Annotated in this window: 48 protein-coding genes and 1 pseudogene (2 of these 49 only partly in view); 22 read left to right on the top strand and 27 right to left on the bottom strand. The window is 59.2% G+C overall.

What is annotated here, in order from left to right; all coding sequences use genetic code 11:
• Nucleotides 1–289, bottom strand: partial view of a CmpA/NrtA family ABC transporter substrate-binding protein gene (locus LKR43_RS08355; protein WP_227683579.1) — the 5' portion only. It extends 1,034 nt beyond the left edge of the window; the window shows 289 of its 1,323 coding nt (coding positions 1–289); it begins with the start codon at nucleotides 287–289; its stop codon lies beyond the left edge, outside the window.
• Between the two features lie 180 nt (nucleotides 290–469).
• On the opposite strand from LKR43_RS08355, the gene dinB reads away from it, so the two are divergent.
• From dinB to LKR43_RS08340, 3 genes are all read left to right on the top strand, one after another.
• Nucleotides 470–1,633, top strand: a complete 1,164-nt coding sequence (dinB, locus tag LKR43_RS08350; protein ID WP_227683578.1) for a DNA polymerase IV — start codon at nucleotides 470–472, stop codon at nucleotides 1,631–1,633.
• A 227-nt stretch (nucleotides 1,634–1,860) separates the two neighbouring features.
• The gene (locus LKR43_RS08345; protein WP_227683577.1) at nucleotides 1,861–2,673 is read left to right on the top strand and encodes a transporter substrate-binding domain-containing protein; all 813 of its coding nucleotides are present in this window, start codon (nucleotides 1,861–1,863) and stop codon (nucleotides 2,671–2,673) included.
• An 18-nt stretch (nucleotides 2,674–2,691) separates the two neighbouring features.
• The gene (locus LKR43_RS08340; protein ID WP_227683576.1) at nucleotides 2,692–3,351 is read left to right on the top strand and encodes an amino acid ABC transporter permease; all 660 of its coding nucleotides are present in this window, start codon (nucleotides 2,692–2,694) and stop codon (nucleotides 3,349–3,351) included.
• On the opposite strand, the gene LKR43_RS08335 is transcribed toward LKR43_RS08340, so the two are convergent.
• Complete coding sequence (locus LKR43_RS08335; protein WP_227683575.1) at nucleotides 3,348–4,214, bottom strand: MOSC domain-containing protein; 867 nt, start codon at nucleotides 4,212–4,214, stop codon at nucleotides 3,348–3,350. The two genes, LKR43_RS08340 and LKR43_RS08335, sit on opposite strands and share 4 nt — an antisense overlap.
• A gap of 59 nt (nucleotides 4,215–4,273) precedes the next feature.
• Here LKR43_RS08335 and LKR43_RS08330 point away from each other — a divergent pair, with 59 nt between their 5' ends.
• Together LKR43_RS08330 and LKR43_RS08325 are read left to right on the top strand one after the other, a co-directional pair.
• Nucleotides 4,274–5,164: an EamA family transporter gene (locus LKR43_RS08330; protein ID WP_227683574.1), complete on the top strand. Its 891-nt coding sequence runs from the start codon at nucleotides 4,274–4,276 to the stop codon at nucleotides 5,162–5,164.
• A gap of 103 nt (nucleotides 5,165–5,267) precedes the next feature.
• Nucleotides 5,268–6,458 (top strand): acetylornithine transaminase, encoded by a 1,191-nt coding sequence (locus LKR43_RS08325; RefSeq protein ID WP_227683573.1) that lies wholly within the window; start codon nucleotides 5,268–5,270, stop codon nucleotides 6,456–6,458.
• Between the two features lie 3 nt (nucleotides 6,459–6,461).
• Here LKR43_RS08325 and LKR43_RS08320 read toward each other — a convergent pair whose 3' ends face one another.
• Together LKR43_RS08320 and LKR43_RS08315 are read right to left on the bottom strand one after the other, a co-directional pair.
• Nucleotides 6,462–8,066: an argininosuccinate lyase gene (locus LKR43_RS08320; RefSeq protein WP_227683572.1), complete on the bottom strand. Its 1,605-nt coding sequence runs from the start codon at nucleotides 8,064–8,066 to the stop codon at nucleotides 6,462–6,464.
• Between the two features lie 186 nt (nucleotides 8,067–8,252).
• The gene (locus LKR43_RS08315; protein WP_227683571.1) at nucleotides 8,253–10,412 is read right to left on the bottom strand and encodes a malate synthase G; all 2,160 of its coding nucleotides are present in this window, start codon (nucleotides 10,410–10,412) and stop codon (nucleotides 8,253–8,255) included.
• Nucleotides 10,413–10,611: 199 nt separating this feature from the next.
• On the opposite strand from LKR43_RS08315, the gene LKR43_RS08310 reads away from it, so the two are divergent.
• Nucleotides 10,612–11,538 (top strand): LysR family transcriptional regulator, encoded by a 927-nt coding sequence (locus LKR43_RS08310; protein ID WP_227683570.1) that lies wholly within the window; start codon nucleotides 10,612–10,614, stop codon nucleotides 11,536–11,538.
• Between the two features lie 6 nt (nucleotides 11,539–11,544).
• Here the strand turns inward: LKR43_RS08310 and LKR43_RS08305 are convergent, their stop codons facing one another.
• Nucleotides 11,545–12,048, bottom strand: coding sequence for an ureidoglycolate lyase (locus LKR43_RS08305; RefSeq protein WP_227683623.1), 504 nt, complete (start codon nucleotides 12,046–12,048; stop codon nucleotides 11,545–11,547).
• 39 nt (nucleotides 12,049–12,087) lie between these two features.
• A pseudogene (gene uraD, locus LKR43_RS08300) lies at nucleotides 12,088–12,588 on the bottom strand (2-oxo-4-hydroxy-4-carboxy-5-ureidoimidazoline decarboxylase); the annotation flags it as partial.
• Between the two features lie 172 nt (nucleotides 12,589–12,760).
• Between uraD and xdhA the strand changes: the two are divergent.
• Genes xdhA through guaD form a run of 4 tightly spaced genes read left to right on the top strand, consistent with a single transcriptional unit; the run spans nucleotide 12,761 to nucleotide 18,822 of the window.
• On the top strand, nucleotides 12,761–14,245 hold the full coding sequence (gene xdhA, locus LKR43_RS08295; RefSeq protein ID WP_227683569.1) for a xanthine dehydrogenase small subunit: 1,485 nt from the start codon (nucleotides 12,761–12,763) through the stop codon (nucleotides 14,243–14,245).
• Nucleotides 14,246–16,582 carry a xanthine dehydrogenase molybdopterin binding subunit gene (gene xdhB, locus LKR43_RS08290; RefSeq protein ID WP_227683568.1) on the top strand — a complete coding sequence of 779 codons (2,337 nt, stop codon included), beginning with the start codon at nucleotides 14,246–14,248 and terminating at the stop codon, nucleotides 16,580–16,582.
• Entirely contained in the window at nucleotides 16,582–17,475 is an 894-nt protein-coding gene (gene xdhC, locus LKR43_RS08285) for a xanthine dehydrogenase accessory protein XdhC (RefSeq protein WP_227683567.1), read from the top strand. Before xdhB ends, xdhC begins: the two co-directional genes overlap by 1 nt.
• A gap of 9 nt (nucleotides 17,476–17,484) precedes the next feature.
• The gene (guaD, locus tag LKR43_RS08280) at nucleotides 17,485–18,822 is read left to right on the top strand and encodes a guanine deaminase (protein WP_227683622.1); all 1,338 of its coding nucleotides are present in this window, start codon (nucleotides 17,485–17,487) and stop codon (nucleotides 18,820–18,822) included.
• On the opposite strand, the gene alc is transcribed toward guaD, so the two are convergent.
• Complete coding sequence (gene alc / locus LKR43_RS08275) at nucleotides 18,819–19,859, bottom strand: allantoicase (RefSeq protein ID WP_227683566.1); 1,041 nt, start codon at nucleotides 19,857–19,859, stop codon at nucleotides 18,819–18,821. The two genes, guaD and alc, sit on opposite strands and share 4 nt — an antisense overlap.
• 50 nt (nucleotides 19,860–19,909) lie before the next feature.
• The gene (puuE, locus tag LKR43_RS08270; protein WP_227683565.1) at nucleotides 19,910–20,860 is read right to left on the bottom strand and encodes an allantoinase PuuE; all 951 of its coding nucleotides are present in this window, start codon (nucleotides 20,858–20,860) and stop codon (nucleotides 19,910–19,912) included.
• Nucleotides 20,861–20,958: 98 nt separating this feature from the next.
• On the opposite strand from puuE, the gene uraH reads away from it, so the two are divergent.
• From uraH to LKR43_RS08255, 3 genes are all read left to right on the top strand, one after another.
• Nucleotides 20,959–21,312 carry a hydroxyisourate hydrolase gene (gene uraH, locus LKR43_RS08265; RefSeq protein ID WP_227683564.1) on the top strand — a complete coding sequence of 118 codons (354 nt, stop codon included), beginning with the start codon at nucleotides 20,959–20,961 and terminating at the stop codon, nucleotides 21,310–21,312.
• A gap of 15 nt (nucleotides 21,313–21,327) precedes the next feature.
• A complete protein-coding gene (locus LKR43_RS08260) occupies nucleotides 21,328–22,533 on the top strand; it encodes a urate hydroxylase PuuD (RefSeq protein ID WP_255676000.1) in 1,206 nt (401 codons plus the stop codon).
• A 68-nt stretch (nucleotides 22,534–22,601) separates the two neighbouring features.
• Nucleotides 22,602–22,925, top strand: a complete 324-nt coding sequence (locus tag LKR43_RS08255; protein ID WP_227683620.1) for a 4a-hydroxytetrahydrobiopterin dehydratase — start codon at nucleotides 22,602–22,604, stop codon at nucleotides 22,923–22,925.
• Here the strand turns inward: LKR43_RS08255 and LKR43_RS08250 are convergent.
• Nucleotides 22,906–23,847 (bottom strand): AEC family transporter, encoded by a 942-nt coding sequence (locus LKR43_RS08250; protein WP_227683563.1) that lies wholly within the window; start codon nucleotides 23,845–23,847, stop codon nucleotides 22,906–22,908. The genes LKR43_RS08255 and LKR43_RS08250 overlap by 20 nt on opposite strands.
• Before the next feature lie 132 nt (nucleotides 23,848–23,979).
• Between LKR43_RS08250 and LKR43_RS08245 the strand changes: the two genes are divergently transcribed.
• Together LKR43_RS08245 and LKR43_RS08240 are read left to right on the top strand one after the other, a co-directional pair.
• The gene (locus LKR43_RS08245) at nucleotides 23,980–25,482 is read left to right on the top strand and encodes an AMP nucleosidase (RefSeq protein ID WP_227683562.1); all 1,503 of its coding nucleotides are present in this window, start codon (nucleotides 23,980–23,982) and stop codon (nucleotides 25,480–25,482) included.
• Nucleotides 25,483–25,530: 48 nt separating this feature from the next.
• The gene (locus LKR43_RS08240; protein WP_227683619.1) at nucleotides 25,531–26,028 is read left to right on the top strand and encodes a nucleoside 2-deoxyribosyltransferase; all 498 of its coding nucleotides are present in this window, start codon (nucleotides 25,531–25,533) and stop codon (nucleotides 26,026–26,028) included.
• Nucleotides 26,029–26,833: 805 nt separating this feature from the next.
• Here the strand turns inward: LKR43_RS08240 and LKR43_RS08235 are convergent.
• The 4 genes from LKR43_RS08235 to LKR43_RS08220 all read right to left on the bottom strand — a co-directional run bounded on the left by LKR43_RS08235 (nucleotide 26,834) and on the right by LKR43_RS08220 (nucleotide 30,368).
• The gene (locus tag LKR43_RS08235) at nucleotides 26,834–27,865 is read right to left on the bottom strand and encodes a DctP family TRAP transporter solute-binding subunit (RefSeq protein WP_227683561.1); all 1,032 of its coding nucleotides are present in this window, start codon (nucleotides 27,863–27,865) and stop codon (nucleotides 26,834–26,836) included.
• A gap of 69 nt (nucleotides 27,866–27,934) precedes the next feature.
• Nucleotides 27,935–29,233 carry a TRAP transporter large permease gene (locus LKR43_RS08230; protein ID WP_227683560.1) on the bottom strand — a complete coding sequence of 433 codons (1,299 nt, stop codon included), beginning with the start codon at nucleotides 29,231–29,233 and terminating at the stop codon, nucleotides 27,935–27,937.
• Complete coding sequence (locus tag LKR43_RS08225) at nucleotides 29,230–29,757, bottom strand: TRAP transporter small permease (RefSeq protein ID WP_227683559.1); 528 nt, start codon at nucleotides 29,755–29,757, stop codon at nucleotides 29,230–29,232. The genes LKR43_RS08230 and LKR43_RS08225 overlap by 4 nt, the downstream gene beginning before the upstream one ends.
• A 101-nt stretch (nucleotides 29,758–29,858) precedes the next feature.
• Nucleotides 29,859–30,368 (bottom strand): SET domain-containing protein, encoded by a 510-nt coding sequence (locus LKR43_RS08220; RefSeq protein WP_227683558.1) that lies wholly within the window; start codon nucleotides 30,366–30,368, stop codon nucleotides 29,859–29,861.
• 120 nt (nucleotides 30,369–30,488) lie between these two features.
• Between LKR43_RS08220 and ilvB the strand changes: the two genes are divergently transcribed.
• The gene (ilvB, locus tag LKR43_RS08215) at nucleotides 30,489–32,189 is read left to right on the top strand and encodes a biosynthetic-type acetolactate synthase large subunit (protein WP_227683618.1); all 1,701 of its coding nucleotides are present in this window, start codon (nucleotides 30,489–30,491) and stop codon (nucleotides 32,187–32,189) included.
• A gap of 36 nt (nucleotides 32,190–32,225) precedes the next feature.
• Here the strand turns inward: ilvB and mdeB are convergent, their stop codons facing one another.
• Nucleotides 32,226–34,880, bottom strand: coding sequence for an alpha-ketoglutarate dehydrogenase (gene mdeB / locus LKR43_RS08210; protein WP_227683557.1), 2,655 nt, complete (start codon nucleotides 34,878–34,880; stop codon nucleotides 32,226–32,228).
• Between the two features lie 218 nt (nucleotides 34,881–35,098).
• On the opposite strand from mdeB, the gene LKR43_RS08205 reads away from it, so the two are divergent.
• The 4 genes from LKR43_RS08205 to LKR43_RS08190 all read left to right on the top strand — a co-directional run bounded on the left by LKR43_RS08205 (nucleotide 35,099) and on the right by LKR43_RS08190 (nucleotide 38,688).
• Nucleotides 35,099–35,563 carry an Lrp/AsnC family transcriptional regulator gene (locus tag LKR43_RS08205; protein WP_227683617.1) on the top strand — a complete coding sequence of 155 codons (465 nt, stop codon included), beginning with the start codon at nucleotides 35,099–35,101 and terminating at the stop codon, nucleotides 35,561–35,563.
• A gap of 136 nt (nucleotides 35,564–35,699) precedes the next feature.
• A complete protein-coding gene (locus tag LKR43_RS08200) occupies nucleotides 35,700–36,671 on the top strand; it encodes a TRAP transporter substrate-binding protein (protein WP_227683556.1) in 972 nt (323 codons plus the stop codon).
• A gap of 193 nt (nucleotides 36,672–36,864) precedes the next feature.
• A complete protein-coding gene (locus LKR43_RS08195) occupies nucleotides 36,865–37,359 on the top strand; it encodes a TRAP transporter small permease (RefSeq protein WP_227683555.1) in 495 nt (164 codons plus the stop codon).
• A 54-nt stretch (nucleotides 37,360–37,413) separates the two neighbouring features.
• Complete coding sequence (locus LKR43_RS08190; RefSeq protein WP_227683554.1) at nucleotides 37,414–38,688, top strand: TRAP transporter large permease; 1,275 nt, start codon at nucleotides 37,414–37,416, stop codon at nucleotides 38,686–38,688.
• Between the two features lie 275 nt (nucleotides 38,689–38,963).
• Here the strand turns inward: LKR43_RS08190 and LKR43_RS08185 are convergent, their stop codons facing one another.
• Entirely contained in the window at nucleotides 38,964–41,651 is a 2,688-nt protein-coding gene (locus LKR43_RS08185) for a DNA topoisomerase III (protein WP_227683553.1), read from the bottom strand.
• 62 nt (nucleotides 41,652–41,713) lie between these two features.
• Between LKR43_RS08185 and LKR43_RS08180 the strand changes: the two genes are divergently transcribed.
• Entirely contained in the window at nucleotides 41,714–44,263 is a 2,550-nt protein-coding gene (locus LKR43_RS08180) for a GDYXXLXY domain-containing protein (RefSeq protein ID WP_227683552.1), read from the top strand.
• A gap of 9 nt (nucleotides 44,264–44,272) precedes the next feature.
• On the opposite strand, the gene gluQRS is transcribed toward LKR43_RS08180, so the two are convergent.
• The 8 genes from gluQRS to LKR43_RS08140 form a co-directional block, all read right to left on the bottom strand.
• Entirely contained in the window at nucleotides 44,273–45,160 is an 888-nt protein-coding gene (gene gluQRS, locus LKR43_RS08175) for a tRNA glutamyl-Q(34) synthetase GluQRS (RefSeq protein WP_227683551.1), read from the bottom strand.
• A 6-nt stretch (nucleotides 45,161–45,166) separates the two neighbouring features.
• On the bottom strand, nucleotides 45,167–45,628 hold the full coding sequence (locus LKR43_RS08170; RefSeq protein ID WP_227683550.1) for a DUF494 family protein: 462 nt from the start codon (nucleotides 45,626–45,628) through the stop codon (nucleotides 45,167–45,169).
• Between the two features lie 150 nt (nucleotides 45,629–45,778).
• Entirely contained in the window at nucleotides 45,779–46,489 is a 711-nt protein-coding gene (locus LKR43_RS08165) for an ABC transporter ATP-binding protein (protein WP_227683549.1), read from the bottom strand.
• Nucleotides 46,486–47,241, bottom strand: coding sequence for an ABC transporter ATP-binding protein (locus LKR43_RS08160; protein WP_227683548.1), 756 nt, complete (start codon nucleotides 47,239–47,241; stop codon nucleotides 46,486–46,488). Before LKR43_RS08160 ends, LKR43_RS08165 begins: the two co-directional genes overlap by 4 nt.
• A 9-nt stretch (nucleotides 47,242–47,250) precedes the next feature.
• Nucleotides 47,251–48,129 (bottom strand): branched-chain amino acid ABC transporter permease, encoded by an 879-nt coding sequence (locus tag LKR43_RS08155; RefSeq protein ID WP_227683547.1) that lies wholly within the window; start codon nucleotides 48,127–48,129, stop codon nucleotides 47,251–47,253.
• A gap of 13 nt (nucleotides 48,130–48,142) precedes the next feature.
• A complete protein-coding gene (locus LKR43_RS08150; protein WP_227683546.1) occupies nucleotides 48,143–49,018 on the bottom strand; it encodes a branched-chain amino acid ABC transporter permease in 876 nt (291 codons plus the stop codon).
• 17 nt (nucleotides 49,019–49,035) lie between these two features.
• On the bottom strand, nucleotides 49,036–50,262 hold the full coding sequence (locus tag LKR43_RS08145; RefSeq protein WP_227683545.1) for an ABC transporter substrate-binding protein: 1,227 nt from the start codon (nucleotides 50,260–50,262) through the stop codon (nucleotides 49,036–49,038).
• Between the two features lie 67 nt (nucleotides 50,263–50,329).
• Complete coding sequence (locus LKR43_RS08140; RefSeq protein ID WP_227683544.1) at nucleotides 50,330–51,601, bottom strand: amidohydrolase family protein; 1,272 nt, start codon at nucleotides 51,599–51,601, stop codon at nucleotides 50,330–50,332.
• 154 nt (nucleotides 51,602–51,755) lie between these two features.
• Between LKR43_RS08140 and LKR43_RS08135 the strand changes: the two genes are divergently transcribed.
• Nucleotides 51,756–52,649, top strand: coding sequence for a LysR substrate-binding domain-containing protein (locus LKR43_RS08135; protein WP_227683543.1), 894 nt, complete (start codon nucleotides 51,756–51,758; stop codon nucleotides 52,647–52,649).
• Between the two features lie 33 nt (nucleotides 52,650–52,682).
• Here LKR43_RS08135 and LKR43_RS08130 read toward each other — a convergent pair whose 3' ends face one another.
• The 4 genes in view from LKR43_RS08130 to aceK are tightly spaced (at most 21 nt apart) and all read right to left on the bottom strand, a layout consistent with a single transcriptional unit that may run on beyond the window.
• On the bottom strand, nucleotides 52,683–54,701 hold the full coding sequence (locus LKR43_RS08130) for an acetyl/propionyl/methylcrotonyl-CoA carboxylase subunit alpha (RefSeq protein ID WP_227683542.1): 2,019 nt from the start codon (nucleotides 54,699–54,701) through the stop codon (nucleotides 52,683–52,685).
• Nucleotides 54,702–54,715: 14 nt separating this feature from the next.
• Nucleotides 54,716–56,323 carry a carboxyl transferase domain-containing protein gene (locus tag LKR43_RS08125; RefSeq protein WP_227683541.1) on the bottom strand — a complete coding sequence of 536 codons (1,608 nt, stop codon included), beginning with the start codon at nucleotides 56,321–56,323 and terminating at the stop codon, nucleotides 54,716–54,718.
• 21 nt (nucleotides 56,324–56,344) lie between these two features.
• The gene (locus LKR43_RS08120) at nucleotides 56,345–57,526 is read right to left on the bottom strand and encodes an acetyl-CoA C-acyltransferase (protein WP_227683540.1); all 1,182 of its coding nucleotides are present in this window, start codon (nucleotides 57,524–57,526) and stop codon (nucleotides 56,345–56,347) included.
• Nucleotides 57,519–57,671 carry the final stretch of a bifunctional isocitrate dehydrogenase kinase/phosphatase gene (gene aceK / locus LKR43_RS08115; protein WP_227683539.1) on the bottom strand. It continues 1,728 nt past the right edge of the window, so only the last 153 of its 1,881 coding nucleotides appear in the window; the start codon falls outside the window, past its right edge; its stop codon occupies nucleotides 57,519–57,521. The genes LKR43_RS08120 and aceK overlap by 8 nt, the downstream gene beginning before the upstream one ends.

Below are 57,671 nucleotides of genomic sequence, written 5' to 3'. Positions count from 1 at the left end.
TGATCCTGACGCCGTGCTTCTTGTCCAGCTCCAGCGCTGAAGCCATGACCACCGAAGCGCAGTCGGTCAGCGGAATAAAGCCTATCTTCACGTCGGTTTTTTCGGGCGCGTCGGAACCGGCTGCCCACGCGGCTGCACGCAGCATGGGATCGAGTAGCGCAAGGGTGCCCAGCCCGGCTGCGGCCGTTGCTCCCAGCAGGGTGCGGCGCTGCGGGCTGACGGCAGACGTCTGCCTGGGCTGCGGCTTGGGGGCGGCGGGAACGCGAGGTGGCTTGGCGGCGGGCTTCATAGTGGTTCCATGTCATGCAATACAGGATTTAAAGCAAAACGTATGCCAATTTTTGGGCCGGGCTTTCACAGCGTGCGGCCGTAATGGGCGCACCGCGGCTGTGCGGGGCGTGTTGCGTTGCACCAAAACTGTGCGGACACCCTGTCCTATAATTGCTGTGCATTCGTACAGCAGAACCTCATGGAACACGAACCCGCCACCCGTCGCATTGCTCATCTGGATATGGATGCCTTCTATGCATCGGTCGAGCGTCTGCGTTATCCCGAGCTCAAGGGTCTGCCCGTCGTGATCGGTGGCGGCAGCGCCAGCCAGCCTACGCAATTGCCTGATGGCACAAGGCTGTTTTCACGCCTGAAGGGCTATGTGGGTCGCGGGGTGGTCACCACGTCAACTTACGAGGCGCGGGCGCTGGGGGTGTTTTCGGCCATGGGCATGATGAAAGCAGCCCAGCTGGCGCCCGAAGCCATTCTGTTGCCGGTGGATTTCAAGGCTTACCGGCATTATTCAAGGCTGTTCAAGTCAGCGGTAGCCAGCGTTGCAGACCACATCGAAGACCGTGGCATAGACGAAATCTATATAGACCTAACAAAGCATCCCGACGATACGCTGGTGCTGGCGCGCAAAATCAAGCAGGCGGTTTTCCAGGCAACCGGACTGAGTTGTTCGATAGGTATTTCACCCAACAAGCTGCTGTCCAAGATTGCTTCCGAGCTGGACAAGCCCGACGGCATTACCATCATTGGGGCGGGCGACCTTGAAGCACGCATATGGCCCTTGCCGGTTGGCAAGGTGAACGGCATCGGGCCCAAGGCCAATGCCAGGCTGACGGCGGCCGGCATACACACAATCGCAGAACTGGCTGCAGCAGCACCCGAGCAGCTGCAAGGCTTGTTCGGCCTGAGCTATGCCCAATGGCTGTTGAATGTTGCACGGGGCATCGATGACCGGCCCGTCGTTACGCACTCGGAACCGAAATCGATCAGCCGTGAAACGACCTTTGCACGCGACCTGCACGTGCAGCGCGACCGGGCCGAGCTTTCCGCCTGGTTCCTGCGGCTGTGCGAACAGCTGGAAGGTGACCTGCTGCGCAAGGGGTATGTGGGGCGCACCATAGGCATCAAGCTGCGCTTTGATGATTTTCGTACGGTCACTCGCGATCAGACGCTGCCTTATCCCACGGATGATGCGCGGGTCATCCATCATGCGGCCGGACAGTGCCTGAAGCGCATCGAGCTAAGTCACCGTATACGTTTGCTGGGTGTGCGCATCAGTGGCCTGCAGCCTGGCACCGAGATGAAAGAGCATGCCCATAAGGCACCAGAACAGCTCAGTCTTTACGATTAGTGCGGCACCCGTTGCAGTGACCCGATAGAAAATTTAAATAACTCCAATTGATTTATATTAAATTATATATTTCTTTTGGTTATGAATAAGTAATTAACAAATAGTTATGAATCCTGGCCGGGCTTGATAGCATGGTGGTTTTGGCGCATAAAGCACTCGCATAACGCACAATTTGCACGGCCTGTCTGCCGCTGCGCCTTCTACTCTCTCTTTTGCAGGAACATCAAATGACTACGTTTGCTAATGCGCGCCGCCTGCTGGCTGCCGGCGTAATGGCGGTGTCGGCTCTGGCCGCTGGTGGTGCCGCCCATGCGGCCGACCTGATCGATACGGTCAAGGAGCGCGGCACGCTGATTGTTGGCGTCGAAGGCACTTACCCACCCTTTAATTATGTTGACACCAAAACCGGCGAGCTCGAGGGTTTTGACATCGACGTGGCCAATTTGATCGGCGACAAGCTGGGCGTAAAGGTGCAGTTCGTCAAGACGGAGTGGAGTGCGATTCTGGCGGGCCTCAGTTCCGGCAAGTTCGATGTGATCATCAATCAGGTGGGCATCACGCCAGAACGCAAGCAAGCCTTCGACTTTTCCGTTCCCTACGTGGCTTCCAGCCCCCAGCTTATACTGCGCAAGAATGACGACGCCGGCTACACCAGCTTTGCCGATCTGAAAGGCAAGAAGCTGGGCGTATCGCAGGGCAGCAACTACGAGGCCCTGGCCAAGGCGCAGGAAGGCGTGGATGTGAAAAGCTATCCGGGCGCGCCTGAATACCTTTCCGACCTGGTCAGTCGTCGCGTCGATGCGGCCCTGAACGACCAGTTGATGACCGGCTATCTGGTCAAGACCTCGAATATTCCCATCAAAGGCGGAGCGATCGTGGGTGATCCCAAGTTCAACGGCATTCCCTTCCGCAAGGGCAATCCCGGATTCGAGGCAGCAGTGAACAAAGCCTTGCAAGACTCCTTCAGCAGCGGCGAGTTCGCCAAGATTTCAGAAAAGTGGTTTGGCATTGATGTCAGCAAGGTTCGCAAACCTGAATAATCCAACCCCTGGTTCAGTATGAATTTCATTGACCTCATGGTCCTGGCCGGTCCCATTCTTCTGAAGGGGACCGGTTACACATTGATCTTTGCCTTTTCCGCGATGCTGGGCGGCTTGCTGGTAGGCTTTGCGCTGGCTGTCTTGCGCATCATCCCCAGCCGCTTTACTCAGGTTCCGGCCACGGTCTACGTGAGCATGATGCGGGGCACACCGCTGCTGGTGCAGGTTTTCATTATTTATTACGGCCTGCCCAGCATAGGCATTTCCTTTGATCCGCTGACGGCCGGCGTGCTGGCCCTGAGTCTGAATGCCGGTGCCTATATTTCGGAAAGCCTGCGTGGTGCGATACTGGGGATATCCCGGGGGCAATGGTCGGCGGGCTACAGCCTGGGCCTGGGTTATGGGCAGAACCTGCGTTACGTGGTCATGCCCCAGGCCCTGCGTCTGGCCGTGCCATCCATGAGCAATTCGCTGATCAGCCTGATCAAGGATACGTCGCTGGTCTCGGTGATTACGGTGACCGAGCTGCTGCTGGCCACCAAGGATGTAATCGCCACCACCTTCCAGCCTTTGCCACTGTATCTGGCTGCCGCCGGCATCTACTGGGTACTCAGCCTGTGTCTGGAGCAGGTGCAGGCTCGACTGGAAAAATACTACGGCCGGGCCGCCCGGCATTAAAAGTCGAATTCGGCCTGCACCGCATCACCCACACTCAGGGTGTCGCCTTCCCGGGTGCCGGCCACGACTGCGTTCACGCCAAACAATACGCCGTCCGGAAACTGCCGGTGTCCGGCGAGCGTCAGGCCGGGCTCACTGGCTGACAGGGCCGTGGCCTGGTCAATATTGGGTATGGGGCAGCGGGCGCAGCGCTTGACCTGGGCCAGCGTTATCGGCCCCACCTTGATGCTGGCCAGATAGTCTTCTTCGTAGGCGTCCAGTCCTTGCAGCACGATGTTGGGACGAAAGCGGTTCATGGGCACACCCGCCTGCCCCCTGGCTTGCAGGCGGCGGTTCAGGTCATCCAGCGAGCCCTGGTTGGCGATCAGCAGGGGAAAGCCGTCGGCAAAGCTGAAACGGTGGAGTTCGGGAAAGTCGGGCTCGTGTTCACCGTGTTTGCTGCGCCAGGCGTTAACGTGTTCCAGGCTGGCATGGCGCTGTGCCTGTGGGTGCTCGCGCAGCAGCCTGCAGCCCAGGCCCAGAAATTCCGATAACCAGTTCGCGGCGGCATCGCCTTCGTCCAGGCCCAGCGTATCGGCAGCCCAGATGCGCACAGGTACGGTAGGCCCGGCATCACGCAGCCAGGGTACTTGCAGGTCGGGCATGCCTGGAGCCGACAGTGTCAGGTCGTGGCCGTGCAGGGCAGGTTGTATCAGTGCCATTCTGGCATGCTGGCGCTGCGTCAGGAACACGCCCTGGTCGTCGACGACAACCCATTTTCTGTCGAGAAACAGGCCGCCCTGGCTGATGGCGACCCGGGTGTGGTCAATGCCGGCGCAAGACTTGACGGGATAGGTATGAAGGCTGAGGATGGAAATGGACATAATTGGCAAGCTCCTGGCGCATAATACCGCTTTACACCATTAATTTGCAGGGATTGTGCATGCCTTTGAAGGACTGGCTGGCAGCTTTGGTCATCGTGTGTGCCTGGGGCGTGAACTTTGTGGTGATCAAACTCGGACTGGGTGAAATACCGCCATTGCTGCTGGGGGCCCTGCGATTTATCTTTGTGGTGTTCCCCGCCATTTTCTTTGTGAAGCGCCCTCAGTTGCCCTGGCGCATCATAGTGCTGTACGGCCTGACCATCAGCCTGGGACAGTTCATATTCCTGTTCACAGCCATGTCGGTGGGCATGCCGGCGGGCCTGGCGTCGCTGGTGCTGCAGTCGCAAGCGTTCTTCACTGTGCTGATCGCCGCAGTATTGCTGCATGAACGTGTGCATGCGCACAACCTTGCGGGCATGATGGTGGCCATGACAGGCCTGGTCCTGATCCAGCAAGGCGCAGTCGTCGGTACGCTGACGCTGCTGGGATTCACACTGACACTGGTGGCGGCTTTCAGCTGGGCCAGTGGAAATATCGTGGCCAAGTGCGCCGGGAAGGTCGATATGGTGGGCCTGGTGATCTGGGGCGCCCTCATTCCTCCCTTGCCTTTTCTTGCCCTGTCATGGATCTTTGAAGGCCCGCAGCGCATACAAGACAGCCTGAGCAACATCACTTACGTGGGCATAGGTGCGGTGGCCTATCTGGCGCTTGTGGCCACGGTGGTGGGCTACGTACTGTGGGGGCGGCTGCTGACCCGGCATCCAGCCAGCAAGGTGGCGCCGCTAAGCTTGCTGGTGCCGGTTATCGGGCTGATTTCGGCAGCCGTGCTGCTCGATGAGCATCTGCAATTCGTGCAATGGGTGGGTGGCGCCATCGTCATGCTGGGCCTGGCTGTGAACGTATTCGGACCCAGGCTGTGGTCGCTGTTGCGATCCAGCCTGCGAACATGAAGCATGGGGCCGAGCTATGTGCCGAAAGTATGCTGTACTGCGGTAAAATTTGCCCGGCAGGTATTGCTGCCATCTCTTTCTTTTTCGAATACAGGAAGCCAAAATGAAATTTGATCAGTCGGGTGTCGACGCGTTGATGGAAATTACCAGCCGTCCCGAGCTCGTTTTCGTGCGCGGACACGGCTCCTGGCTGGAAGATCACAATGGCAAGCGATACCTCGATATCGTGCAGGGCTGGGCCGTCAATTCGCTGGGTCATTGCCCTCCGGAAGTGGTCAAGGCCATGAATACCCAGGCGAACTTGCTGATCAATCCTTCGCCGGCTTTCTACAACCAGCCGGCCATGGATCTGGCCAAGCGCCTGACCGGTGCGTCATGCTTCGATCGCGTGTTCTTCACCAATAGCGGTGCCGAGGCCAACGAAGGCGCCATCAAGCTCGCACGCAAATGGGGTCAGCTCAAGCGTAACGGCGCCTACAAGATCATTACCTTCGATCACAGCTTTCATGGCCGCACGCTGGCGACCATGTCGGCATCGGGCAAGCCCGGCTGGGACAAGATCTTCGCCCCACAGGTCGATGGCTTTCCCAAGGCAAAACTGAACGATCTGGATTCAGTACGCGCCCTGATCGACGATCAGACCGTGGCCATCATGCTCGAGCCGGTTCAGGGCGAGGCCGGTGTTATTCCTGCAACCGTCGAGTACATGCAGGGATTGCGCAAGCTTGCCGATGAACACGGCTTGCTGCTTATCGTCGACGAAGTGCAAACCGGCATGGGCCGCACCGGCACCTTGTTTGCCTATCAGCAGTCAGGCATTACGCCCGACATCATGACGCTGGCCAAAGGGATAGGCGCCGGGGTGCCGCTGGGTGCCTTGTGCGCACGCGAAGAAGTCAGCGTGTTTGTGCACGGCGATCAGGGTGGTACCTATAACGGTAACCCTCTGATGGCGGCTGCCGGCATTGCGGTCTTCGACGCCATTACCGCCCCCGGTTTCCTTGATGCGGTCAATGAGCGTGCCCAGCAGCTTTCCGAAGGCTTGCTGGCGCTGTCGGCCAAATGGGGCATGAAGGGTGAGCGCGGGGTTGGCCTGTTGCGTGCCCTGATGCTCGATCGCGACGACGGCGTCGATATCGTGAACATGGCGCGCGACCGCGCACCCGAGGGTCTGTTGCTGAACGCTCCACGCCCGGCGTTGCTGCGCTTCATGCCCGCCCTGAACATCACCGCCCAGGAAATCGACCAGATGCTGGGCATGCTGGACGAAATCGTGGGCAAGGTGCGCGGCTGATAATCAGCTGCCATCCTTGAGCTGGTTGAAAGCCTGGTCCAGACGGGTGTCGGCATCAGCAAGCTTCTGGCGGGTCGCCTGCATCCAGGCCTGATCCGCCTTCAGCGTTTGCTGCGCACGTTCCAGCATGCGCTCGACTTCAGCAGGCTGCGGGCCGCCAGTGCCCAGCCGGGTGTTCACCATGAATTCCGGTGACAGCAGTTGGCGGAATTCAGACTCCTGTATGGGCAGGATAGCGTCGGGCAATTCGTACTTGGTGATCGCTTGGGCGTACAGCTCGACGGCCTTTTCGTAAGGAAAATCCTTGGGCTTGAGTGCCTGGCTGCGTGCCTCGGTGACGATCGACGAGGCAAAGCTGTGGCCAACCCGGAAAGGTATCTGATGTTCCTTCTGCAGGGCCTCGGCCAGTTCCATCGAGGTCGTCCAGTCATTTTCAAGTTCTTCGAGCGAACGTTCCGGATTGACCTTCAGCGCATCCATGACCTTGTTCATGCCGGCGACCATTTTGATGGCTTGTGGAAAGAACCCGATTTCTGCCCATGGCGACTTGTAGTCCGTCATCCCGGTAGTGACGTTGTGGGCTCTGAACACCACGGTCTGACCCAGACCCACGACATTGGAAGCTGCTTCGCGGGCGCGCATGATGATGCCCGGGTTGCGCTTCTGGGGCATGGCGCTGCTGGTGTAGGTTGAGCTTTCGTCCAGCAGCAGCCACGGGCGCGTTTGATGATACTGCGTATGGATGTCGCCCAGCACGGCGCCCAGGCGTATGGCGGCCGATGACACGATGCTCACGGCTTCCAGGGAAATGTCTGATGGACTGACCTGGCTGGAGTCAAGCGAGTTTTCGATGACGCCGTCAAAGCCCAGCAATTCGGCCAGCCTTTCCCGATTCAGTGGCCAGCTGGAGTTGGCCAGCACGGCGGTACCCATGGCGCTGCGATTCATGCGTTTGTATAGTTCGTGTATACGTTGTGCGTCCCGTTCGAACGATGCCTCGTAGGCGAGCAGATAATGGGCGTAGCTGATGGGCATGGCCTGCACGCCATTGGTGTAGGCGGGCACTATCGTGTTGACGTTCTGGGCGGCGGTCGCCACAAAGCGTTCGCGCAACGAGTTCAGGGCATCGGAATAGTCCAGCAGCTGTGTGCGCAGTCTGGCCATACGATAGGTGGCATACATGTCCTGCCGGCTGCGTCCGGTATGTATCAGCGAGGCTTCGGGCCCGATCTTATCGCTGATGATGCGCTCTATCTGCAGCACATCTTTCGGCCGCTTGCCGTCTGGCTGGCCAGCCTGATCCAGTACATGCGCAACGCCCCCTGCAATCTTCTTGCCGAGATCGGGCGAGATAATCCCTTCCTCGGTCAGCATGATGACCGAGGCTTTGTTGATCTTGTTGACCCAATGGAACTGATCCTGTTCCCGGTCGCCGGCGCTGGTTTCGTTGGCACCGACCGAGGAGGAGCCGGTGGTTGCGCCGGCTTTGGCGGCCTGCTGATTGCATTCGGCGGTGGTGCTGCACGGTAGTTTGCCCGTGTCGGCAGCCATTACCGAGGCCGGTGCAAACGTTAAGGCGGAAATTATGAGGGCAAGTTTGATGTTCAAGCTATGTCTCCGTATGGAAGTCGTTTTATGAATTTTGTGCTGGCAGTTTTAGCATGTGAGTCGGCCGCGATGTGTAAGCAGACGTGCCGGCGGCATCCACATTATGGTGGATGCTTTGAACTCCGAAAAAAAAGCCCGAAGCCTTTTCGGGGCTTCGGGCCTTGCACGCAGGTCTGCTGATTGGCCTTACTTGGCCTTGACGGCCTGGCGCCACTGGTGCAGCAAGGGTTCGGTGTAGCCGTTGGGCTGTTCCAGACCCTTGAAGATCAGGTCGCAGGCCGCCTTGTAGGCCAGCGAAGTGTCAAAGTGTCCGGCCATGGGCTGGTACAAGGGGTCGCCGGCATTCTGGCCGTCAACCACGGCGGCCATGCGTTCCATGGTTTCCTGTATCTGCTCTTTGCTGACTACGCCGTGGCGCAGCCAGTTGGCCATGTGCTGGCTGGAAATACGCAAGGTGGCGCGATCTTCCATCAGGCCGACGTTGTGGATGTCGGGAACCTTGGAGCAGCCTATGCCCTGGTCCACCCAGCGCACCACATAGCCCAGTATGCCCTGGGCGTTGTTGTCGAGTTCTTCCTGGATTTCCTGGGTCGACCAGTTGGTGTCGGTGGCCACCGGAATGGTCAGCAGCTTCTCGAGCAGCGGTTCGGACTTGCCTTCCATGCCTTGCTGAACCTGCTGCACATCGATCTGATGATAGTGCAGGGCATGCAGCGTGGCAGCCGTTGGCGAAGGTACCCATGCGGTATTGCCGCCCGCCTTCAGATGACCGATTTTCTGAACCAGCATGTCGGCCATCAGGTCGGGCATGGCCCACATACCCTTGCCGATTTGCGCCTGGCCGCGCAAGCCGCATTCCAGGCCGGTCTGAACGTTGTTGCGCTCGTAGGCATCGATCCACACGCTGCGTTTCATGTCACCCTTGCGCACCATGGGGCCCGCTTCCATGGACGTATGCATTTCGTCGCCGGTGCGGTCCAGAAAGCCTGTGTTGATGAAGGCAACACGCTCGCGCGCAGCGGCAATGCAGGCCTTGAGGTTGGCACTGGTGCGTCGCTCTTCGTCCATGATCCCCATCTTGATGGTGTTGGGTTCCAGGCCCAGCAAGGCTTCGGTGCGCGAGAACAGTTCGGATGCAAAGGCGACTTCGTCGGGGCCGTGCATCTTGGGCTTGACGATGTAGATCGAACCCGTGCGCGAGTTGCCCTGCTTTTGCAGGTCGTGCATGGCGATCAGCGAAGTGAACACGGCATCGAGTATGCCTTCCGGAATTTCACGGTCGCCGTCATAGAGGATGGCCGGGTTGGTCATCAGGTGGCCGACGTTGCGGATGAACATCAGGGAGCGGCCATGCAGCGACTGGGTCTGGCCGTTCAGATCGGTGTACTGGCGGTCGGCGTTCAGCTTGCGGGTGAAGGTCTTGCCGCCTTTGCTGACTTCTTCGGTCAGGCTGCCGTTCATCAGGCCCAGCCAGTTGCGATAGGCGGTGACTTTGTCTTCGGCGTCAACAGCGGCGATGGAGTCTTCGCAGTCCATGATAGTGGTGATGGCGGCTTCAAGTACTACGTCCTTGATGCCGGCCGAGTCTTGCTTGCCTATGGGATCGTTGGCATCGATCTGAATTTCGAAGTGCAGGCCGTTGTGCTCGAACACAAGGGCTTCGGGCCGGGCCGCCTCGCCGCGGTAACCCAGGAAGAGCGCGGGATCAGTCAGGGTTGTGGATTGCCCGTTGCTCAGGCTTACCTGCAGCTTGCCATCGACGACTGCGTATGCCGTGGCGTCGGTATGGGAGCCGGCTGCCAGCGGTATGCTTGAGTCGAGAAAGTCGCGGGCATAGGCGATGACCTTGGCGCCGCGCACCGGGTTGTAGCCGCCTGCGGCCGAAGCGCCGTCTTCGTCAGAGATGGCATCGGTGCCATAAAGGGCGTCGTACAGGCTGCCCCAGCGCGCGTTGGCTGCATTCAGTGCATAGCGCGCATTGGTGATGGGTACGACCAGCTGCGGGCCGGCCTGCCGGGTGATTTCGGTATCGACCTTGCTGGTCTTGACCGCCACATTGGCGGGGACGTCTTTCAGATAACCGATCTGGCGCAGAAAAGCCTGATAGGCGCCGGCATCGCTGATGGGGCCGGGGTTCTGCCGATACCAGTTGTCCAGTTCGACCTGCAAGCGATCACGCTCGGCCAGCAGCTCCCGGTTCCTGGGTGCAAGGTCGTGCACCAGCTGGTCGAAACCCGACCAGAAGGCCTGGGCGTCCAGTCCTGTGCCGGGCAAGGCTTCGTTCTGGATGAAGTCGTATAGCTCGGTGGCAACCTGCAAGCGGTTGCTGGTGGTTCGTGCGCTCATGGTGTTCCTTGGATTAGAGGGTGTGGGGTGGCGCTTGTTGCGCCAGCATGGTCATAGGATAGTCAATAATCCTGATGAATTGAATGCTATGATTTATCGCTACTGTCGATACTATAAGTATCGAATAGATAAGAATGCATAGGGAGGTTTCAGAAGGGCAGGCCTTTTTTCTTCTTTAGAACCTAAATAAAGGTATGGAGTGAGTCGTTATTCCGAGATACGCAGTTTCGCGCTGATTGCCGAGAAAGGCAGCTTCGCCGCCGCTGCCCTGGTCGAAGGCGTGACCCCGGTCGTCATGGGCCGGCGGCTGACCTCGCTGGAGCGCAGGCTGGGGGTGCAATTGATGCATCGCTCGACCCGCGGGCTGACCTTGACCGAACTGGGCGAACAGTTTCTTGAGAGTTGCCAGCAACTGCTGCGGGACTTTGATGCGGCCGAGGAAAGCATCAGCGCGGGACGCAACGTGGTGCGTGGTCATCTGGTTGTGGCCGCCCCTGCTGCGTTCGGGCGCAAGCATGTGGCGCCGCATGCCGTGGCGTTCCGAACGCTGTATCCGGAACTGCGCCTGTCATTCAACTTTACCGACAGCGTCGAAGACCTGGTGCGCGAAGGCTATGACATGGCCTTGCGGATAGGCGAGGTGAAGGATCCCAACTATGTAGCCGTCCACTTGTTTCCCAACCGGCGCGTGGTGTGCGGTACACCCGATTACTTTAAACGGCACGGCATCCCGCGCATACCCGAAGACCTGACCCGCCACAATTGCCTGGCGTTCAATTTACAGGGTGGCCAGCAGCGTGGCTGGATCTTCGTACGCAATGGCAAGCCGTTTGCCGTGCGGGTCGAAGGTGATCTGGCCTGCAATGACGGTGAGCTGCTGTATGAGTGGGTCAAGCAGGGCCAGGGTGTGGGGTGGCGTTCAACCTGGGAAATACAGGCTGAATTAAAAGACGGCAGCCTGATGACGGTGCTTGATGATTTTGCGCTGCCCGATTACAACATCCAGGCGGTATACCCCCAGCAACGCTATCTGCCTGCGAAAGTGCGCCATCTTATCGACTTCCTGCGCGATATCTACAACCGCCCCGGTTATTGGGAAGATAAACCCCCGGTACCGGGGCCGTAAGCGAGATCACTCTGGCAGTGCAATGAGCCCGGCGGGGCTTATGCCGACGACGTCACAGTTCTCGCCGGGGCCGCTGCGATCTATGACCAGAAAGTCAGAGACCGCATTCAGCGCCAGCAGAGGATGATGCCAGACACCGGTACGGTAATTGACGCCTTGCGTGCCCTGACAGAAAAATACACGCAGCTGTTCGAGTGCGGGTGGCTCGCCTTCTGGCGCGACCACCACCAGATAAGGTTGCCCGGACAAAGGCATGAAGGCCTGGCTGCCCCGCGGATGCCGCTCCATCATGCTTACCTGAAACGGCAATGTGCGTGGCAATCCGCGAAATATCGACACGATGGCCTTGCCGTCGTGGCCCGGATCGATATGAGCCAGATCGTGATAACGCTCTGTGTTGCCGTCGTTGATGGTGAAGTGCTTCACCTGGCTGGACGCCTCGATGACATCGCCATAAGGCATGAAGGCTTCGCGAGTCAGGGGGACGACAGGCAGGTAGTGTTGAGACATGGCATTCCTGGATGTTGATGGGTAGCGGGCTTCCAGCCTGAGCAGGGCGATCCTGCCTATTTCCTTTAGGCAAGTGGCGAACTCCGTCTCGCGATCATTAAGCAGGCGCGCTTGAATGGCGTCCATGATCTGATAGCGGCTCAGGCCCTTCACCGCGACGACGAAGGGAAATCCGAAACGCTGCCGATAGGCGGCGTTCAGTTCGCGCAGCCGCACAAGCTCGTCGGGACTGCATTGATCCAGTCCGGCTCCTTGCTGCTCTTGTGTCGAGGCCGCGGTGAGCGTACCACGAGTGGCTTCTTTGCCGGCCAGCTCGGGGTGGGCGCATATCAGTTCGTGCTGTTCGGCGGGCGTTGCCTGCTCGAGGGTTGCCAGCATTGCGGCGTGCAGTGCCGGCACGTCTTTGAACGGCCGGTTCTGCCATGCCCGCCGGGCTATCCAGGGGGAGTGTTCGAAAATGCCATCGAGTTGCTCGACGAATGTCTGGCAAGGCAGACCGGAGAGCTCGGCCGGTGTCGGAAAGGGCTGCGAGGCGTTCATGCTGGGCGTTACCTGTAGGTGTATGGCTAGGTTATCAATACCTATATTGCCCCAGGTCGCTGTTTTCCCGCAATTGAAATCACCCCCGATAGCGGGCACAATCGAAAACATGTCCGGCAGAAAGGGCCGGCCGCCGCACTTGGGCAAACTTTGCAAGGATACCGCTGGCTCAATGAAGACGCACAATATCCGCTTTTATTATCAAGGCAAGATCCATGAAGTTGCCGGGCAGCCCACCACGCGAACGGTATTGCAGTATTTGCGCGAAGACCTGCATTGCACCGGCAGCAAGGAAGGATGTGCCGAGGGAGACTGCGGTGCCTGTACGGTAGTGACGGCAGAGCTCGACCAGACCGGTCAGCCTGTGCTCAGGGCGGTTAATGCCTGCATACAGTTCTTGCCGGCTCTCGATGGCAAAGCTCTGTTTACCGTTGAAGACTTGCGCCAGCCCGATGGCGCGCTGCATCCCGTGCAGCAGGCTATGGTGGCATTGCATGGTTCGCAGTGCGGCTTTTGTACACCGGGTTTTGTGATGTCGATGTGGGCCTTGTATAACAGGCAGACGTCCGCCCGCCCTACACGCGATGATATTCTCGACGCCTTGTCGGGCAACCTATGCCGCTGCACAGGTTATCGCCCGATTATCGATGCCGCCCAGGCCATGTTTGATTGGCCACGTATATACTTTGACTATCCGGCACTGGCCTTGGCGTTACGGTCATTGCAACGCGATGAAACGTTTGAGTACCATCATGCCGGGCATTCCTTCTTCGCCCCCCGCACACTCTCCGGACTGGCGCAGCTCAGGCTGGATCATCCTGAAGCACGAATGTTGGCCGGCAGTACCGATGTCGGGCTATGGGTGACCAAGCAACTGCGTGAGCTGCCGGAGCTGATCTATATTGGCCGCGTTGCAGGCTTGCGCGATATCTTTGAAGCAGACGGCGATCTGCATATCGGCGCCGGCGCCCTGCTTGCCGATGCTTATGATGCCTTGGTTCAGCGCTACAGCCAGTTGCATGAAATGCGGCGGCGCTTTGCGTCGCTACCCATACGCAATGCCGGTACCCTGGGCGGAAATATCGCCAATGGTTCGCCCATAGGTGACTCCATGCCTGGTCTGCTTGCGCTGGGTACACGTCTGGTTTTGCGTTGTGGTGAGCAAGTCCGCACATTGCCGTTGAACGAGTTCTACCTGGCGTATCAAAAGAATGCCCTGCAGCCCGGCGAGTTCGTGCAGGGCATCAGGGTGCCTCTGCCTGTGCCTGGCCAGCGCTTTCGCAGTTACAAGCTGTCCAAGCGCATTGATCAGGATATCTCCGCGGTATGTGCAGGTTTTTCCCTTGAACTCGATGATAATGGCCTGATATCGAATGCACGCCTGGCCTTTGGCGGCATGGCAGCTGTTCCGGCCCGGGCGCCGCAAGCTGAACAGGCCCTGGTGGGCAAGCCCTGGACGCTTGAGGTTGTCCGGCAGGCCATGCAAGCCCTGCAGCACGACTATCAGCCTTTGTCCGATATGCGCGCCAGCAGCCGCTATCGCATGACGGCGGCGCAGAACCTGCTGTATCGCTTTTACCTTGAAACTCGCCCTGACCAACCCCTGGCTGTGCAACAGACCCGCGTGCTGGCCGGCATTGCAGACAGCGAGGTGTAAATGAACACGCATACAGATGTTTTCCTGACCCAGGATGGCAAGGCGGGTGCTGCGGGCAGCCCGGCACCGCATGAATCCGCAGCCCTGCATGTCAGCGGCGAGGCGTCCTACGTCGACGACCTGCCCGAGCTGCAAGGAACTCTGCATTGCGCCCTGGGCCTGTCAGGCAAGGCGCATGCGCACATAAGCAGCATCAACCTTGATCCGGTCCGTCAGGCGCCAGGCGTTGTGGCCGTGCTTACCGCAAGCGATATTCCTGGCGAAAACAATTGCGGGCCGGTGGTGCACGATGACCCGGTGCTGGCCGATGGTGTGGTCCGGTATGTCGGCCAGCCTGTCTTTGCGGTGGTGGCGCATAGCCACGATGCCGCCCGGCGTGCCGCACGCCTGGCGCACATCGAATATGAAGACCTGCCGGCCATCCTGAGTCCGCAGCAGGCCAGATCTGAACAGGCCACGGTAGTACCGCCCATGCGCATGCGCCGGGGTGACCCCGAGGCCGCGATTGCTTCGGCACCACAACGCCTGTCCGGCAGTTTCGCCTGCAATGGCCAGGAACAGTTTTATCTGGAAGGCCAGATATCGTATGCCGTGCCCAAAGAGGGTCACAGCCTGCATCTTTGGTGCTCCACCCAGCATCCTTCCGAAATGCAGGCCGTGCTCGCCCATGTGCTGGGCTGGCAGGCGCACCAGCTGCAGGTCGAATGTCGTCGCATGGGAGGTGGTTTTGGTGGCAAGGAATCGCAGTCGGCATTGTTTGCCTGTGTGGCCGCACTATGTGCTGTGCGCCTGAACCAGCCGGTCAAGCTGCGTCTGGATCGCGATGATGACTTCATGATCACCGGCAAGCGCCATGGCTTCGATTACCAGTACGACGTGGGTTTCGACCAGCAGGGGCGCATATTGGGTCTGAAGCTGGACATGACCCTGCGGGCCGGCCATTCGGCCGACCTGTCCGAGGCCGTCGCCACACGTGCAGTGTGTCATGTCGATAACGCTTACTACATACCGCACATCGACGTGCAGGCGGTGTGCGGCAAGACCAATACCCAATCCAATACGGCATTTCGCGGCTTTGGCGGGCCACAAGGTGCGCTGCTGACCGAAGTCCTGATGGATGTGATCGCGCGCAAGCTGGAACTTGATCCCCTGGATGTCCGGCGCGCGAATTTCTACGGCATTAACGACCGCAACACCACGCCTTATGGGCAAACCGTGGCCGATAATGTGTTGTACCCGCTGACCGACCAGCTGGTGGCAGACAGCCAGTACCAGGCCCGCCGTGCGGCAGTCAGCGAATTCAACCGCAACAGCCCGGTACTCAAGAAGGGCCTTGCGCTTACACCTGTGAAGTTCGGCATTTCATTCAATGTGCCGGCCTTTAACCAGGCGGGTGCGCTGGTTCACGTGTATCGCGATGGCTCTGTGCTGGTCAACCATGGCGGCACCGAGATGGGCCAGGGCTTGAATACCAAGGTGGCGCAGGTAACGGCTGCCGAACTGGGGCTGGATCTGGCCTGTGTGCGTGTCACAGCCACCGATACCAGCAAGATAGCCAATACCTCGGCCACCGCAGCCTCTACCGGGACTGACCTGAACGGCAAGGCGGCGGCCGATGCAGCATCCCGCATACGGGGGCGTCTGGCCGAGTTTGCTGCCGGGCGCTGGGGTGGCACCGCCGATTCGGTGGTCTTTGCCGCAGGCACTGTGCAGGTTAACGGACAGCATCTGCCCTTTGCCCAGGTGGTGGATGCCGCTTACTGGGCGCAAGTGCAACTGTGGTCCGAAGGGTTTTATGCAACGCCGGGCATACAGTGGGACAAACAAACCATGACCGGCCGGCCCTTCTATTATTTTGCCTATGGTGCGGCTGTATCGGAAGTCATGATCGACACCCTTACGGGCGAGTGGAAACTGCTGCGCGCCGACCTGTTGCACGACGTGGGCCGGTCCATAAATTCGGCCATAGACATCGGGCAGATTGAAGGCGGTTTCATACAGGGCATGGGGTGGCTGACCACTGAAGAACTTTGCTGGAATGACCAGGGCAGGCTCACCACGCATGCGCCGTCTACCTACAAGATTCCGGCTGTAAGCGATTGCCCCGCGGATTTCCGTGTGGCCCTGTTCGACAAACCAAATATCAAAGACACGGTTCATCGCTCCAAGGCGGTGGGCGAGCCTCCGTTGTTATTGTCGTTCAGTGTGTTCAATGCCATACGTGACGCCGTCGCCAATGCGCGGGGCGCGCCAGGCGAGCCGGATCTGAATGCGCCGGCCACCCCGGAAGCCATACTGAATGCCCTGAGCGGCTTGCCGGCGCGGAGCACGGCCTGATGTACGAATGGTTTGCTCCCGCACAACAACTGCTGGTATCGGGTCAGCCTGCCATTCTGGTCACCCTGGTCAAGGCTGAAGGATCGACGCCCCGTGAAACGGGTACCCGCATGCTGTTTACAGCCGACCAGCAATGGTTGAGCATAGGTGGCGGCCAAATGGAATGGCGTGCCGCCGAAATAGCACGCGACATGCTGGCCGGCCGACACGATTATGCTGATCATCATACCGAGCGCATACCGCTGGGGCCGCGGCTCGGGCAATGCTGCGGGGGCGTAGTCACCCTGGCCTTTGAGTGGTTGACGCAGGCCCTGCTGGACCATGAGGCGGCCACCCGGGTGCCGCCCGATCAGCACATCGTGCTGTTTGGCGCAGGCCATGTAGGACGGGCGCTGGTTCCTATATTGGGCAGCCTGCCGTGCACCGTGTTGTGGGTTGATGAACGCGATACGCAGTTCCCCCAGGTATGGCCGGCCAATGTCAGCATCGAGGTCACCGACACGCCCGAAGCGGTGGTGGATCAGGCACCCCCGGGCAGCTACTTTCTGGTCATAACGCATTGCCACGCGCTGGATCAGCGTTTGTGTCGCCAGATTCTGAAGCGTGATGACTTTGCTTATTTCGGCTTGATAGGGTCGCAAACCAAGCGCCATAAATTTGAACGCCGCCTGCGCGAGCGGGGTGTACCTGAAGCCAGACTGGCACGCATGACCTGCCCGATAGGGGTGCCAGGCATACGCGGCAAGGCGCCCGAAATCATTGCGGTGGCCGTGGCCGCCCAGCTGTTGCAGGCGCGTGAACAATATCTTGCCGCGATGCACTCGGCTGCGGGCGCCGATGACCTGCTACCATTGCCCCTGACTGTGCCCGCGTCGGGCGCTACGACCGAGTGAGACTCCTTGATGCAGCCTGCCGGCGGGGCAGCCCAGCCCGATGGAACAATCGCATATCGCGCGCAAATTTTGTATTTCACGGCATCGCCCGAACAGGTGCCGGATGAAGACGCCACGGTATACCTGTCTGACGGGCTGTTGATTGTCCAGGACGGTCATGTGCTGCAGGCCGGTGATTATCAGGCGCTTGCGGCCAGCCTGCCTGTCGGTACGCCCGTCATGGACTGGCGCGGCAAGCTGATCATGCCGGGCTTCATCGATACACACCTGCACTATCCGCAAACCGACATCATTGCCTCGCCTGCCGAAGGCCTGTTGCCATGGCTGGAAACCTATACCTTTCCCGAAGAAAGGCGGTTCCACGATGCCGCGCATGCAGCCGGGACTGCCCGCTTTTTTCTGGATGAGCTGTTGCGTTGCGGCACCACAACCGCACTGGTGTATTGCACTGTGCACCCGGAATCAACGCAGGCTTTCTTCGAAGAGAGCCACGCCCGTCAGCTGCGCATGGTGGCGGGCAAGGTGATGATGGACAGGAACTGTCCGGACTACTTGCAGGACACGGCCGAGTCGGGGGGGCGCGACAGCGAGGCGCTGATCGGCCGCTGGCACGGCAAAGGCCGCCAGCTGTATGCCTTGACGCCACGGTTTGCGCCCACCTCGTCGCCGGAGCAACTGGCCTTGTGTGGTGAGCTGGCGCAGCAATACCCCGATGTATTCATACAAAGCCATGTGGCCGAGAACACCCGTGAACTGGAATGGGTCAGGGAACTGTTTCCGGGGCGGCGCAGTTATCTGGATGTTTACGATCACTTTGGCCTGTTGCGCCCACGTGCGGTGTACGGCCACTGCATTTGGTTTGATGAAACCGACAGGCGCCGCATGGCTGAAACGCAAACGCTGGCTGCGCATTGCCCGACATCCAATCTGTTCCTTGGCAGCGGCCTGTTCGACTTCGCCGCTACCCAAGCCTGCGGAGTGCCGGTTGCCCTGGGCACCGATGTAGGCGGAGGCACTTCGTTTTCCATGCTGCAGACCATGGCGGCAGCGCATAATGTGGCCCGCATGACGGGTCATCATCTGAGTGCGCACAGGCTGTTTTATCTGGCTACTGAGGGTGCCGCGCGAGGCCTGGATCTGGGCGGGCGCATCGGTACGCTGGCGGCGGGCGCCGAAGCCGACTTCGTTGTGCTGGATCCGCAGGCTACGCCCTTGCTGGCACGCCGCACGGCGCGGGCCGAGTCGCTGGAAGAACTGCTGTTTGCACTGATCGTGCTGGGCGATGACCGGGCCGTGGCGGCCACCTATTCGGCCGGCCGCCTGGTGCACGAACGGCAGAAATCCTAAGACGCCAGTCGCCCCCACAAGCGCACGCGACTGATACCACCGTCGGGGAACATATTGACACGCACATGGGTCACAGGGCCGATTTGCGCGATGGTGCTGCCTTCAAAAAAATGCTGCCTGTCGGCCTCCATTTTTTGTTCGCCCAGCAATTCGGGCCAGAACATGGCCTGGGTGATCAGTGACTCATCGGTGGAATTGGCCATGCATGCCGCCTGTATCGAGACACGGTCGGGGTAGTTGCCCTTGAAGTGGGCGGTGTCTACTTCAATCTTTTCAATGTGGGCGGCATGCCCCAGTTCCATGATGCACCAATCGTAGCCGGGCTCGCGCCGGCGTCGGGTTTCCCAGCCATCGCCCATGTTCACGCCGCGCCCTGGCATGATCACGCGAAATGGTGTGCCATAGTGCGCGTTGTTGCAGGCGACGATGCGCCCGCCAAGATGCAGCGCCGATACTTCGTGCAAGGCCTGGGCGTCTTGTTGATTCCAGTCGCAGGCGGGCTGACCATAGACCCGAAAGCGTGCCACGCCGCCATCCGGATAGATGTGCAGCCGCAGGTGCGTCCAGACACCGGGATCATTGATTTCAACGAAGTGATGGGCATTGCCCGACAGCGAGTGTGCCGGCACCAGTTCCGTCCAGACGGTGTCGCTGTCGGGATCGCCCTGGACACGGCAGGCCTGCACAGATGCGGCGGGTGGAAAGTTGCCGGTGAAATGGCTGGTATCGATATCCACGCCTTTGATTGTTCCGGGTATGCCCAGGCGCACGACCGCGGTGTCGTGGCCTCCGTTGCGGCGCCGGCGGGTTTCCCATCCATCCATCCACTTGCCGTGATCGTCGAACTTGCCCACGACGAATACGGGTTCTGCGGACAGCAGCATGCGCTGGGCCTGGGCAAAGAACTCGTCGGTACAGTCAAGCACCGTGGCGCCAAAGTCGGCAGAAGCAAGGTTCACGTAACGCGTGGCATAAGCCGGCAGTTCAACCGGGGTAGCGTTGATGGTGGTGCCGACAGGAAGATCGGGTGCAGCCATGGCGGGAGACTCCTGAGATATGAGGGATGTTGGCGAAAAGGTGTGAGTGATTAATCGGACAGATGCCCCGGGCGGGTTTCCTGCCAGGGGTGGCGGTTCGCCCAGTGCCGGGCGATGGCTGCACGTGTTGGTATCCAGACGCGATCATGCTGCTGGATATAGTCCAGGAAGCGTTGCAGTGCCGCAAACCGGCCGGGACGCCCCACCAGCCGGCAATGCAGGCCGACTGACATCATTTTGGGGCTCTGTTCGCCTTCGGCATACAGGACATCAAAGGCATCTTTCAGATAGCTGAAGAATTGCTCTCCGCTGTTGAAACCCTGGGGGCTGGCAAAGCGCATGTCGTTGGTGTCCAGCGTATAGGGCACGATCAGCTGTTGCCGTACCGTGCCATCGGCCATGTCGACGGGCATCCAGAAAGGCAGGTCGTCGCCGTAGTAATCGGCATCGTACAGAAAGCCGCCCGCTTCCATGAGCAGGCGCCGGGTGTTCGGACTGTCGCGGCCGGTGTACCAGCCGTCGGGGTGTCGTCCGGTCAGTTCAGACACCACAGCAATGCAACGCTGCATGTGTTCGCGTTCTATGCTTTCAGGCACAGACTGATAATGTATCCAGCGATAGCCGTGGCAGGCGATTTCGTGTCCAAGTTCGATGAAAGCCTGCGCAGCCTCGGGATTGCGTTCCAGGGCCATGCCCACGGCGAATATGGTGAGGGGCAACCGGCGCTTCTCGAACTCGCGCAACAAACGCCATACGCCTGCCCGTGAGCCATACTCGTAAATGGATTCCATGGACAGATGGCGTTCGGGGTAGGCCGCTGCGCCTATGATCTCGGACAGAAACTGTTCTGAACCTGCATCGCCGTGGAGCACGCAGTTTTCACCGCCTTCTTCGTAATTCAGCACGAATTGCACGGCGATGCGCGCCTGGCCCGGCCAGTCGGCATGAGGCGGATTGCGACCGTATCCGATGAGGTCTCGCGGATAGTTTGTAGGCGCCATGGAAACTCCGAAATCAGCAATGATTGTGTTTCAATAACAGAAAAGATCAGCCATAAGTATGGTATGAATAAACAGAAGCAACAAGCGGAGAGACAACAATGGGGAAGCTTTCGACTCATGTGCTGAACACCATGCAGGGTGTTCCGGCGCATGGCGTGCAAATAGCGTTGTATCGCATCAATGATGAAGGCCGGCGTCTGTTGCGCCAGACGCTCACCAATCACGACGGACGTTGCGACGAGCCTTTGCTGCAAGGCCCTGAACTGCAACAAGGTATCTACGAACTGGTCTTTAACGCCGGCGACTATTTTTCCGCCATTGGCGTGCAGCTTGCCGAGCCACGTTTTGTCGATCAGGTTGTGTTGCGTTTCGGAATCGCCAACCCCGACGAAAATTATCATGTCCCGCTGCTGGTCACCCCCTGGGCATGGTCAACCTATCGCGGCAGCTAGCAGGGTACCGAACTCATGATATCTACCTACATCCTGGATGCTGGCAATCTGTTGTTGCGCTGGCTGCACGTCATTGCGGCCATCGCCTGGATAGGTGAGTCGATTTACTTTGTCATGCTCGACAACAGCCTGCGGGCGCCGCGCGGCCAGCACGCCAGACAGCTGGGTGTGCACGGCGAAATGTGGGCCGTGCATGGTGGCGGTTTCTACCATAACCAGAAATACCTCACTAATCCGGCCGAGCTGCCCGATGACCTGCACTGGTCGTTCTGGAAGGCCTACACCACCTGGCTATCTGGCTTTGCGCTGTTTGCGGTCATGTATTTGTATCGGCCCGAGTTTTACCTGGTCAATCCGGGCTCTTCATGGGCATGGGCGGCGTCGCTGACGGGCATGCAGGCCAATGTGCTGGCAGTGGCCTTCCTGGTGCTGGGTTACATCGTGTACTCGCAACTGTGTCGCCGCATCAGTCCGACCATGCAGCGTGACGGACTGCTCAGCGTGGCTGTGGGCGTCATGATGGTTGTGGTGGCCTACCTGAGCGTACACATCTTTCCCGGACGCGCGGCTTTCCTGATCACCGGCGCACTCATGGCCACGTGCATGTCAGCCAATGTGTTTTTCTGGATTATTCCAGGCCAGCGCCGCATGGTGGCCGCCCTGAAGGCCGGACAGAAGCCCGATCCGCTTGATGGCATGCGCGGCAAACAGCGTTCGGTGCACAACACATACTTCACCCTGCCGGTTGTGTTGCTGATGCTCAGCAACCACTATTCCTTCATATACACAGGCCCGTGGGCATGGATCATCATGTGCCTGTTTATTTTTGCAGGCGCCTTGATACGGCAATACTTTGTACTGCGGCACATGGGCAGGAACAGGCCGGTTTATCCGCTCGTCGGCGTGATCCTGCTGGTGCTGGCACTCTGGCTGGCGGCGCCTGCATCACCGCCAGCGCAGGCATCGGCGCAGGGCAACGACATTGCACGTGTGCAGTCCATCATGACGGCCCGTTGTGTGCAGTGCCATTCGGCTGCGCCCACCTATGAAGGTTTTACGGCACCGCCGGCCGGCATGGTATTTGATACGCAGGCGCAAACCGTGTTGCATGCGACCCAGATCAAGCAGGTGGTGGCCAGCTCCTACATGCCGCTGGGCAATCTTACGAAAATGACTGAAGAAGAGCGTGCTGCGATTGCGGCCTGGACGGGCCGGCCGTAACCAGATCTGGTTACGGCCGGCAGTCTGTCATATTCCAGCCAGATGCTGCCGTTATCATGCAGGAATTCATGCCTGTGGCAACGCTACGCTCAAAGGAGTTCATCATGAAGCATCAGCTGAAACTGATCGGTGCGCCTTCCGCCTTGTTACTGCTTGAGGGTTGGTCATCGATCGAAGGACGTGACGCCATACACAAGACCTTTGTGTTCAAGAACTTCAATGAAGCTTTCGGTTTCATGACGCGTGTGGCCATGCAGGCCGAAAAGCTTGATCACCATCCCGAATGGAGCAATGTCTATAACCGGGTAAGCGTGACCTTGACCACGCATGATGCCAAGGGTGTCACAGAGCGCGACGTAGCCTTGGCTTTATTCATGGACCAGCTGGCGTAAGCCACGAAACCAGCAGCGAAACCGTTACCAAAGAAAGCACCGTAGACAGCAAAATGGCACGCGATGCGACGGCGGGCTCGCGCTGATACAGCGTGGCAAGCATGAACGGCCCCGTTCCCACAGGCAATGCCGCCAGCAGCACCGCCACTTGTGCCCATAACGGTGGCATGTCAAAGATCCAGTACACCAGAATCGCAGCTATCAGAGGGTGCAGGATCAGTTTGAGTGCGACGATGCGCCAGACCGTTTTGTGGTGGGTGGTGGGCTTGCTTTGGGCCAGGAACAAACCTATGGTGACCAGCGCACAGGGGCTTGCAGCGGCGCCCAGCAAGGTGGTGAACTGCTGAATTGCATAAGGCAGCGGCCATTGCATGGCTGCGACAAACAAACCCAGCGTGGGTGCCAGCACCAGTGGATTCAACAGCAGGGCACGACCCACCTTGCGAGCAGTGCGCCAGACGCCAGGCGTGGCTTGCAGATCGATTTCTATGAGTACGATCGAGAAGCCGAACAGGCCGCAGGCTGTGAGCAGCGTGGCAATAATGACTGGCGGAAGCCCCGCATCGCCAAAAAGCATCAGGCACAGAGGTATGCCCATGAAGCCCGCATTGCCATACGATGCGGCCAGGCCTTCAAGGCTGGCATCTGCCAGTCGTCCGCGGCGCTTGCGGTCCATGGCATAAGACACACCAAACACCACGGCAATCGACAACACCGTTGCTGCAATGTAGCCAGGCTGGTTGATTTCTTCCCAGGTGATCAGCGCCATGGACTGGAACAGCAGGGCCGGCAGGGCCATGTAGACGACGAATTTGTTCAGACTTTCGACGGCACTGACGCCCAGCACGCGCGAACGGGCGCATAAAAAGCCGATCAGAATGAGCGCGAACAGCGGAAAGACGGCGTTGACGATAACACTCAAGATGTGTCCTGGAGTAACAAGGAGGGGACGCGCCTATTAGAACAAATATTCGGCCCAGGCGGGTATGGATGCGCGAAGCTGCATATCATGTCATAGTGGTTTTATATATTGTCATTTTTTTTGGTAGCAACCATGCTTGATTCATCAGACTCGATGGCATCCCCGCGTTTGCCCCCGCTCATCCCTTTCACCGCGTTCACCGATGCCAGGGCGGCAGTAGAGCGCCTGGTCGAGATCTACGCCAGAAATACGGCTTTCATCCGTGATGGGTTTTCGGAATATGCGCAGGGCAAGGTCCCCCAGGGCCAGCGTACACGTGCCTACTATCCGGCGGTCCGGATCAAGGTCAGTACCTTCCAGGAGGTCGACACCCGCCTGTCATACGGCCATGTCGTCGAGCCCGGTACTTACATGACCACGATCACCCAGCCGGCCCTGTATTTTGATTATCTGCTTGAACAGATAGGTCTGTTGATCAAGCATCATGATGTGCCGGTCGAGATAGGCGAATCCAACATGCCCATCCCGCTGCACTTTTCTTTTGCCGACGGTCAGTACGTGGAAAGCGTGTATTCCGATAACCTGCTGGGCGGGTCTTTGCGTGACCACTTCGACGTACCCGAGCTTGCCGTCACCGACGATGCCATTGTGAACGGCACATGGCGCGGCCGGCACGGAGAGCCACTGCCACTGGCACCTTTCACGGCACCCAGGGTAGATTATTCCCTGCACCGCCTGCAACACTACACCGCTACCGCACCCGAGCATTTCCAGAATTTCGTGCTCTTCACCAACTATCAGTTCTATGTTGATGAGTTCTGCCAGTGGGCCAAGGAAACCCTGGCGCAGGGTGAAGGCGGGTACACAGCCTTGGTCGAACCGGGAAATATCATCACTCCCGCCGGCACCGATGCGCAGCGCCAGGGTGCCCCCCTGATGAGGGCACCCCAGATGCCTTCGTATCATCTGGTGCGCGAGAATCACACGGGTATCACCCTGATCAATATCGGCGTAGGGCCTTCCAATGCCAAGACCATTACCGATCACGTGGCCGTCTTGCGTCCCTCGGCATGGCTGATGCTGGGCCACTGCGCGGGCCTGCGCACGACACAGCGTCTGGGTGATTATGTGCTGGCCCACGGTTATGTCCGTCAGGATCACGTTCTGGATGATGACCTGCCCACCTGGGTGCCCGTGCCGCCATTGGCCGAGATACAGGTCGCGCTTGAGCAAGCGGTTGCGGATGTGTCGGGACTGTCCGGATGGGAACTGAAGAAAATCATGCGCACTGGCACCGTCGCCTCCATCGACAACCGGAACTGGGAGCTGCGCGAGCACGACGAGCCGGTGCAACGTCTGTCTCAATCACGAGCCATTGCGCTGGATATGGAATCGGCCACCATAGCGGCCAACGGATTCCGCTTCCGGGTGCCTTATGGCACTTTGCTGTGCGTGTCCGACAAGCCCTTGCATGGCGAGTTGAAGTTGCCCGGCATGGCCAGCGACTTTTATCGCAAGCAGGTCGGACAGCATCTGCACATAGGTATACAGGCACTCGAATTGCTGCGTGATATGCCCAGAGAAAGGCTGCACTCACGCAAGCTGCGCAGCTTTATCGAGACGGCATTCAAGTAGCCTGTGCTGCTGTCCGCATTTTTATGCGGCGATTGATCCGGAGGAATGATGAAATCGATTTATCTGGCCGGTTTTGATGTATTCCGGCCCGACGCCCGGCAATGGGGCGAAACCTTGAAGGATTTGTGCAGCAAGTATGGTTTCAGGGGGCTGTATCCGCTGGATAACCAGGCCCCCAGAAACCTGAGCGGCCCCGAACTGGCGCTATGGATATACAGGGCCAATATCGATCTGATTCAGCAGGCCGATATGGTGGCGGCCAATGTGAACGCGTTCCGTGGCCACGAGCCCGATTCCGGGACGGCGTTTGAAATTGGCTATGCGGCGGCTCTGGACAAACCGGTGTGGGTGTACACCGACGATGCGCGCCCGCTGATCAAACAAGTACCCGCCATCCGTGCGCCCGGGTCTTCCGTTTATACCGACACGCTGGGTTACACCGTTGAGGATTTCGGGCTTAACCTGAACCTGATGATTGCCTGCAGCGCGCAGGTGGTGATCGGGTCTGTGGAGGATTGCCTCGACGAGATGGCGGAGCATGCCTGATTGCTGAGGCCTGTTTGATGGCGCGGCGTATTCCGTGTGTCGGGTAGCCGGTTTTTATCACGCTGCATTGGGTTGCTAATGCGGCCTGCCGGATACTTGCGAGGCGCTCGTGCTCCCGTGCCTCGGTCCTGCTGCGCAGGACTTCCTGCGTCTGACCAGTCTGCCGGGGCGGGCGCAGAACTCGCGCCATCGGGCCGGTGGCCCGAAAGCCGGCGCTCAAACAGCTGCGCCCTTGCATCCCCGTCAGACCGCCCAGCCGCAGCGAGGCCCGAAGTCGCCCGCACACCCCGCAAGCACCCGGCAGGCCTCATAAGAACTCAATGAGGGACAGCGTGAAATGAAAGGATTGACGTCCTTCCATCTGTCTCTGTACAGGTCTGTCTGGTTTACAGGGGTGGAGGGCGATTTTCGGATGCGCCGGGTTTGTGCCGCGGCCAGGGAGGCAAAGCCGCGGCTGTGTGAGTGCGCGTTTTCGGGCCACTGGCCCGAGCGCACGAGTTCCGCGGCTGCCCTGGCTGCGGCGCAAACCCGGGGAGTTCTGGCCATGGGCCAGAACCGCATTCGTCCAACCCGGAACCCCTGTAAACCAGACAGGCCGTGTATAAAGACAAGGACGTCCAACCTTTGGGAGCAAGGCGGTGTATAGCCGCAAGAACGTCAGACCTTGATGAACTGGGCCCATCAAGACAAGCAGGTCCAAACCTTCTGAAGCAAGGCGTAAAAAAGGAACGGCGCACCGTTCCTTAAAAAACATCGCATTGAAAGGCAAAGGCAGCCAGGGCGAACCCCGGCCGTACTCCAACCTTTACTTCTTGCGCGCAGCAATGTCCTTCTGGGCCTGATCAACCAGATCAGCACCGATGGTCTTCTTCCACTTTTCAAACACAGGCTTGGTCACCTCGACAAACGCATCATGCTGTTCCTGTGTCAGGCTCGTGACCGTTACGCCATGGCCCTCGATCTCTTTCAGCAAAGAAGAATCCTCGGGCGTTACACCCTTGCGTGCAATCACAATTTCTTGCTTGCCGGCCTCAATGGCCGCTTCACGCACAATCTTGCGGTCTTCTTCCGTCCAGGACTCCCACACCTGCTTGTTCACCACAAACACCAGAGGATCCGCAACATAATTCCACAGCGTCAGATACTTTTGCGCAACATCGTACAGCTTGGCACCGGCATAGATGGACAGCGGGTTTTCCTGACCGTCGACGGCGCCGGTAGCCAGCGCGGGCTGCGCATCAGCCCAGCTCATTTGCGTAGGATTCGCACCCAGGGCCGTGAACGTGTCAATATAAAGCGGTGAACCCACAACGCGCAGCTTCATGCCCTTCAAATCTTCGGGCGACTTGATCTCTTGCTTGGAGTTGCTGAGCTGGCGATAGCCATTCTCGCCCCAGGCCAGCGGCACCACGCCGGCCTTCTCGATGTGCTTGAACAACTGCTTGCCCACTTCGCCGTGTATCAATGCATCAATGGCTGCATAGTCGGGCATCAGGAAGGGCAGCGAGAACAGGTTCAACTGTTTGACCTGCGGTGACCAGTTGATGGTCGAGCCTATGGCCATGTCGATCACACCCTGACGAATGGCGGTGAACTCGCGCGTCTGGTCACCCTGTACCAGCGAAACGCCCGGATAGAGCTTGATATTGATGCGCCCGTCGGTGCGTTCCTTGACAAGGTTGGCCCAGATCTCGGCGCCTTGACCCCATGGGAAGGCGGATCCGACCACGATGGACATCTTGTATTCGGATTTATAGTCGGCTGCGTATGCGGTCGATGTGACCGACAGGGCCGCTACTGCGCACGTAATGGCGCCAAGCAGTGAACGAATTTTCATATTGTCTCCTAGGGTGTGGCAATGCACGTAAAGGCCGGCGACTTCATGTCGCAGGCGAATAAAAGAAAGTTAGAAACCAAGATATCGGGGCAACCATAAGGCCAGCTCCGGGAACATGATGACCAGCACCAAAACCAGGAACATGGACATCAGCAACCAGAGCACCCACTGCACAGTGCTTTCCATGGGTACTTTGGCAATGCGGCAGGACACCATCAGGTTAACGGCCAGCGGCGGCGTAAATTGCCCCACGGCGACCATCAGGGTCAGAAGCACGCCAAACCAGACGGCGTCCCACTGGTAGGCCGCCACAATGGGCATGAGCAGAGGCACGAAAATCAGGAAGATGGATATGCCGTCCAGGAACATGCCCAGCACGACCAGCAACAGGATAAGCAGGGCCATGACGCCATATTCACCCAGTCCGGAATGCACGATGGCCTGGGTGATGGGATCGATAACGCTAAGTGTGGACAAGGCCCAGGCGAAGATGCCGGCCAGTGTGACTACCAGCATAATGACGGAGGACAGCTCGGCCGCTTCGCGCAGAATAACGAATAGATCGCGTATTTTAATGGTGCGATGAACGCACATACCAACAAAAAGCCCGTAAAAGACGGCAACGACGGCGGCTTCGGTAGGGGTGAAGTAGCCCATGCGCATGCCGCCCAGGATGATGACTGGCGCAATCAGGCCCCACGCCGCTTCGATCAGGCTGGACCAGAATGGAGGACGCGGCAAGCTGCTTTCGAGGCTGCCCATTTTATGGCGCCGTGACAGCCATACGGCAGGTATGATCAGGGCGATACCCACCATAATGCCCGGGATCATGCCGGCGGCAAACAGGGCCGGCACCGATGCCTGTGGCACCAGAATGGAGTAAACGATGAAGGCAATGGAAGGCGGAATCAGGATGTCGGTTGACGCGCCCGCCGCCACAATACTGGCGGAAAATGGCTTGGGATAGCCTGCACGGGTCATGGCACCCATCATGACGGCGCCAACGGCGGCGGCGCATGCCGGTCCTGAGCCGGAGATGCCGCCCAGGAACATGGCCACCGAAATCGCCACCAACGGCAGCATGCCGGGACCGCGCCCGACAATGGCAATGGCAAAGTTGACCAGGCGGCTGGCTACGCCGGAACGGTCAAAAATAGACCCTACCAGCACAAACATGGGAATGGCCAGCAAGGGATACTTGGCCAGGCCGGCATAAAAGCTTTGTGGCACGGCAAGCAGGCCAAACCATTGCGTCTCGAGATTGGACATGACAATGGACAGCGTACCGGCAATGCCCAACGCCACGCCCACCGGCATGCCGATGACCATGAGCACGGCAAAAACGATAAACAGGGTGGTGACGATCATGCCGGTGCTCGCAGCAGGCGGCGCAGTATGCCGGCGACGCGCAGGGTGATGACAAACGACAGCACGGGCATCCAGATGGAATACCACCAGGTTGGCACGCCTATGGCCGGAGAAGTGTCGCCCCAGGTGTATTCGTCAAGCGCCATGCGTGCCGACAATATGGTCAGCAACACGAAAAAGGCCAGGACCAGTGAATAGCTGACCAGGGCCAGCTTGCGGCGGCGTGCCGGCGAGCCGCCGTCGGCAAACAGCTCTATGCGTATGTGCTGATTGCGCACAAAGGCTGTTGAGCCCGCTGTCATGGTCAGTACGATCAGCAGGAAGATCGAGATTTCTTCTGTCCAGGCAAAGGACTGATCGGTCATGTAGCGGACCACCACATTGGTGAACGTGATGAGTGCCAGCGCTGCCATGATGAGTACCGAGATCCAGTCTTCGATCTTGAGCGGGACCTTGACGGGAGGGTCAGTGACCTCTGGGATGGGCTCAACGGGTTCTTCGTGGGACTGGCTTGAAGCAGACATAATCGAAACAGATAGCATTTGTTTTTTGTAATAGCAGACATGCTACCTTGCCCGGGCGATTTTGATAGTCCGGGGTTTCCCGTGCTCGGGTCAGGATGTGGTCACTTTGACGGCTTGCCTGTTTTTTTCGTTTTCGGACCCGATTTCTTCTCGGGCAGTGCAAGCATGGTGCCCCGGCAGGAAACCGCGCCGCACAGGCATTGGTACTGGCTGCGCAGCTTTTTGGTGATGCGCCCGTCAAGGATCAGTCCGTAGTCGTAGAAAAGCTCGGTGCCGGCCGGTATGTCTTGCAGCGCAACCACATACACCTTCTTGCCGCTGGCATTTTCCTGTGTTTCGCAGTTCGGTTCGCAGGAGTGATTGATCCAGCGTGCATCGTTGCCGCGCTGGCCGCCATCAATGATCTTGCCGCTGCTGAGCGAGAAAAAGAAGGTATGGAATGGATCGTCGGGATTGACCGGATGCATGTCATCGGCCTGTTCGGGCGTGATGCGCTTGCCGCGATACTCAAAGATTTGCGTGCCCGCCGGGATGTCACGTGCGGCATAGACCCCGTTACCGTGCAAGGTGGATTTTTGGACGATATGCCAGGGATCGGAAGGTTCAGTCATGGGGGTCGGATTGCGCCAAATGAAAAAGGTAATAAACTTCAGTGATCGATATCTTATGCAATAAAGCGTGATCCTGTGAATACTACTACTGAAACCGTCACCCGCAATGGCGCCCAGGCCATGCTGGAAACTCTGATTGCCTGCGGGGTTGATACGGTTTTCGGCTATCCGGGCGGCGCGGTGCTGCCCTTGTACGACGCCCTTTATTCCGAGCCGCGCATACGACACGTACTGGTCCGGCACGAGCAAGGAGCCATGCACGCAGCAGAAGGCTATGCGCGCTCGACCGGCAAGCCAGGCGTCGTCATCGTTACTTCAGGTCCAGGCATGGCCAATACCACGTCGGGTCTGCTGGATGCCATGTGCGATTCGATACCGGTGCTGTGTATCAGCGGCCAGGTTGCAACCGGCGCCATAGGCACTGATGCCTTCCAGGAGTGTGATGCCATCGGCATTTCGCGGCCCGTCACCAAATGGAATGCACAGATCCGGCGCACAGAAGATGTGCCCGGCATGGCAGCCAAGGCTTATCAGCTGACGACCTCCGGGCGGCCGGGTCCGGTGCTGCTCGATTTCCCCAAAGACATGCAGATAGGCCTGGTGCCCGAACAGGCCAGTGCCCCCGAGCCTCTGGAGCAGGTGGCCATAGAAACCAGCAGCCCACTTGCGGAAGCGGCCGTCAAGCGGGCGGCTGCGCTGATCGCCAACGCGAAGCGCCCGGTTTTCTATGGCGGGGGCGGGCTGATCAACTCGGGTATCGATGCCTGTCACGCCTTCACCACGCTGGTACAGGATATGGGCGCGCCCTGCACCCTGACCCTGATGGGGCTGGGCGCCTTCCCGGCCGACGATGAATTGTTCCTTGGCATGCTCGGCATGCATGGCACCCTGGAAGCCAACCTGGCCATGCATCATGCCGACCTCATCATCTGCGTGGGCGCGCGTTTCGACGACCGCATTACCGGACGCCTGTCGGACTTCTGCCCCCACGCCAGCAAGATCCACCTTGATATTGACCCGGCGTCGATCAACAAGGTCGTGCGTGCCGATGTGGCCATGGTGGGTGACTGCTACCCGTTGCTGCGCGCCCTGCGCAAGGAATTGGCGCAGCTCAGCCTTCCGGCAGGTCGCCTTGATCCGTGGTGGCAGCGCATCGGCGTCTGGCGCGCCCAGGATTGCCTGAAAGTTACGCCTTCCACACAGCATATTCTTCCGCAGCACTTGATGCAGCGCCTTGATCACGTGCTGACCGGTACCGACGCGGTTATTGCAACCGATGTAGGCCAGCATCAGATGTGGGCCGCTCAATATATCAAGTTCAATCGCCCAAACCGCTGGCTGACATCAGGCGGCGCGGGCACCATGGGCTACGGGCTGCCCGCGGCCATAGGCGCGCAGATCGCCCATCCGGACAAGCCTGTGGTCTGCGTGAGCGGCGACGCTTCGATCCTGATGAACATCCAGGAACTGGCCAGCGCCACCCAGCATCAGACACCCGTCAAGGTCGTGTTGTGCAACAACGGCCACATGGGTATGGTGCGCCAGTGGCAGGAGCTCATACATGACGGGCGCTACAGCCATAGCTATAACGCTTCCTTGCCCGATTTTGTTGCGCTGGCCAAAGCCTTCGGCTGGGGCGCAGCCCGGGTTGAAGATCCGGCTGATCTGGATGCGGCCCTCGCGGAATGCCTGGCCTACGACGGGCCTTACTTCCTGGATGTCGTGGTACTGGCCCAGGAAAACTGCTTCCCCATGATGCCGGCAGGCTATGGCCATCAGCAGGTCATGCTCTCGGAAGATACCTGGTACGTCGAAGAGTAACCCCGCCAACGACACGCCCGCTTGCGAGCGTGTCGTTCAGGCCAGGCCCAGTCCTGCCTTTGCCGCGCGGGCGATGGCCTGGGCATCCACCTGGAAATAGCGTCGCAGTTCACTGCGGGTATCGCTGCGTCCAAAGCCGTCGGTGCCCAGGGTGATGTAGCGTCGCCCTGATGGCAGACAGGCACGTATGGACTCGGGTACCTGTCGCACGTAGTCGCTGGCGGCCACAATGGGGCCTTCGCTATTGGCCAGCCGGCGGGCGATGAAGCTGCCTTCTGCGGCCTGGGGATTGGCCAGGTCAGCGTCAATAATGCCTTGTCCTTCGCGGGCAATTTCACTCCAGCTGGTAACGCTGTACACGTCGGTGGCTATGCCTTCTGCGGCCAGCTGCTCAGCTGCCCGTATGGCTTCGGTCAGGATGGCGCCCGAACCCAGCAAGGTGGCGCGGCGGCCTTGCGCAGCCAGATCCCCCTGTGCGGCGTAGTGGGCACAATGCCAGGCGCCGCGCACGATGTCGTCATGCTTGTCAGCGGGCACGTCGGGCTGAGCGTAGTTCTCGTTCATGGTGGTGATGTAATAGAACACGTCGCGCTGCTGCTCAAGCATCTCACGCATGCCGTAATCAACAATCACGGCCAGCTCGCCGGCGAATGCAGGGTCATAAGACTTGCAGTTGGGAATGGCCGCGGCCATCAGGTGGCTGCTGCCGTCCTGGTGCTGCAGGCCTTCTCCGGCCAGCGTGGTGCGCCCCGAGGTGGCGCCAATCAGGAAGCCGCGAGGGCGCTGATCGGCGGCCGCCCAGATCAGGTCACCGACGCGCTGAAAGCCGAACATGGAGTAGTAGATATAGAAGGGCAACATGGCCAGCCCATGCACGCTGTAGCTGGTGGCGGCCGCGGTCCAGCTTGATATCGCTGCGGCTTCGCTGATGCCTTCTTCCAGAATTTGTCCGTTGGTGGCCTCGTGGTAGCTCAGCAACGAGCCTATGTCTTCGGGCTCGTAGCGCTGACCGACGCTGGAATAAATGCCCACCTGTTTGAACAGATTGGCCATGCCGAAGGTGCGGGCCTCGTCGGCCACGATGGGTACCAGTCTGGCACCCAGCTCGTTGTCCTTGAGCAGGCTGCCCAGCATACGCACGAACGCCATGGTGGTCGACATTTCCCGGTTGTTGCCCTGCAGGGCAAACTGGGCGTAATCGGGCAGTGGCGGTACGGCCACGACATCTGCCTGAACCTGCCGTGCCGGCAGGTACCCGCCCAGGGCTTGCCGTTTGCCATGCAGGTACTGCATCTCGGGACTGTCTGCGGCCGGCTTGTAGAAGTCGAGCTTGCGTGCCTGCTCGTCGGATAATGGCAGCCGGAAGCGGTCGCGGAAGGCCAGCAGGTCGGTGTCTTCGAACTTCTTGTGCGAATGGGTGGTCATGCGGCCCTGGCCGGCCGCGCCCATGCCATAGCCCTTCTTGGTATGCGCCAGAATCACAGTGGGCTGGCCACGGTGGCTGGCTGCGGCGGCGTAGGCCGCGTGTATTTTCACCAGGTCGTGCCCACCGCGCTTCAGGGCGTCTATCTGTTCATCGCTCATGCCTTGTGCCAGGCGCTTCAGCTCGATGTTCTGGTTAAAGAAATGCTCGCGGTTGTAGCGGCCATCCTTGGCCGCGAAGGTCTGCATTTGCCCGTCTACGGTATTCGACAAGGCGCGTATCAGTGCGCCCTGCGTGTCGCGGGCGAACAGACCGTCCCAGTCACTGCCCCACAGCAGCTTGATCACATTCCAGCCTGCGCCCAGGAAATGGCGCTCCAGCTCGTCGATGATGCGCGAGTTGCCGCGCACGGGGCCGTCGAGCCGCTGCAGATTGCAGTTAACCACCCATACCAGATTGTCCAGCCCCTCCCGGGAGGCGAGCGTCAGTGCGCTCATGGATTCGGGTTCGTCCATTTCGCCATCACCGAATATGCCCCAGACCTTGCGACCATCGCAGTCCAGCAGATTGCGATGGGTCAGGTAGCGCATGAAGCGGGCCTGATAGATGGAGCTGATGGGCCCTATGCCCATGGAACCGGTGGGGAACTGCCAGAAGTCCGGCATCAGATAGGGATGGGGGTAGCTGGATAGTCCGCGTGCACTGTTGCGCGGCCCGCGCAGTTCCTGACGGTAGTGTTCCAGATCGTCTTGTTGCAGCCGCCCTTCCAGGTAGGCGCGGGCATATACGCCCGGTGCGCTGTGGGGCTGAAAAAAGACCAGGTCGCCGCCATGGGGTTTGGTGTCGTTATTGCGTGCGTGGAAGAAGTGATTGAACCCGACCTCGAACAGATCGGCGGCACTGGCATAGCTGGCTATGTGTCCGCCCAGCTCGCCGTATGCGCCATTGGCACGTACCACCATGGCCAGGGCATTCCAGCGCATGATCGCGCCCAGCCGTGTTTCCAGATCCAGGTCACCGGGGAAGTCGGGCTGTGCGACAGCGGGGATGGTGTTTACGTAAGGTGTGCCGGCAGGGGGCATGCACGAGACCTGCAGGCCGGTCGCCATGCGCAGCAGCTCCTGCAGCATGAAACTGCCGCGCACCGGACCCTGAGCGTCGACTAGGGCCTGAAACGATTCTCGCCATTCCAGGGTCTCCTGAGGGTCGGTATCTCCGTGGTGATCAGCTGGAGGCAGCAAGTGATGCAGGGGCAATGGTGAGTTCATGTCAGGGCGGCTCGGGCAATAGTGAATACGGTGGTGACGATGTTGTCATTGTGCGTCATAAATTCGGGCATTTGGCGCTAAAAATATATGGATGAGAGCTATTGTTAAGCATAAAATGCTGAAAAAATATACTTTTATAAAATTTTGTTTTTACGTTTCGGTGCCACGAACAGGCTTTGCCCGTCGTCACCAGGCTGGAGGAACTTATGAAACAGGGCATGGCGCTGGATGCGACGGATCTGCGCATTCTTGACGAGCTGCAGTGTGACGGTAGCCTGAGCAATGTCGAACTGGCGCGGCGCGTGCATCTGTCGCCATCGCCCTGTCTGCTGCGGGTCAAGGCCTTGCAGGCCGCGGGCGTTATCACACGCTACGTGGCGCTGGCCGACGCGGCTACGCTGGGGCTGGATCTGAATGTGTTCATTTCCATCAGCCTGAAGTCGCAGGCAAAAGAGGCTCTGGCCAATTTCGAGCACAGCATTGCCGAGCATCCCGAGGTCATGGAGTGCTATCTGATGACGGGCGATTCCGATTATCTGATTCGTGTCGCCCTGCCCAATATCGCCGCCCTGGAACGTTTCATACTCGAGCAGCTCACGCCCATACCGGGTATCGAGAAAATACGCTCCAGCTTTGCCCTGAAACAGGTGTCTTATAAAACGGCACTGCCGTTGCCTGAGTAAAAATATATGGGCCGGCAAGAGGCAGGCACGCCACGGGAAACACTATGGATCAAAGAAAACCCCAATACCCCTGCGGCCCTGTTTTAAGGTACAACCCTCAAGTTGCTACACAATGATCTTATAGGTTGGGGAAATAATGCGTACTACCTGGTTTTCTAAAGTTTTGCTGGCCGCTTCTGTGGCCGGCTTGTTTGCTGTTGCACCCGCTTCGGCTGCTACCAACCTGAAGATGGCCTACGCGCTGTCGACAAGCTCGCACTATGGTGCCGGCGCCGATGCCTTTGCCAAGGCCGTCGAAGGCGATAACTTCACCATTGAACAATTCCCCAACAGCGCTCTGGGCGGTGAACGCGAGGTTATCGAAGGCCTGCAGCTGGGTACCATCGACCTGGCCATCGTTTCTACCGGCGCCACGCTGAATTTTGTGCCGCAAACCGGCGTATTCGATATCCCCTTCCTGTTCCGCGATCTGGCGCATGCACGTAAAGTGCTCGACGGCGATATCGGCCAGAAGATGCTGGCCGAGTTCCCCAAGCGTGGCATTGTTGCCCTGGCCTGGGGTGAACAAGGCTTCCGTCATCTCACCAACAACGTGCGCCCGGTCAGCACCCCCGAAGATGCCAAGGGTCTGAAGGTCCGTACTACTGAAAACCCAATCCACATTGCCGCTTTCCGTGAAATCGGCATTCTGGCCACCCCCATGGCATGGCCTGAAGTGGCTACCGCCTTGCAGCAAGGCACCATCGACGGCCAGGAAAACCCCTTGTCCGTGATCGTGTCGGCCAAACTGCCCCAGCTGCAAAAATATTTGTCGCTGACGGCCCACGTATATGGCCCCGCATTGGTGCTTATGTCGCCCAGTGCTTACAACGGCCTGTCTGATGCCGACAAGGAAAAATTCAAGAAGGCCGGCCACGATGCCGCTATGGCCATGCGCAAGTACGTAGACGAAATCGAAACCAGCGGCATTGAATCCGTCAAGAAAGATGGCATGCAGGTCAACACCGTTGATCACGCTGCTTTCGTGAAGGCAGTGCAGCCCGTCTATCCGCAGTATTACAAACAGTTCGGCAAGGAATTGGTTGAGTCCATCCAGAACACAAAATAAGTCTTGGAGCAGTAATATCAGCGCTTTGCTTGCTCTGATCTGATCAAGGACCAGGCAGCTGATGCAAAACCAGGGCTGGTCTCGGGGTTCTGTTTGATGTGTATTTTGAACAGAATGCCATAGGCCGGCCCTTGGCGTTCCCTGGGCATATTCCATTTTCAGGCATTGGGCTCTACGCATACAGGACCCCTCAGTGACAGTTTTACGCTTTCTGGACCGCTCCCTGTTCAAGGGTGTCTCGGTTATCACGCAGTTATTGATACTCTCCGCCGTGGCTGCCGGCTTCTACCAGGTCATTGCCCGCTTCGTCCTTGAGTCGCCCGCCGACTGGAGCGAAGCCTGGACGCGTGCCTCGCTGATCTGGACGGTCATGCTGGGCGTTGCGCTGGCGTTCAGGCAAGGCGCCATGCTATGCGTGGAAATGCTGCACAACTTGCTGGGGCCGCGCAACAAGCGCTGGCTCGAGCATGTGATCTTGCTCATTTGCGTGTCCTTCCTGGGCTTCCTGGCCTGGGTGGGCGGGATGATGACCTGGCGAGTGCGCTTTCAGACCATGCCCAGCCTCGAGTTCTCGATTTCGTGGGTGTATATCTCCATACCGATAGGCATGACGCTGGCCATCGTGGCGGTCGTGGCTCACTGGGCCGAAGGGCCGCGCAAGGTGGTGGTCGATGACACAGTCATTTGATGCGCGATCCCATGCCGGACACGCTGTTCATACCAAACAAAACCAGGTGAAACCATGTCGCAGTTGATGGTTGTTTCAATGTTGCTGTTTTTTGTGCTGTCGGTGCCAGTGGCGGTTGCCATCGGCCTGGCCAGCATGCTGGGAGTGGCCTACGAAGGCATGACCTGGCTGGTGATCGCACAACAACTTTATGCGGCGCTTGACAAGTATCCGCTGGTGGCCGTGCCCTTCTTCATCCTGGCCGGCAATCTGATGGAGGCCGGCGGCATATCCGAGCGCATGGTCGATTTCGCCAAAAGCGTTGTCGGCGGCATGCAGGGCGGGCTGGCATGCAGCTGCGTACTGACCTGCATGATATTCGCAGCGGTGGCCGGCTCGAGCGTGGCAACGACCTTTGCCGTGGGGGCGATCCTTATTCCCGCCATGGTCAAGCATGGCTACCCCAAGCCGTTTGCGGCTTCGCTGCAGGCCTCTGCGGCCGAGCTCGGCGTGATCATTCCGCCGTCCATTCCCATGATCCTGTTTGCGGTTTCAACCGACACGTCGGTTGGTGAGCTGTTTATTGCAGGGATAGGCCCGGGCATTCTGATCGCCGGCGCCATGATGATTTACGTATGGGTATATGCCCGCCGACACGGCTATGGCAAGCAGGATGGCGCCGATCGTCTGCCGCTCTGGCCCGCCTTCAAGCGCGCCTGGCTGGCGTTGCTGATGCCCGCGATTATTCTGGGCGGGATTTATGGCGGTGTCTTCACGCCCACCGAGGCGTCGGCCGTTGCCGTGGTGTATGCGCTGGTGGTCGGTATTTTCGTCTATCGTCGCCTTACGTTCGCCAATTTGTCGAAAACCTTGCATAGATCGGTAGTGTCCACCGCCGTGATCATGTTCATTATCGCCAATGCCGGGGTCTTCGGGTTCTTGCTGAATCGCGCCGGTATTCCCGCTGCGCTGGGCGAATGGCTGGGTGCCCTGTTCAGCGACAAGTACACCTTCCTGATGGGGGTCAATCTTGCGTTGTTCTTCATCGGCATGTTCATCGAGACGTCGGCCTCCATCGTGGTGCTGGCCCCCTTGCTGTTGCCGGTTGCCATGCATTTTGGCGTGGATCCCGCCCACTTTGGCGTGATCATGGTGGTCAACCTGGCGCTGGGCATGGTGACGCCGCCTTTCGGTGTGAATCTGTTTGCCGCATGCGCGGTGGCGAATCTGCCTATCGAGCGGTTGGCGCGCTCTTTGCTGCCGTTTGTGGCGGTGGTGGTGGCGTGCCTGCTGGTGATTACTTACGTGCCTGAGGTGTCGCTGTTCTTCAAGGAACTGGCGTACGGGTAAGGGCTGCCGGGCCGGTTAGCGGTTTCTTGCGAGCTATTAGCTTCAATTTGTACCGTTTACTGGTTTCTTGCTTGGTGTGAGTGTCTGCGCCGGACTGTGCTCCGATCGCCGCCCCCTGCCGCGGCTTGCTCAAACGACGCCCAGCCCGGCGCAGACACCCACACCACACCAATGAAATACCAGGGGTAAACGGTACTTTTTGTGAGGTAGCGGCCTTTCGGATATTCGGCTTTCTTTAGAACCCGAAAACCCGGCCAAACCCCGCACCCTTAGCTTTAAAACGGCGGGGCATCATCCCCACTGTCAGTCACCGGCGCTGCTGCAACTGCCTTCTTCACGGCGGCTTTTTTAGCAGCCGTCTTTTTGGCAGCTGCCTTCTTCGCCGGCGCCTTGGTTGCTGCAGTCTTTGTTGCGCCCTTTTTAGCCGCAACCTTCTTGGCTGCCGTCTTCCCTGCAGCCTTCGTAGCGGTCTTCGTAGCCTTCTTCGCTACAGACTTCGCCCCCGCCTTGGCCGGACGCGCCTCGAACTCAAAGCCTATCTTGCCATTCTCCTGCTTAACCAAATAAGCCTTGAACTTCCGGTTCGTGCGGCTGGAAACAAAACCATCCAGCAAATCCGTCTTGCCTTCCGACAACAGCTTGCTGACCTGCTCAGCAGAAATCTCCTGCTGCAAAATCATCTTGCCCGTTTTGAAATCGCAAGTCTTTTCCGGCCCCACAGACTTCTCGCAGACATAATTCATGCCATGCTCATAGACCTTGTGCTGACATTTCGGACAAGTTCCGACTGGCGTGTGGCCCGAGAAATCCACCGGCTCGGTGTCCTCGTCGTCCTTCTGGCCGAAATCGAACTCCAGCTTGTATTCGTCGGTAATGCGCAGCAACGCGGCAAACGGACGCCCCATCTTGCTGATGAAACCCGGCAAGGGGCCCAGCTGGCGCTGGCTCAGCAACTCTTCGACTTCGGCAATCTCGAAAGTACGGCCGCCCGGATGCTTGCCTATGGAAAAATCGCAACTGGTGCAGGCATAGCGACGGTAGTTCTCTTTGACCACGCTGCCGCATTTGGGGCAGGGAGTGGCCAGCGTCGCGTAATCGCCCGGCACTGTGTCGCGTTCATATTCTTTCGCGCGCTTGACGATGATCTGGGTCATTTGAGCTATTTCGCGCATGAAGGCGTCACGGTCCAGCTCGCGCTGTTCGATCTGCTTCAGGCGATGCTCCCACTCACCCGTCAGTTCAGGTGATGTCAGCTCATTAACGCCCAGACCTGCCAGCAGCGTCATCAGCTGCCTGGCTTTTGCGCTGGGTATCAGGTCGCGGCCCTCGCGGCGCAGATAGCCTTCGTTGAGCAGTCCTTCAATAATCGCCGCCCGTGTGGCTGGCGTGCCCAGACCGCGCTCAGACATGGCTTCGCGCAGTGCCTCATCGTCCACCAGCTTGCCTGCGCCTTCCATGGCCGAAAGCAACGTCGCTTCCGTGAAGTGTGCCGGGGGCTTGGTGGCCAGGCCTTTTGCTTCGATCTCGTCGGTCTTGACGGTCTCGCCTTCTGAAACCGCAATCAGGGTAGTGTCGTCGCCTTGTGCCTCGCGGCCATAGATGGCCAGCCAGCCCGGATTGACCAGGACCTTGCCTTCCGTCTTGAAGTGGTGGCCGGATACTTCGGTGATGCGTGTGGTAACCCGAAACTCTGCGGCCGGGAAAAATACTGCCAGGAAGCGCTTGGCGATCAGGTCGTATATCTTGCCTTCGGCCTCGCTCAGTTCACGCGGAATCTGCAGGGTGGGAATGATGGCAAAGTGATCCGATACCTTCTTGTCGTCGAAGATGCGTCGGTTGGGCTTGACCCATTTCTGTTTGCAGACGGTTTCTGCAAACGGGCGCAGCCCGGCTGCAGCGGCCGAGCCGCCCTCGGACAGGGCTTCCATGGTTTGCTGGACCGTGCCCAGGTAGTCCTGGGGCAGGTAGCGTGAATCGGTACGCGGATAGGTCAGCGCCTTGTGTCGCTCGTACAGCGTCTGGGCCAGTGCCAGAGTGGTCTTGGCTGAAAAGCCGAAGCGTGAGTTGGCCTCGCGCTGCAGCGAGGTCAGGTCAAACAGGGCGGGCGACATCTGGGTGGAAGGCTTGGATTCTTCTGTAACCTTGCCAGGCTGCCCGCGGCATGCCATTACGATGGTCTGCGCGGCGGTACTGGACCAGAGACGGGAATCACGCTGTTCGGGGTCGCGTTCATCCTTGATGAATTTGGGATCGAACCACCGGCCGGTATAGAAACCGGCGGCGGCGACGAATGTCGCATGCACTTCCCAGTAATCGCGGGATACAAATTTACGTATGCGTTCTTCGCGTTCATTGACGATGGCCAGCGTCGGGGTCTGGACGCGTCCGACGGGAGTCTTGAAGAAGCCGCCGTCCTTGCTGTTGAAGGCTGTCATGGCGCGCGTTCCATTGATGCCCACCAGCCAGTCGGCTTCCGCCCGCGAGCGTGCCGCGGCCTCCAGGGGCTTCATGGTTTCGTCATCGCGCAGATTGTCGAAAGCCTCGCGGATGGCCGCTTGCGTCATGGACCGCAGCCACAGGCGCTGAACGGGTTTCTTGACGCCTGAATATTGCATGATGTACCGGAAGATAAGCTCACCCTCGCGGCCCGCGTCGCAGGCGTTGATGACGGCGCCAACGTCTTTGCGCTTGAGTAGCTTGACCAGCAGCTTGAGCCGCTCGGACGAACGCTTGTCGGTTGGGCCCAATTCGAACTGGGGAGGGATCACCGGAAGGTGGGTAAAGCTCCATTTGCCGCGCACGGGATCGTTGGGCGCAACCAGGCTGAGCAGATGGCCGACGCTGGACGCCAGCACATATTGCTCGCTTTCAAAATAATCGCCTTCCCGGGTGAAGCCTCCGAGGGCGCGGGAAATATCCAGGGCGACCGAGGGTTTCTCGGCAATAATGAGCGTTTTAGTCATGTGTTTCCAGTAACTGCATTTCAGCAGCAATAGCGCGGATAATACGAGGTGAGAAACGCACTATGCAAGTCGAGGGCCATATTAACCATTTAAGCCGAAAGTTTTCATGGCCTGAATTTCTAAGGAAAACAGCAGCCGGTCTGGCTGGCGTGCTGCTTGCCAGCGCTGGTATTTCCTGGCTGGCCGCCAATTGGGAGCAAGCCACTGCCCTGCAGAAACTCGCGGGCGTGCAGATTCTGCTGGTACTGCTGGTTGCTCTGGCATGGCGGGCCACGGGCAGGCCTGAGCCCGCCGCCGGCCGAGACTTTTCCACCTATGGCATTCTGGCGGCTCTGGCCAGCGTGACGGTGGGCGGTCTGCTGGCCCTCGTGGGCCAAATATATCAGACTGGGGCCGACCCCTGGCAATTGTTCCTGTTTTGGGCGGTATTGTTGCTGCCCTGGCTCGTACTGGTACGCACTATATTCATGGGGGTGTTGTGCGGGTTGCTGCTCAATCTTGCCGCTGCCCTGTATCTGGATGTGTTCGGTGGGCATTTTCTGTTCAATATCTCGCTGGACTGGATGACGGCAAGTTTGTTGCTGGCCTTGATGAACGCGGCCCTGCTTGGCTTGTGGGAGTGGGCGCAGCCCAGGTTTGACGATACCTGGCGGATAGGTCCGCGCGCATTGGCCAGTGCGCTGGCCGGCTGGCTGATCGTGGCGGCCTTTGCCGGGTTCGACGCGCACAGCGGGCCGGTGCTTGCGGCCTTGATCGGTTTGGCGGCCTGCGCCCTGATGTATGGTATTTACACCTCATGGCGCCCGGATCCCGCCATGGCCTGCCTGGCCGTAGCAACCGGCTATTTCCTGGCGGCGATGCTGCTGGGCAGCCAGCTTGAGTCCGAGGGCGGACTGCTGGTGCTCATCCTGGTGCTGGTCGTGCTGGCGGGGTTGGCATTGCGGCATTTGAGCAGGCTGATCGTTGCCGCCCGACCCAAGTCCGATCCAGTTGCCGGAAACGATGCCGAAAAGGGGGCGGTTACGCTTGACCCGTGGTATCTGAGTCTGCTTCGATTGGCTGTCATGGGGCTGGCCGCTGTGCTGGTCATTGCTTTTTTGTTCGTGTCTTTCGAGCTCGAGTTCGAGCAAATCTGGATGACTGGCCTGGTGGTCTGCGGCACGGGTCTGCTGGTCTTGCGGGGCAAGGGAAGTGTGGTCCGCGAGTTTGGCACTACCTTGACGCTGGCGGGTGTGTTCATGACAGGTGCGGGGCTGTTTGCCCTCGAGGAACCCGATGCCATGCTGCGGGCCGCCGGCATTCTGCTGCTGGGTGTGCTGGTCTATGGCCTGGCAGCCGGCGGTGCCCTGCGTTTTCTTTGTGCGCTGTTCGTGCTGCTCCTGCTTTATATCCTGACTTGGCCCGGTGATCCGGACACCTTGCCGCTGGATTTGCTTGACCCTGTATCTGCCGGTGCTGAACTTTGGGTGTATTTTCCGGCTTATTTACGTTTGTGGTGGCTGGCTGTCGCGGCCGTGCTGACCCTGGCATTGAGCCATAACGCCCGCAGCAGAAATTTCTGGCTGCCGCTGGCCTGGGCGCTGGTGTGCATGACCCAGGCCGGCGCCTGGTTGACGCCCGCAGCAACGATTCTGGGCATGGGCGAGGTGGCGCAACAATTGCCTGGTTTACTGCTGATCTGGGTTGCTTGTGCCTTGCTGCCCGTTTTGGCGCTGGCCGCCTTGCTGTGGCGCGAGGACAGCGTGGTGCCCGGCCTGAAGCTGGCTGCGCCGCTGGTTCTGGGCCTGGCCAGCCTGGGCTGGATGGGGGCGCCTGGCGTTTCCATGGCTCTGCTGTGGCTGGTGCTGGGCCATGCCTTGCGACAGCGCGGTCTGGTGGTATTCGCAGTGCTGGCGCTACTGGCATACCTGGGTCGATTCTATTATCAGATGGATGCCTCGCTGCTGCAAAAATCCCTGGTGCTGGGGCTGACCGGAGGCTGGATGCTGCTGTCGTGGCTGGTCTTGCGCGCGCACGCCACCAATCCGGCGCAGCCCGGGGCTAGGGAGTCTGTCGATGCGCCCGGACGCGGGTTCCGGCCGGCTGTGGCCTGGTGGTCGGGCCTGGCGTTGGTACTCCTGTTCGCCAACACCGGCATTTACCAGCGAGAGCAGATTCTTCGGCATGGACAAACGGTGGTCCTGGCACTTGCCCCGGTCGATCCGCGCTCATTGATGCAGGGTGACTACATGGCCTTGCGGTTTGCGGCGGAGCAGGAAACCCGGCAATGGCTGGCGCAGGCGCCTGAGCCCCTGGCGCAGTCCATCGAGCGGCAACGGGGCGGGTGGCTGGCCTTGAAGGCTGATGCTCAGTCCGGACACCACGTTCAGGCGGTGCTGAAAGATTTGCCGCCGGCAGATGAAGTGGCTGCCACCACGGGTGACGGCGCGATGGCCTTGCTGGAGTTCCGCATGCGTGACCGGGGACTGCGTATCGTCACCGATGCCTGGTTCTTCCCGGAGGGGCAGGCCGGGCGTTATGAGCAGGCACGCTTTGGTGAGTTTCGTGTCAATGCCAAAGGAGAAGGCCTGCTGGTCAGGTTGCTCGATGAGCAACAGCGACCATTGCCCTGATGCTGCCGCTCAGCCGACAGGGTCTGGCTGGCGCTGGCCGTAACGATTGGCCCAGCGTTCCAGCGCCATCGTCCAGAATGTGTCGATGTCCTGGGCTGCCAGCGCCTCGAAACCCAGTGCCTGCCAGGCCTGATTCAAGGTGTCCAGAGGGCGGTTGATATCCATGGCGGCGGCGTGATTCTGCTTGGAGAGCTTGCGGCCGGCATCGTCGAGCAGCAGCGGTACATGCATTACAGAGGGATACTCCAGGCCTAGATGCCGGGCCAGCATGCGCTGCCGGGCGGTTGAATCCAGCAGATCGGTGCCTCGCACTATATGGGTGATGCCCTGCGCGCCATCATCCACCACAACCACCAGCTGGTAGGCCCACAGTCCGTCGGCACGCTTGATGATGAAATCGCCCACATGAGCAGAGACGTCCTGCTGTTGTGGCCCATGCCAGCGATCAATAAAGTGGTCCACCCCCTGTGACGCACGAAAACGCCACGCACGGGCCTGACGGCCTTCGGGCAGACCATGACGGCAGGTGCCAGGGTAAGGGCCGTCCGGGGGCAGCTCCTGGCGTGTACAGGCGCATCCGTACACATCGCCCGCCAGGGCCAGCTTGTCGAAGGCGGCTTGATACAAATGCAGGCGTTGTGACTGCCAGACGGGTTCTTCGTCCCAGTGCATGCCCATGGCATGCAATTGATGCATGATGGCCCGGTCGGCGCCGGGTACCACCCGCGGCATGTCTATGTCTTCGATGCGCAGCAGCCAGCGACCATGATGAGCCCTGGCGTCCAGGAAGCTGGCCATGGCGGCAATAAGCGAGCCATTGTGCAGGGGGCCGCTGGGGCTGGGCGCAAAACGCCCGCGGTAGTCGGACTGGCCGCCGACGGGTACTGAGGACGCCATCCGTTCCTAATGAGACAGGCGGGTCTGGTCGTCGGCCAGCAGCTCTTCGAATACCAGGTGATCGACCTCGGCTTCCTGGCTCCAGAGCACCATGAGTGCAATGATCTTGATCTTGGCCAGGGAAATGGGGGTTTCGCCGGTAGCCTGAGCCCGCTCGATGAGGATCTCGCGCAGGGCGGGCGGCAGTACACCGGAGTTGTCGAGGAAGGTAATGAAGCCTATGGCTTCGGTGCCCAGGCTCTGGTATTCGTATTCGGTGAAAATGCGCTTGCTGTTGCCCAACTGGGTTTGGGCGAGCTTGCCGCATTCTTCAGTGGTTTGGGCCAGCCCATGCAGCCAGCCCAGGGCGTCGTTGATGTCTTCGTGCTCGAAACCTACCGCAGCGAGCTTGTGTGCCAGGACATCAGCTTCGGGACACGCCTGGGGCGTGTAGTAGTTTTCGAATAAATAAACCAATATGTCGAACATAGGTGCGCGATTCCGGTTGCCGAGTTGTATGTGAAATCCAGTAAATCAAAGGTAAACCGGTAAAGTTAATCTCGACTGTACGCTGAATTCCGGTGTCGGGCAACTTGGCAGTGCTGGTGCGCAATTATGCCAAGGGTTTGTGGTATTGCATCAGGTATGGGCCTGAGTGCCCAGGTACAGCTCGGTCATTTCGGGGTTGTCGAGCAGCTCTCGTGCGTTGCCCGAAAGCACAACCTTGCCCTGGTCCAGAATATAGCCGCGATCGCTGATTTCCAGAGCTTGTCTGGCTCGCTGTTCTACCATCAGAACGGCGACTTTCAAGGCTTTCAGCTTGCCAATGACGTCGAAGATCGATTGGACAAGCCCGGGCGCCAGAGCGGCTGTGGGCTCGTCAAGAACGATAATCTTGGGAGCGCGGATCAGGGCGCGGGCAAAGGCAAGCTGTTGGCGTTCGCCGCCCGACAACGTGCCGGCTCTTTGTGACAGGCGGGTGCCGAGCGCCGGAAAGACTGCCAGCATTTCGTCGATCTGGTGCCGCGAGACCTTGCGGTCGGCAACCTGCAGGTTTTCCATGACAGTCAGGCTGCGAAATACGTTGGTGACTTGCGGCACGTAGGCCAGGCCCAGTTCTATCCTTGACTCGGTAGAGAGCCCGGATATGTCCTGACCATACAGGTGCACCGTGCCTTCGGTGCGGGGAAGCAGTCCCAGCAAGGCTTTCAGAAAAGTCGATTTGCCTGCGCCGTTGGTGCCCGCGATGGTCACGATTTCTTCGGGATTCACATGCAGATTGATATCATGAATGATGTTGACATCCGTGTATCCGCCCGCGAGCGCAGTGGTTGCGAGTACTTGGTTCATATTACGCCCCCCATGTAGGCTTCCTGTACCGTTGGAGAGCTCAGCACGTCGGCTGGTGCGCCTTCGGCGATCATCCGGCCTTGATCCATTACGTACATTCTCGAGGAAAGTTCTTTCAGCGCCTGCAAATGATGTTCGACGATCAGCAGGGCAAAACCCTGTTCCTTCAGCCGCCTGAAGATATCCATCATCTCGCCTATGCGCACCGGGTTCACGCCGGCGAAAGGCTCATCCAGAAGAATGAGCTCCGGCTCCTGCATCAGTATGCGTGCCAATTCCAGCAGTTTCTTCTGGCCGCCCGACAGTTGTGCCGCCGCCAGATCGCGCACATGATGAATGCCCAGTGTGTGCAAAATGGCATCGGCCTGTTCAGTGCGACGGGCTGTTTTCTGGTGCATTGAGCGCCGGCCCAGCCAGGCTGTCAGCATGTTCTCTTGATGAGAGTCGCGTGCGGCAACCAGGAGGTTCTCGAGTACCGTGAGCTTGCCGAACTCGCGCGGTACCTGAAAGCTCCGGCACAGGCCTTGTTCCGCCCTTTTGTAGGCGGGCAGACCCAGTAATTCTTTGCCTTTGAATGTAATGTTGCCGCTGGTGGCGGTGAGCTGGCCGGCAATGGCTGCAAACAAGGTTGATTTGCCTGCTCCGTTCGTTCCTGCAAGGCCGATGGTTTCGCCTTTGGCGATCGTCAGGCAGGCATTGTCGACAGCGGTGAAGACACCGTATTTGACCGAGACGTTGTTGACTTTAAGCATCTGGCGTCCTTAGTCCGTTTTTCCGAAAATTCCCTGGGGACGGTATAGGCTGAACAGCACGAGGACGAGGCCGATGATGCCCAAGCGCACATGGGCCATCTGTACGTCTGAAATGCCTGGCAGGAAGTCTCCAATGAAACGCGAGCCTTCCAGCAGGATCACTAATGCAAGGCTTCCCAGCAGCGAGCCTTTCATGGTGCCCACACCGCCCAGGATAATGGACATCCAGACATAGAAGGTAACCAGGGCGATAAATTGTTCGGGTGATATGAAACTGATGAAATGGGCATAGAACGCGCCCGCCAGACCGGCCAGGAAGGAGCCGAACATCAGCACCTTGATCTTGAAGCCCGCGGTGTTCTTGCCCAGTGCGATAACGGCGACTTCATTGTCGCGGATCGCGCGCAGTATCCGTCCGAACGTACTGTTCTGCAGCAGATATACCGCAAGCATGGCCAGCAGCACGACGCCTACGGTCACCGCGGCGAAGATGATATTTTGCGCAGCCCCTGCGGCAGCAGGAACCAGCGGACTGATGGACGAAATGCCTTGCACGCCATTGGTGAGCCAGTCTTCTTGCTGAACGAAGATTCGGACGGCTTCTGCAAAGCCCAATGTGACGATGGCAAAGTAGTCTTCTTTTAGCCGTAGCGCCGCCATGCCTATGGGCACGGCGCCGACTGCGGCAACCAGTCCGGCCACGACGATGGCAAGGGGCACGGGGACGCCTTTGGCCGACAAAATGGCAGAGGCGTAAGCACCAATGGCGAAATAGGCAACATGACCGAAATTGATCAGGCCGGTCTCGCCGTACTGGATGTTCAGGCCTATGGCCAGCAGGGCATAAATGGCACCAATGATGCAGATGGATATGAGATAAGCTTCCATGGTTACCCTTTCCTCAGCGGGCCTTCTCAGCCATACCCAACAAGCCTGCGGGTCTGATCAGCAGCACGATGATCAGTACGGCGAATGCGATGACGATTTTGTATGAAGGGCCAACAAATGCGATGGACAGTTCTTGTGCGATGCCCATGATCACCGCGCCCAGTACGGCGCCCACGGGATTGCCTATGCCGCCCAGGATAACGGCCGAGAAAGCCGGAATGATGAATTCCCAGCCGAATTCGGGCAAAAGAACGCTCTTGGACGCAATCAGCACACCGCCCAGTGCGGAAAGGGCTCCGAACAGGCACCATAGAAACCAGATCAGGGTTCTGGACCGAATGGCACTGGCCCGGGCAAGCTCCGGATTATCGGCGATTGCCCTCAGTCGTCTGCCAAGGTCGGTATACCGGAATATGCCAAAAACGATCAAAAGGGTGACGATAGTGGTCAGCAAGGCCCACAGGTCGGACGGAAGGATGCGGATACCGTTGAAATTCCATGCGCGCACCAGAGGGAAGTCGTAGGTTTGCGGCTGGCTGCTGACGCTAAGCTGCAGCACGCTGCGCATCATGAAGGCCAGGCCTACCGATGCCAGCAGACTGACGACCATGCGGCCGCGCGCCAGCTTGCGGAAGACAAAATGATAGGTGGCCAGGCTTAACAGCATGCACACCACCATTGCACCACCGACGGAAAGCACGAAATACGGGACGCCTACGGTTTGAAACGCAAGTGCCGCGTATGCGCCGACCGTCATGGTGTCGCCGACCGCGACGTTCGGAAATTTGCTGATGTCCAGCACCAGTGTCAATGCCAGCGCAGGCAGGGCAATAATCATGCCCTCGATAAGGCCATTGATGAGCAGGTTGATGAAGAAGGTGCCGGACATAAGGTAAACGCCTGTTTTTACTTATCGAGCGAAATCGTGTCGACGCGTTCGAACTTCCCTTCCTTGATGACGTAAACACCGAAGTCAGGATTGGAATCACCGTATTCATCGAAGTTCAGGCGGCTGGATGCGCCTTCATAATCGATTTCCTTGCCTTCATCGAGCAGTTTCTTTCCTGTTGCGTAGGAATAGACTTTCTCTCCGTCGGGGTTGGACACGGAACGGATCTGATCGCTGATCTGTTGTGACGTGGCGTCGGGGCCGGCCTTGTGGGCGGCCAATGCCAGGCTGATCACCATGTCGTAGGTCATGGCTGCGTAGACGTTGTCGGCAAGCTCGGTGTTGGTCGCCTTACGATAGCGGTCGCTCAGATCCTTGTAGCTGTCGGCATCGGTGTTGGAAACGGTGTCAACGGAGATAATGCCGTTGGTTGCTTCGGCGCCAAGCGCTTCCACCAGTTTGGGGTTGGCGGCCCAGCCGGGAATGATCCAGGCATTATCCGCGCCCGATTGATACCACTCGCGCAAAATGATGGTGGTATCGGGCAGATACGATCCCATGACGATTACGTCGGGGTTGGTGGCCAGAACCTGCTGCAGTTCGGAACGATAGCTGGTGCGGTTGGGCTCGTACACGACGTTGGCCAGAACTTTGCCGCCCTTTGCTTCCCAGGCCTTGATGAAGCCGTCGGTGTTGCCGCGGCCTGATGCGTTGTTGAAGGCCATGGTGGCGGGGCGCTTATAGCCATTCTTTTCAGCGATGGCGGCAAACGCGCGTCCGAAGCGATCGTTGGTTGCCTGAAAACGCCACACCAGATCCTTCTTGTCTATTTCAGAGATGGCAGGCGCACCCGAAACGTTCATTTCGATGATGTTGGCGGCATCAGTCAGGGGCAGAACGGCCAGGCTGACGCCCGAGGCCCAGGTGCCAAGTATGGCCTGGACCTTGTTGATTTCGATCAGCTTCTTGGCCGCCAGGACGGCTGCCTGGGGTTGTGTCTGGGAGTCTTCGGAAACGAGGCGCAGCGTGCGACCGGCCATGCCGCCGGCGTCGTTCACTTCCTTGGCGGCGATTTCCATGGCTTGAAGCATGTTGCCGCCGTAAGGTGCGCCTGCACCGGTGACAGGCGCCATGGCGCCAACCAGAAACTCGTTGCTGGCCTGAGCCTGTGCACCCATAGGCAGAGCCATGGCTGCGGCCAGGACAGAGGCGGCCTTCAGCATCTTGCGATGATTCTTTTTCATGTTTGTCTTCTCCTGTTAGGTATTGAGGTACTGCCCTGTTGCATACTGCCGGTGCGGCATTGATGCGCTACGCCCTGGTGGCGCTATCCTGGGCGGGTTGGTTTTCAAGCTCGTTCTTGACCCATTCCCCATTTTTCATGATGGCTTTTAATTTGCTGCCTTGATTCAGCAAGACGCTGATGTCATCCAGCGGATTGCCGTCGATGAACAAGAGATCGGCGTAGGCACCTTCTTTCACTACCCCCAGTTCCTGTTCACGCTGCAATACTTTGGCAGCGACGGTGGTGGCCGAACGGATGGCTTCGAGATTGCCCAGAATGTCTGCGCGAATCTTGAATTCGTTGGCTTGCTGATCATGAGTCTTGCCCAGAAGATCGGATCCGAAGGCCATTTCCACACCGGCTTCATGCGCGATGCTTAATGCCCGGATGCCTGCGGAACGTACCGCTTCGATCTTGGGCATGAGCGCCGGCGGGAAGCCGAAGCGAGGACCGTCGTTGAACAGCGCATCGTAGGTGACCGTTGTTGGCACCAGGAATGCTCCGTGTTCCACCATGATTCTTGCCGTGGCTTCGTCGAGCAGGTTGCCGTGCTCGATGGTGCGCACGCCGCATTTGATCGCGCGCTGGATAGCCTGGGGCGTATAGGCGTGAGCCATGACATAAGTGCCGGCGTTGCTGGCTTCTTCAACAATCGCAATGATTTCATCTTCGGAATATCCCAGAAAATGAATCGGATCATTGGGCGATGCAACGCCACCCGACGCCATGATCTTGATCTGTGTGGCGCCTTTTTGAATCTCTTCGCGTACTGCCCGCCTTACGTTATCGACGCCGTCGACCACGCGGGCAATTGCGCCCACCTTCTGCGAGCAGGCGCACGGTTCGATGATGTCGTTGCGCGCGCGGAAGTCTCCGTGGCCGCCTGTTTGAGACAGGGCGCGGCCAGACGGGAAAATACGCGGTCCGGTGATCAGTCCGGTTTCGGTTGCCTGGGCCAGGGAGTAATCTGCACCGCCGGCGTCACGTACTGTGGTGAATCCCCGTTCAATCATGCGGCGGAGAATGGGAATGGATCGAAAGCTTGCCAGCACATTGGGGAGCAAGGCATTGCGCCCAAGGTCCATGTCGGAGGCAATGACGTGTACATGGCAGTCGATCATGCCGGGCATCACGGTAAGGCCTTTGGCATCTATGGCTTTTTCCGGCGCTGCGCTATCATCTGCGATGGCCGAGATGCGGCCGTTCTCGACCACTATGCATTTACCGGCCTCAAGACTGCCCGTTTCAGGGTGCAGAATTGTGCAATGTTTGAATGCGATGGTTGTAGCTTCCGGCATTTCCATTTCTTTGTAAGTCTCCGTGTGGCCAATAATTGATGGTATTCAGCTTGGCCCGGTCAGCATAGGAAAGCCTTGCGTCCAGCGCAAACCAAAAATACTGATGTAAGCATGAGTTTTTGGAATAACGACCAGCGAACAACGAACTGCAAGAATGAAAAAAATATGCCCTTCCATTACTGAGCTGCAGGCGTTTGAGGCCTCTGCCCGCCATGCCAGCTTCACCAAGGCGGCTAGTGAGCTATTTGTCACGCAGGGCGCGGTGAGCCGACAGGTAGCCAACCTGGAAACTTATTTGGGTACACCTTTGTTCCTGCGCCAGAGCAACCGGTTGATTCTCACCGAGGCAGGCGTGTTCTTTCTTGAGCATGCGCAGACATCACTCAGGATACTGGTGGATGCAAGCAACCACCTGGCCTCGGGCAGAGGCCAGAAGCAGAATATAACGATTTCGGTTCCACCCACGCTGGCGACGCAAGTACTGATGCCTTTGCTGGCCGACTTTTACCGCAGGCACCCATCCATAAGTCTGCATTTCGCGCCTTACGAGCACACGCATGATTTTGCGGCAAGCGAGCACCTTGATGTGGCGATTCAGTTCGGTGAAGGTGAATGGCCCGGAGCCATGTCGCGCTACCTGATTGGCAAGGAACAGTCGGTGGTGTGTACGCGCGAATATGCCCAAAACTGGTGTTTGACTGGTCCGGGCGACTTTCGCCGCGCTACGCTTTTGCAGCACTTCAATGTTCCACATGCCTGGGTGCAGTGGTTTCAGGCGTTCAGGCTGCCAGGCACGACCGCGCATCTGGGCCCCAGCTTTGGTCAATACGACATGATTATCGCCGCAGCAAAACAGGGACTTGGAGCAGGGCTGGTGCCGCGCTGTCTGGCCATGGAAGCCTTGCGCAAACAAGAGCTGATCGAGCCGGTCCAGACGACAGCCCTGGCACGGCAGGGCTATTTTCTGTGTGTGCGTAAAGCCCGCTCGCGCACCAAGGTTGTGAGTACCTTTGTCGACTGGATTACCGAAGTGGATCTGACCCCATGATTGCATCATGGGGTCATTCACGACCGGCTGTGCTTATTCGCCGATGGCGATCAGCTCGGCACCATCAGTCACCTGATCGCCTACCTGGAAGAATACTTCCTGCACGGTGCCATCGGCCGGTGCCAGTATGGTGTGTTCCATTTTCATGGCCTCCATCACCAACAAGGCGTCGCCGCTTTTCACGGTGTCGCCCGCCTTCACGGCAATCGAGATGATCTTGCCCGGCATGGGCGCGGTCAGCCCGCCGCCCATGGCGTCACCGTCGTCCTGCGCGTGCTCGACGGCATCGTGCAGTTGCAGAAGATGAACCGCCCCGTCGCGGAACACATGCAGCTGTTCACCGCGCACCGCGACCGTGGCAAAGGAGTCGGCGCCGTCCAGTCGCAGGCGCAGTCGATACTGGCCGGGTGACAGTAATTGGGCATCCCATTCCAGCGATACCGGGTCGCCCTGGTGCTGGAATAGCCATTGCTCGTGCCGGCGCTGAATGGAAATCTGCCGCAGCTCGTCCTGGTCGAGCAGTTCAAAGGCCTGGGTATAGTGGCCACCGATGCGCCAGCCATCGACACGCGCCCAGGGGTCGACGGGGGCCTTGTTCTGACGCCTGACGGAATGCAGCAAACCCCGGTGTGCGAGGATAGCCACAATGCCCAGCGCCAGCGTACTGTCGCTGGCAGCTTGCACCGGCGGGAAAAGGCTGTCGTGCCGGCGTTCTATCAGGCCGGTGTCAAGGTCTGCCTGCGCAAACGCGTCGTCCAGCATCAGCCTGCGCAGGAAGGCGATATTGGTTTGCAGGCCCACACTGCGTATCTCGCCCAGAGCCTGAACCATGCGCGCGCGCGCCTGTTCGCGGTCATCGCCCCGTACGATCAGCTTGGCGATCATGGGATCGTAGAACGGTGTGATGGTGTCGCCGGCCTGCACGCCGCCGTCTATGCGGACGTCGCCATTGCAAAAGGCCACGTGAGCGGGGAAGTCCAGGGTGCTCAGCGTGCCGATGGACGGCAGAAACCCTTTGTCGGGATTCTCGGCATAGATGCGCGCCTCGATGGCGTGTCCGGTAATGCCCAGCTCTTCCTGGGTCACGGGCAAGGGTTCGCCGGCGGCGATGCGCAACTGCCATTCGACCAGATCGTGGCCGGTAATCATTTCGGTCACCGGATGCTCGACCTGCAGTCGTGTATTCATTTCCATGAAGTAGAAGCGGCCATCGGGTTCGGCAATGAATTCGACGGTACCGGCGCCCACATAATTGACCGCGCGCGCTGCCGCGACGGCGGCTTCGCCCATCGCCTTGCGGCGTTCGTCGGTCATGCCGGGGGCGGGGGCTTCTTCTATCACTTTCTGATGGCGCCGCTGCACCGAGCAGTCGCGTTCAAACAGATAGACGCAATTGCCCTGTGTGTCGGCAAAGACCTGTATTTCAATATGCCTGGGCTTTTGCAGATAGCGCTCGATCAGGACTTTGTCGTCGCCGAAGCTGCTGGCTGCTTCGCGTTTGCAGGAAGCCAGGGCTTCGGCAAAGGCGGCAGTGTTCTCGACGATGCGCATGCCTTTTCCGCCGCCACCGGCGCTGGCCTTGATCAGTACCGGATAGCCTATTGCATCGGCTTGCGACTGGAGAAATTGCGGATCCTGGTTGTCGCCATGGTAGCCCGGCACCAGCGGCACGCCGGCTTTTTCCATCAGTGTCTTGGCGGCCGATTTGCTGCCCATGGCAGCGATGGCGCTGTTGGGCGGGCCTACGAAGATGATTCCCGCATCGGCGCAGGCTTGTGAAAAAGCTTCGTTCTCGGAAAGAAAGCCATAGCCCGGGTGTACGGCCTGGGCGCCGGTCTTGCGGGCGGCTTCCAGTATGACTTGGGCGCGCAGGTAGCTTTCACGCGGTTCGGCTCCGCCGATGTGCACGGCGGTGTCGCAGGCTGCCACATGGCGTGCATTGGCATCGGCATCTGAATACACGGCCACGGTGCGCAGGCCCAGGCGGCGGGCGGTAGCCGCCACGCGGCAGGCGATCTCGCCGCGATTGGCTATCAGTAAAGTGTTGAACACGATGACTCCTTGTATTACATGCGGAACACGCCGAAACGCGTGTCTTCAATTGGGGCATTCAGTGCGGCCGACAGGCTTAGCGCCAGCACCCGACGCGTGTCGGCGGGCATGATGATGCCGTCGTCCCACAGACGCGCGGTGGCGTAGTAGGGATGGCCCTCGACCTCGTACTGGTTGCGCACCGGCGCCTTGAAGGCTTCCTCTTCCTCGGCGCTCCATAGTCCGCCTTTGGCTTCTATGCCGTCGCGCCGTATGGTGGCGAGCACGCTGGCGGCCTGCTCTCCACCCATGACCGATATGCGGGCATTGGGCCACAGGAACAACATGCGTGGGCCGAATGCGCGGCCGCACATGCCGTAGTTGCCTGCGCCGAACGAACCGCCGATCAGGACGGTGAACTTGGGCACCGAGGCCGTTGATACCGCGGTCACCATTTTGGCGCCGTGCCTGGCTATGCCTTCGTTTTCGTATTTGCGCCCGACCATGAAGCCGGTGATGTTCTGCAGGAAAACCAGTGGAATCTTGCGCTGGCAGCACAATTCGATGAAGTGCGTGCCTTTCTGCGCAGCTTCCGAGAACAGAATGCCGTTGTTGGCGATGATGCCTACGGGCATACCGTGTATGTGGGCAAAGCCGGTGACCAGCGTGGTGCCGAAACGGGCTTTGAATTCTTCAAATTCGGAACCGTCGACAATACGGGCGATGACTTCGCGTACGTCGTAGGGCTTGCGGGTATCGTTGGGTATGACGCCATTCAGTTCCTGCGGGTCGTATAGCGGCTCGGCATACGAACGGCGTTGAAGCTGGACGGGTTTGTGGTGGTTGAGCCGACCCACGGCATTACGTGCCAGGGCCAGAGCGTGCAGGTCGTTATTGGCCAGGTGATCGGCCACACCTGACAGCCGCGTGTGCACGTCGCCACCGCCCAGATCTTCGGCGCTGACTTCTTCGCCGGTTGCTGCCTTGACCAGCGGCGGGCCGCCCAGGAATATCGTGCCCTGGTTCTTGACGATGATGGACTCATCGCTCATGGCGGGCACGTAGGCACCCCCTGCCGTGCAGGAACCCATGACCACGGCGATCTGGCCTATGCCCTGCGCCGACATGTTGGCCTGGTTGTAAAAGATGCGGCCAAAGTGATCGCGGTCGGGGAAGACTTCGTCTTGATTGGGCAGGTTGGCACCACCCGAGTCAACCAGGTAAATGCAGGGCAGGCGGTTCTGCTGGGCAATTTCCTGGGCACGCAGGTGCTTTTTGACTGTAAGCGGATAGTAAGTGCCGCCCTTGACGGTCGCATCGTTGCAGACAATCATGCATTCGACGCCGGCCACGCGGCCTATGCCGGTGATGATGCCGGCGCCGGGGGCAGCGTTATCGTACATGTTGTGGGCCGCCAAGGGAGACAGCTCAAGGAAAGGAGTGCCCGGATCGAGCAACCGTTCGACGCGATCACGCGGCAATAACTTGCCGCGCGCCAGGTGCTTGGCGCGGGCTGACTCACTGCCGCCCTGGGCGGTTTGCCGAATTTTTTCCAGCAGGTCGTCAACCTGCTCCTGCATGGCGCGTGCGTTATCGGCAAATGCTTGTGATCGCGCGTTGATACGGGTTTCGATTATGGGCATTGCTGTTCCTGAAAGTAAGACTTAGACCATTTCAACGGCCAGGGCCACGGCCTCGCCGCCACCGATGCACAGCGACGCGATGCCGCGCTTGCCATTGGTTTTGCGCAGTGCACTGACCAGGGTAGTCAGCAGACGGGCGCCGGAGGCACCGATGGGGTGGCCCAATGCGGTGGCGCCGCCGTGGATATTGACCTTTTCATGCGACAGCTTCAGTTCGACCATGGCAGCCATGGTGACGACGGCAAAGGCTTCGTTGATCTCGTACAGGTCGACGTCGTCGGCTTTCCAGCCGTTCTTGTCGAGCAGCTTGTTGATGGCGCCGACGGGAGCAGTGGTAAACCAGCCGGGTTCTTGCGCATGTTGAGTGTGACCCACGATACGCGCCAGGGGGGTGGCGCCCAGTTTCCTGGCGGTGGATTCGCGCATGAGCACCATGGCGGCGGCGCCGTCGGAAATGGAGGAGGCGTTGGCGGCGGTGACAGTGCCGTCTTTCTTGAAGGCAGGCTTGAGCGTGGGGATTTTCTCGGGCATGGCCTTGGCCGGTGCCTCGTCGCTGTCGATAACCGTATCGCCCTTGCGTCCGGCAATGGTGACCGGAGCGATCTCCCATTTGAAGCTGCCGTCTTCGGTGGCTGCACGGGCGCGACGCAGCGACTCGAGCGAGAACTCGTCTTGTTGCTCGCGGGTGAACGCGTACTTGTCGGCGCAGTCTTCGGCGAAGACACCCATGGCGGTGCCGCGCTGGTAGGCGTCTTCCAGGCCGTCCAGTGCCATGTGATCGTAGACCGTGGAGTGACCATAGCGATAGCCCTGACGACCGCGCAGCAGCAGGTAGGGTGCGTTGCTCATGCTTTCCTGGCCGCCGGCGACGACTACGTCGGCACTGCCTGCCAGCAGGATGTCGTGGCCGAACATGGCCGCCTTCAGGCCCGATCCGCAAACCTTGTGTATGGTGGTGCAACCTACGCCCAGCGGCAAGCCTGCGCCCAGGGCGGCCTGGCGTGCGGGCGCCTGGCCTTGGCCGGCTTGCAGCACGTTACCCATGATGACCTCGCTGACGGCGTCACCGGCAACACCGGCGCGTTCGATCGCGGCCTTGATGGCGATCGCGCCCAGTTCGTGGGCGGCCAGACCTGACAGACTGCCCATCATGGAGCCCATGGGGGTCCGGGCAACCGATACGATAACGATAGGATCAGACATGTTTTTCTCCTGAAAGATGTGTCTTGAAAGGGATGCTGTTGTGTGCGTTGCCGCTGCCTGACAGACGCCGGCTATTGTCGTAGGGGAAGATGTCTTCGATACGACCGTTGGCCGCTCGCTGGCGGCATGCCTGCCACCAGCTTGC

Origin of the sequence: Pusillimonas sp. MFBS29, assembly GCF_020687695.1 — a bacterium.
Classification (GTDB): Bacteria; Pseudomonadota; Gammaproteobacteria; order Burkholderiales; family Burkholderiaceae_B; genus Pusillimonas_C.
Note: the sequence above shows the minus strand (reverse complement) of the source record. Positions and strands in the feature narration are given on the sequence as shown.

Coding starts and splice junctions, on each gene's coding strand:
- dinB (WP_227683578.1), top strand. CDS start 470: ATGGAACACGAACCCGCCACCCGTCGCATTGCTCATCTGGATATGGAT.
- LKR43_RS08345 (WP_227683577.1), top strand. CDS start 1,861: ATGACTACGTTTGCTAATGCGCGCCGCCTGCTGGCTGCCGGCGTAATG.
- LKR43_RS08340 (WP_227683576.1), top strand. CDS start 2,692: ATGAATTTCATTGACCTCATGGTCCTGGCCGGTCCCATTCTTCTGAAG.
- LKR43_RS08335 (WP_227683575.1), bottom strand. CDS start 4,214: ATGTCCATTTCCATCCTCAGCCTTCATACCTATCCCGTCAAGTCTTGC.
- LKR43_RS08330 (WP_227683574.1), top strand. CDS start 4,274: ATGCCTTTGAAGGACTGGCTGGCAGCTTTGGTCATCGTGTGTGCCTGG.
- LKR43_RS08325 (WP_227683573.1), top strand. CDS start 5,268: ATGAAATTTGATCAGTCGGGTGTCGACGCGTTGATGGAAATTACCAGC.
- LKR43_RS08315 (WP_227683571.1), bottom strand. CDS start 10,412: ATGAGCGCACGAACCACCAGCAACCGCTTGCAGGTTGCCACCGAGCTA.
- LKR43_RS08305 (WP_227683623.1), bottom strand. CDS start 12,048: ATGTCTCAACACTACCTGCCTGTCGTCCCCCTGACTCGCGAAGCCTTC.
- xdhA (WP_227683569.1), top strand. CDS start 12,761: ATGAAGACGCACAATATCCGCTTTTATTATCAAGGCAAGATCCATGAA.
- xdhB (WP_227683568.1), top strand. CDS start 14,246: ATGAACACGCATACAGATGTTTTCCTGACCCAGGATGGCAAGGCGGGT.
- xdhC (WP_227683567.1), top strand. CDS start 16,582: ATGTACGAATGGTTTGCTCCCGCACAACAACTGCTGGTATCGGGTCAG.
- guaD (WP_227683622.1), top strand. CDS start 17,485: ATGCAGCCTGCCGGCGGGGCAGCCCAGCCCGATGGAACAATCGCATAT.
- alc (WP_227683566.1), bottom strand. CDS start 19,859: ATGGCTGCACCCGATCTTCCTGTCGGCACCACCATCAACGCTACCCCG.
- puuE (WP_227683565.1), bottom strand. CDS start 20,860: ATGGCGCCTACAAACTATCCGCGAGACCTCATCGGATACGGTCGCAAT.
- uraH (WP_227683564.1), top strand. CDS start 20,959: ATGGGGAAGCTTTCGACTCATGTGCTGAACACCATGCAGGGTGTTCCG.
- LKR43_RS08260 (WP_255676000.1), top strand. CDS start 21,328: ATGATATCTACCTACATCCTGGATGCTGGCAATCTGTTGTTGCGCTGG.
- LKR43_RS08255 (WP_227683620.1), top strand. CDS start 22,602: ATGCCTGTGGCAACGCTACGCTCAAAGGAGTTCATCATGAAGCATCAG.
- LKR43_RS08245 (WP_227683562.1), top strand. CDS start 23,980: ATGCTTGATTCATCAGACTCGATGGCATCCCCGCGTTTGCCCCCGCTC.
- LKR43_RS08240 (WP_227683619.1), top strand. CDS start 25,531: ATGAAATCGATTTATCTGGCCGGTTTTGATGTATTCCGGCCCGACGCC.
- LKR43_RS08235 (WP_227683561.1), bottom strand. CDS start 27,865: ATGAAAATTCGTTCACTGCTTGGCGCCATTACGTGCGCAGTAGCGGCC.
- LKR43_RS08230 (WP_227683560.1), bottom strand. CDS start 29,233: ATGATCGTCACCACCCTGTTTATCGTTTTTGCCGTGCTCATGGTCATC.
- LKR43_RS08225 (WP_227683559.1), bottom strand. CDS start 29,757: ATGTCTGCTTCAAGCCAGTCCCACGAAGAACCCGTTGAGCCCATCCCA.
- LKR43_RS08220 (WP_227683558.1), bottom strand. CDS start 30,368: ATGACTGAACCTTCCGATCCCTGGCATATCGTCCAAAAATCCACCTTG.
- ilvB (WP_227683618.1), top strand. CDS start 30,489: ATGCTGGAAACTCTGATTGCCTGCGGGGTTGATACGGTTTTCGGCTAT.
- mdeB (WP_227683557.1), bottom strand. CDS start 34,880: ATGAACTCACCATTGCCCCTGCATCACTTGCTGCCTCCAGCTGATCAC.
- LKR43_RS08205 (WP_227683617.1), top strand. CDS start 35,099: ATGGCGCTGGATGCGACGGATCTGCGCATTCTTGACGAGCTGCAGTGT.
- LKR43_RS08200 (WP_227683556.1), top strand. CDS start 35,700: ATGCGTACTACCTGGTTTTCTAAAGTTTTGCTGGCCGCTTCTGTGGCC.
- LKR43_RS08190 (WP_227683554.1), top strand. CDS start 37,414: ATGTCGCAGTTGATGGTTGTTTCAATGTTGCTGTTTTTTGTGCTGTCG.
- LKR43_RS08185 (WP_227683553.1), bottom strand. CDS start 41,651: ATGACTAAAACGCTCATTATTGCCGAGAAACCCTCGGTCGCCCTGGAT.
- LKR43_RS08180 (WP_227683552.1), top strand. CDS start 41,714: ATGCAAGTCGAGGGCCATATTAACCATTTAAGCCGAAAGTTTTCATGG.
- gluQRS (WP_227683551.1), bottom strand. CDS start 45,160: ATGGCGTCCTCAGTACCCGTCGGCGGCCAGTCCGACTACCGCGGGCGT.
- LKR43_RS08170 (WP_227683550.1), bottom strand. CDS start 45,628: ATGTTCGACATATTGGTTTATTTATTCGAAAACTACTACACGCCCCAG.
- LKR43_RS08165 (WP_227683549.1), bottom strand. CDS start 46,489: ATGAACCAAGTACTCGCAACCACTGCGCTCGCGGGCGGATACACGGAT.
- LKR43_RS08160 (WP_227683548.1), bottom strand. CDS start 47,241: ATGCTTAAAGTCAACAACGTCTCGGTCAAATACGGTGTCTTCACCGCT.
- LKR43_RS08155 (WP_227683547.1), bottom strand. CDS start 48,129: ATGGAAGCTTATCTCATATCCATCTGCATCATTGGTGCCATTTATGCC.
- LKR43_RS08150 (WP_227683546.1), bottom strand. CDS start 49,018: ATGTCCGGCACCTTCTTCATCAACCTGCTCATCAATGGCCTTATCGAG.
- LKR43_RS08145 (WP_227683545.1), bottom strand. CDS start 50,262: ATGAAAAAGAATCATCGCAAGATGCTGAAGGCCGCCTCTGTCCTGGCC.
- LKR43_RS08140 (WP_227683544.1), bottom strand. CDS start 51,601: ATGCCGGAAGCTACAACCATCGCATTCAAACATTGCACAATTCTGCAC.
- LKR43_RS08135 (WP_227683543.1), top strand. CDS start 51,756: ATGAAAAAAATATGCCCTTCCATTACTGAGCTGCAGGCGTTTGAGGCC.
- LKR43_RS08125 (WP_227683541.1), bottom strand. CDS start 56,323: ATGCCCATAATCGAAACCCGTATCAACGCGCGATCACAAGCATTTGCC.
- LKR43_RS08120 (WP_227683540.1), bottom strand. CDS start 57,526: ATGTCTGATCCTATCGTTATCGTATCGGTTGCCCGGACCCCCATGGGC.